Origin of the sequence: Roseimicrobium gellanilyticum (assembly GCF_003315205.1) — a bacterium.
Taxonomy (GTDB): Bacteria; Verrucomicrobiota; Verrucomicrobiia; order Verrucomicrobiales; family Verrucomicrobiaceae; genus Roseimicrobium; species Roseimicrobium gellanilyticum.
Genome location: NZ_QNRR01000022.1, coordinates 1 through 57,539, shown reverse-complemented (window position 1 = coordinate 57,539; position 57,539 = coordinate 1). Strand labels below are relative to the sequence as shown.

Below are 57,539 nucleotides of genomic sequence, written 5' to 3'. Positions count from 1 at the left end.
GGCGGAAGGGGTTCTATGGCGATATCAATACCAGATGCGGCATGGGCGAATGCCAGGAGGCCAAAGGCGAATAGGACGAGGGACTTCATGGCGGTGGACTGGATATTCACACTATCATGAGGAAAGCGGTGCCGTTGTCACGACCTGCATTGACGAGAATGCCGGTGAGACATTCAATGGTATCCTAGGAAAATGGATTGCTCACGCCTCGATCCGGGAAGCGCTGGCAAGCCCTATAAAGTAGTTTCACGCTTCAGCCGAATGGATGGAGAAGTCTCCTGAGTTCGGCTGAAGCCGAAGCTACTTTATAGAAACCTCGCCTTCAGATGCTTCAGATAAGGCGCGGTGCTCGTGTTCCTTCCAGTGGCGTGCTCCATGAGTTGTGCAGGGGAGAGCGTGGAGCCTGGAGCGTGCACGTTTTCACGCAGCCACCCAAGCAGCGGGGCGTATTCGCCCTTGTCCGCGCCCTTGCGAATCGGGGCTTTCTTCATGGCGGCGCTGAAGAGCTGCGCGGCATTCAGGTTGCCCAAGGTATAGGTGGGGAAGTAACCAAAACCACCCATGGACCAGTGGATGTCCTGCAGGCAGCCACGGCGGTCATCCGGCGGCGTGCGGCCAAACGACTTCTCGAACTCGGCATTCCACGCGTCTGGGAGCTCGGATACCTTCAGCGCGCCGCTGAAGAGGCGGCGCTCCAGAGAGAAGCGCAACATGATGTGCAGGTCGTACGTGGCTTCGTCTGCCTCGACACGGATGAAGGAGAACTCGGCGCGATTCACCCCAAGGAGGAATTGATCCAACTTCAGCTTCCTCAAATGTGGGAAGAGCGACGTGGCGCGAGGGTACCACTTCTCCCAGAAGGCTCGCGAGCGGCCCACGTGATTCTCCCACAGGCGCGACTGGGATTCATGAATGCCCAGCGAGACGGCAGCACCAGAGGGCAAGCCCCACTCCTTTTCCTGCAGGCCCTGCTCATACAAGCCGTGGCCCGCCTCATGCATGACGCCGAAGAGGGAGGAGAGGAAATCACGCTCGTCATAGCGCGTGGTCAGGCGCACGTCGCCGGGGCCGAAGCCGGAACAGAAGGGGTGCGCGGTGGTATCGATGCGGCCCGCTTCAAAGTCGAATCCGAGCGACTCGGCCACCTCGCGGTTCAGCGTCTGCTGCTTCTCCACGGGGCAGTTCCCCAGCATGGCTTTTTCCGAGGGCGCTTCGGCCTTGGACTTGGCCACGGCTTCCTGCGCAATCTTCGCCACATGCGGGCGGAGCGCGGTGAAGAGCTTATCGATTTCCTCCGCGGTGCTGTCGCGCTCGTGCTGGTCCAGCAGCGCGTCGTACGGCTCGTTCTTGCCACCCCAGCGCCCGGCGATTTCTTGGGAGAGGCCCACGAGCTTCTCCAGGTGCGGGGCGAATCCAGCGAAGTTCGACTCGCCGCGCGCCTTGGCCCAGGCGGCCTGGCCGAGCGAGATGGCCTTGCTGTTCTCCTCCACGAGTTTCTTGGAGAGCTTCGTGGCGCGGTCGAATTCCCGGCGCCACTGGGTGACATTCGACTTCGCAACGGAGGTCTCGGCCGCGCGCTTCGTCTCCACCTCGGCCTGTTCCAGCAGCTTGCCGAAGCGCTTGGAGGTCATCCGCTCGTGCGCCTCGCCGCTCAGATGCGCGAGGATGCGCGAACGGTGCTCGATGCCCTTCGCCGGCATGAAGGTCTCCTGGTCCCAGCCCAGCACCGCCGAGGCGCTCTGGAGGAGATTGATGTCACGCGCGGCCTGGCAAAGCTGATCGTAGGAGGATGCGGTAAGGGGCATGGGAAATGGTGACGTGAGTCACGCGCGGATGCAAGAGGATGCGTGATCGTTGTGAAGTACGTCTGGGGAATCGCACGGGCACGCAATGGCTCGGAAATTGTTTCGCCCGCAGCTGCACCTACCTTCATTCCACCTCCCCCCTCCGACTGGCAACTGGACAAAAACCCGGTCTTCCAGCCATACTTCCGAGACACGGCCATCGACATCATCATGGATAAAATATTTTCCGCATGACACGTTGCGGCTGGCTTCGGCCGCGATGTGGCTCAGACCTGATGCCCAATCCAATTCCCCGAACCGCATGAAACTCCCCTTCTCCATGGCCCCCTTCATACGGCACATCTCCCGCCTGTCTCTGCTGATGGCGATCTCTGCAGCCGCACAGGCACCGCCCTCGCCTCCGGCGCAAGCCCCTGCCTCCGTGACCCTCTTCTCCAACGTGCGCATCTTTGACGGGAAGAGCGGGGAACTCTCTGCTCCCTCCCATGTGCTGGTGCGTGGGAACAAGATCGAAAAGATTTCGGCCTCACCCATCCCCACTGATCGGCGGGGTGACACAGTCCTCATTGATGGTGGTGGACGCACGCTCATGCCCGGGCTCATCGATGCGCATGTGCACCTCATGCTGGAGAGCGTACCGCTACAGGTGGCCCTGATGTCCGAAATCAACTACCTCTCGCTGGTGGCAGGCAAGGCAGCGGAGAAGCAGCTCTTGCGCGGCTTTACCACGGTACGTGACATGGGTGGGGCCAGCTTCGCCTTGAAACGCGCCATTGATGAAGGTGTGATTCCCGGGCCGCGCATCTACCCTTCCGGGGCCACCATCTCGCAGACCTCCGGCCATGGGGATTTCCGCCTGCCGCCATTGGTGCCTCGTGAACGTGGTGCCCCACTCACCTACCCCGAAAGCACCGGCATGACCGCCATCGCGGACGGAGTGGATGAAGTGCTGCTGCGCACCCGGGAAAACCTGATGCGTGGTGCGACGCAGATCAAGGTGATGGCCGGCGGCGGTGTCTCCTCAAACTACGACCCGCTCGATGTCACCCAGTACACGCTGGAGGAGATGCAGGCGGCGGTGCGGGCTGCAGAGAACTGGGGCACCTACGTCTCCGTGCATGCCTATACCCCACACGCCATCCAGTTGGCCATCCAGGCCGGGGTGAAATGCATCGAACACGGCCAGCTTGTGGATGAAGAGACGGCAAAACTCATGGCAGCAAAAGGCATCTGGTGGTCCCTGCAACCGTTCCTGGATGATCCAGACGCCACCCGCTTCAAGGAAGGATCCCCGAACCATCTGAAGCAACTCATGGTGACACGCGGCACGGACAGGGCCTACGAACTGGCGAAGAAGCACAAGATCCAGACCGCATTCGGCACGGATACGCTCTTCGATGCCAAGCTTGCCCCACGACAAGGTGCGCAACTCACCAAGCTCACACGCTGGTACCAGCCTGCGGAGATACTCAAAATGGCCACCTCCGACAATGCCTCCCTGCTGGCCACATGCGGCCTGCGCAATCCCTACCCCGGCAAGCTCGGCGTGGTGGAGGAAGGCGCGCTGGCCGACCTGCTCCTCGTGGACGGCGATCCCATCATTGACATCAAGCTGGTGGAAGACCCCGAGAAGAACTTCCTCGTGATCATGAAGGATGGGAAGGTGTACAAAAATGCGCTGAGACCGTGATCGGGCATCGGGGGACTGAGGCTGATTCATGAGCGCTCGCCGTTTGAGATGCACCTTTGAAACTATTACCGTGCAAACTGCCCGCGATTTTGTATGTTCAGGGAAGCTAATCACGTGAGCGAGCCATGATACTGGGAAAAATCATCGTCTGGCTGATTGTCGGAGCCATTGCAGGCACGATGGCGGGGAGGCTGGCCACCTTCAGCAAACAGGGTTTTGGCTACTGGACCAATTTTGGTCTTGGGATGCTGGGCGCTCTCATTGGAGGAATGCTCTTCCGGGTGTTGCGCATCGACCTCGGCTTGGGCGAACTGAAGATCACCTTTGAGGATCTTATTGCCGCCTTTACAGGTTCCCTGCTGCTGGTGGTCGCATGGCGTTTCTTCCGCAAGCGTGGGAAGAAGGAGGAGCCGGCACGTCCCGCAGTGACACCAGCGAAAGACGACAATCCCTTCAACTCCTGAGGTTCTCGTTTCCGGCTCCGCGCTGTGGCTTCAGCGCACCGGAGATTCTCCCTCACCGCAGACGGCTCGAGTGGATTGATCTCTGGCACCAACCGCGTTCCTGCGGTATTGCCGCGCGGTGAATCCCGCTACTGCACATCCGCCCGCAGCCCCATGGTGGCGGCGCCTGCTTTTGTGGCTGGCCTGCACCGCGGGATTTTTCTGTCGTTTCATCCTGATCACGTGGGCAGCCCTGGCAATTCATTACTCCAATCTCCCCTGGCCATGGCTGCGCGCGGTGCTGGCGCTGGTGGTTGCGGGCATCGGCATCTGGGCGCTGTGGCTGGCGAGAGATCGCCGCGCCTTCTGGGTAGAAGCAGCCGTGGTGGTGGCCGTGATGATCTGGTGGTCCCTCATTCCCGCGCGAAATGACCGCGACTGGCGGCCGGAGGTCAGCGTGATGCCCCACGCCATCATCGAGGGTGATCGCGTGAGGATCACAGGCGTGCGGAACTTTGACTACCGCTCTCGTACGGACTTCACCGTGCGCCATGAGGAACGCGAGGTGGATCTCGCGCATCTCACGGGCGTGGACTTTTTTCTCTCCACGTGGACAGACAAGCCAATCGCCCACACGTTCGTGAGCTTCCTTTTTGACAACGCCCCGCCGTTGAGCATTTCCATCGAAGCGCGGCTGGAGAAGAACGAGAAGTACTCTGCCATCCCCTCACTGTTCAAGCAGTTCGAGCTCATCTATGTGGTGGGTGAGGAGCGGGACCTTGTCCGCGTGCGCAGCAACTATCGCAACGAGCGTGTGTATCTCTACCATACCCACGCTGGGAATGCGGGCGCGCGACGTCTCTTTCTTTCCTATGTGGAGAAGATGAACCAGCTCGTGGAGAAGCCGGAGTACTACGCGCTCTTCAGCAACAACTGCACGGTAAACATCGATCGCCATGCCCACCGCGAAGGCAAGGGAATGAGCTACGACCCGCGTCTGCTCATCAATGGCTATGCGGATCGCTTTGCGTATGCGAAAGGGCTGCTGGATACCACGGTGCCATTTGAGGACTTGCGCAAGCAGTCACTCATCAGCGAATACGCAAAGGCGGCGGATCAGGATCCGGAGTTCTCCAAGCGCATCCGCGAGCACCTGAGGCCAAAGCCGTGATGGTGGTGCCCCATGGTGGTCCGCCCACTCCGTTTGCGGTCAGTTGCGCGTCTCCCGAGGCTGCCTTGCTCAAACGCTCGATACAACCCGCCCACCTCACCTTCACCTCCATTCAACATTCCCCAAAACGACTGCGGGTGGCGACGTCTTGGGACGTGCCACCCGCTATTCGCAATTCACCCACTGACCGCACACGGAGTGGGCGGACCACCATGGAGACACCACTTACTTGTTGAACGTGATCTCCGCACGGGTCGAAGCCTGCTCGCGCACGGCGTTGCCAATCGCGGTATCCAGCGTCTTGCCTTCGCCTTTTTCCTTCTGCTGGGTGGCCACGTAGCCCTGGCGTTCCTTGTTCAACTCGCGGATGCGCACCTGCAGTTTCTCGCGTTCTGCGCATTTCTGTTCGATATAGGCGGCGCGTTCTTCGGGTTTCATTTTCTTCATCTCCTCCGGGAGATCCGCTTCCTTCACGGATTCCAGCTTCACGTCGCCCTTCTTGCAGCCGTCTACCAGATCCCAGCCTCCGTTGTAATAATTGGCTGAGGCTTTGGAAACAGCACGCTCCACAGAGGCTCCGGCGGAGGCCTTCGTGCTGGCATTATTATCCTGGCGCACCTGGTTGTCCTTGCCTTCCTTGCCCCTGGCTCCGTAGATGATGTAGGTGTTGTTCAGCTCAATGCTGAGCTTGGTGATTTCTTCATCCTGCGGAGCCTTCACATGAACGACGGCCTTGTCCTGATCGATGGTGAGGAACTTGCCTTCCGCAAGGTGTGCGCCCCTTCTCCAGCCGCCATTGGCGCCATCCGTCTCGCTGCCGCAGTGGATGGTATTCACCACGATTCCCTTCGCGATCGCGCTGCCACAGGTCTTGTCCGCGCTCACGGGCCCCTGCGTGAAGGGCTCGTTGCCCGCGATGAAGATGGCCTTGTACACGTTGGGAGATTTGTCCCAAGCGAGATTGTCGATGGCCTCGCGAATCACCGCACCGCAGTACTCGCTGCCACCATTGGTGGTGAGCTTGAAGAGTTCGTCGGACACCTTGTCCAGGTCGCGGGTGAAAGGCAGGATCTGCCGCACGAAGTTCGTGCCTGCGCTCAGGTTGTTGTTCCCGTATTCATAGAGCGCGACGTGCACCACGGGAATCTTGTCTCCCTGCTTCGCGTCCTTGAATTCGTTCACAATCTTCCAGAGCTGCGTCTTCGCCTGCTCGATGAGGCCGTCCATGCTGTTGCTGGTATCCAGGAGGAGGGCGATCTGTACCGGCGTCTCCTTCTGGTCGACGACCACTTCGATTTCAATCTTGGTGGTCAGCGGGTTCTTGGGCTTGTCGACCACGACCTCCTCTGCACGAGAGTTCACCATGGCAAAAGCGAACATAGTCGTGCCGCCCAAGATGAGAGTGTTGAAAATTTTGGGTATGGGTTTCATGACAACCCCAGCGTAAGCCTGCCGTGTGGGTCGTCTGTAAAGGGTGGGTAAAATGGGAGGCCGCGGAAGAGCACCCAAGGAGCGGCGACATCATAGAGAGGTGGGATACCCACGAATGATCCGGACGCTGTGACGCGCAGCGTCCTTGGACTGCGCGCAGCCTGCTGCCGCTTTCCTAAAGTGCAGCCTGCTGCACACTTCACCGCGACGAAGTCGCCAAGTCTCCAGCACGTATCACGTTACGAGCAAGTATCGCCATCGCCACAGCAGGGCTGTGGACTCAGGAAAGCGGCAGCAGGGCTGCGCGCAGTCCAAGGCCTTCGGCACAGTTTCCAGATCGTTAACTGACGCTCACGCGTAAAGCGGGACGTCGCATCCTCTGAAGTGCACACACACACCATGACGGTGTATCACGCCACAAACCAGAAAAACACCATCGCAATCGCCGTGGGCGGTAACGCACCCAGGAACAAACCCAGCGGACTGATGCCTTCATCACCGAACGCCTTCGCTTTTTGCAGAATGCCCACACCAGCGGGATTGGGTGCATTGGCGATAACTGTGAGTCCACCGCCGGTGACAGCACCCGCGACAAGGGCATACTTTAAGGAATCATCGATTCCCTCCACCAGCGAGCCCAAGTAGGTGAGCGCGGCATTGTCCGTGATGGCCGTCAATCCCGTGGCACCGAAGAAGAGCGTGGCGCCATCGAGGCTTTCGATAAGTGGTTTCAGCCAATAGGCCTGTAGCGAACCGAGCGTGACGAGGCCCGCGAGGAAGAACCCTACCAGCAGACCTTCGCGGAGCTTGAGTCCGTCTTGATATTCCCGCGTGGCGGTCACGAGTCCGAGGAAGAGCATGAACACGCCGAAGAACACATCCGGGTGATGCGCGAAGCCCACTACTGCCGCGAGGAAGAGCACGTGCATGGTGGTGAGCCACGCGGGAATGGGCTGTGCCTTGTGCGCCTGCACCTCCAGTGCATTCAATTCCTTCCGGAAATACCAGGCCACCAGCGCGGTGGAGGCCACGCAACTCAGCGCGGCGCGCCAGCCGAAGTGGGTGAACATGTAGGCAGTGTCCCATTGCCACTTCGCCGCGACCATGAGCACGGGTGGGGCGGCGAAATGCGTGAGCGTGCCGCCGATGGACACATTCACAAACAACAGGCCGAGTGAGGCATAGGCGAACTTCCGCGTGATGCCGTGGTCGAAATAGCGCCGCTTCAACACCAGCGCGAGCAGGGTCATGGCTGCGGGCTCGGTGATGAAGGAACCGAGCAAGGAGCCCACGGTGAGTGCTGCCACGTAGAAGGCCATCGCTTCCTTGAAGGGCAGCAGCCGCGCCACGGCGGAAATCATGCTCTCCGCAAGCCGCACCACGGGCCGCGTGGCTGCCACCACCATGACCACCAGGACGAACTTCGGCTCGGTGTAGTTCAGGCTTTCGATGTAAACCACCGCGTCATGCACGGACTGCTTCAGCGCCACGATGCCCGCAAATAGGGTCGCCGCCCACAAACCAAACACCACCTCCGTTTCGGCGAGGAAATGCAGCAGGTTCTCCTGGATGGATCCCTTCGGATACTGGTGCGCCCAGTGGGCAAAGCGTTGGACGCAAAAGGTATGCAACACGGCCACCGCAAAAAGCACGGTGGCGAGGATTTCCATGGGGGCAGGGTTCATCGGCGAGATCGTCTGAGTGTGTTTGGAGACGATGGCGACCCTACCATCGATGTGTGACACTCCCGTGACGCTGAAGGCATCGCGGAACCCTTTTGTTTGGACATGCCGAGGTTAGCGAAGGGTGCAGGAGTGTCAATGCAGGTGGGAATGATCCTGCGTTGCGCATTTCCTTCTGGGAGCCCTTCCAGCCCCAAAATACCACCCACTCGCTAAATAATGGGACCCGATCGTAGCCTGCTAAATCGCCACTCCCGCCCTCGTTGCCTTCTACCCACCGGGCGTTTCCGGTTCCTAAAATTTGCTTGTCCAAGATGACCGGGACGGGACTGTAGCCTTTACACCCATCGCGTTTTTCCGCTCTAGTAGTTTAGATGATCATGAAGAAGCACCCTCTCCTCACCCTCTGCCTCGCGGCGGCCACGGCCGGCGCGTTCGGTGCCGCGGCGCCGCTGGCACACGCGGCCCCGGCCAATCTGTTCGTGGAAGCTGAGTCCTTCCAGGATCAAGGCGGCTGGGTGCTCGACACGCAGTTCATCGATATCATGGGCTCGCCCTACCTCATGGCTCATGGCCTGGGCAAGCCGGTGAAGGATGCCTCCACCACCGTGAAGAACGCCACCGCTGGAAAGTACCGCGTGTGGGTCCGCACGAAGAATTGGGTAGGTCCCTGGGATGCCCCCGGAGCCCCCGGACGCTTCCAGGTCTCCGTGAATGGCAAGGCACTCAGCAAGGACTTCGGCACGCAGGGTAAGGACTGGCTCTGGGAAGATGGTGGCGAAGTGCAGCTCCCCGCCGGTGACACGAAGCTGGCCATTCATGACCAGACCGGCTTCAACGGCCGCGTGGATGCCATCCTCTTCACGAACGACCTGAAGTTCACCCCGCCTGCGGAAAAGAAGGAACTCGCCTCCTTCCGCCACAAGAGCCTCGGCCTTCCCGATGAAGCGCCTGTGACGAAGGAATACGATCTCGTGGTCGTGGGTGGTGGCTACGCTGGCATGGGCGCTGCCATCAGCGGTGCCCGCCAGGGTCTCTCCGTCGCACTCATCCAGAATCGCCCCGTGCTGGGTGGCAACGGCTCCAGCGAAGTGCAGGTCTGGGCGCAGGGCGGCACCCGCCGCGGCCTGTATCCGCACCTCGGCGAAATCGTGGAAGAATTCACCGACCGCGCCAGCAACAGCCCCGGCTTCGTGGAAGAGTACGGCGACAAGCTGAAGGAACAGGTCGTGCGCGATGAAAAGAACATCGACCTCTACCTGAACAACCATGTGTGGAAGGTGGAGATGGCGAAGGGCAAGGAGAAGAAGATCTCCGGCGCCATCGCTCTGAACGTGAAGACGGGTGAGGAGAAGAACATCCGCGGCAAGTTCTTCGTGGACTGCACGGGTCACGGCAACCTGGGTGCGCTGGCCAATGCCACCTACACCATGCTGGAAAAGGGTCACCTCGGCATGAGCAACATGTGGGTGGTGTCCAAGACGGACAAGGCACAGGATTGGCCCGAGACCCCTTGGGCGCTCGATCTGGAGCCCGACAAGGACTTCCCGACACCCAAGGTCTTCAAGCCTTTGAAGAACAATGTCATTGGCGCGAACAAGCCCGCTCCCGATCTCAGCCACTTCAATGTGTCTGACTTCCTCCACGGCGAGTGGTTCTGGGAGAGCGGCTTTGACAAGCATCCCATCGAGGAGCTCGAACTCGTGCGTGACTGGAACCTGCGCGCGCTTTTCGGCGCCTTCTCCGGTCTCCGCAAGAAGGACCCGGGCAAGTATGCGAACCACGCCTTCCAGTGGGTGGCCTACATCGGCGGCACGCGCGAGTCCCGCCTGCTCATTGGTGACGTGGTGCTGAATGAAAACGACATCGTGAGCGGCAAGCAGTTCCCGGATGGTTGCGTGCCCACCACGTGGGACATCGACCTGCACTACCCGAAGGAGCAGTACATGACCAAGTACAAGGACAATCCCTTCATCTCCCGCGCCGCCTTCGGCAAGGGCGTGGATCGCAAGAATGGCTACCCCATTCCCTACCGCTCCTTCTACTCGAAGAACATTGAGAACCTCTTCATGGCAGGCCGCAACATCTCCGTGGACCACAATGCACTGGGCACCATCCGCGTGATGCGCACCTGCGGCATGATGGGTGAAGTGGTGGGCAAGGCCGCCTACCTCACCGTGCGCCACCAGACCACCCCGCGTGGGGTGTATGAGCAGTACCTCGACAACCTCAAGGACCTCATGACCAAGCCCGGCGCCATGCGTCGCGACAGCATCGAAGGCCAGCTCTACATGCCCGCCAACGCGGCGAAGCTGCCGGAGATTGTGCAGGAGCACATTGAGTCCAAGAAGCTCGAAGGCCTGGTCATCGATGACGAAGAAGCTGAGCTCACTGGCAGCTGGAGCAAGGGCGAAGGTCTCAAGCCCTATGTGGACAAGGGCTACCAGTACACGGGTACGGCAGGCTCGAGCGCTCGCTTCCCCTTCAGCGTAAAGGAAACCGGCACCTATGAAGTGCGCATCGCCTGGCAGCCGCACAAGAACCGCGGCACCACCGTCCCGGTGAGCGTGCTCAGTGCGGATGGCCAGAAGGACTTCACGGTCGACCAGAGCAAACCCGCTGAGCTGAAGCAAGGCTTCCACTCGCTGGGCAAGTTCAAGTTCGAAGCCGGTGCTGAAGCTGCCGTGACCTTCCGTGTCGATGGCGCGAAGGGCAATGTGCACCTCGACTGCGTGCAGGTGCTGCCGGTGAAGTAAGGCCAGCTCGCGGAGAATATCACAACTTGGAAAACGGGAGTCCGCGAGGGCTCCCGTTTTTTTGTTCCTTGTTCATAGAGCGTCTCATTGTACTAGAGACAAACCACCAGGTTGGGCACGGCTCCCACCCGGAGTCCAGCCACACACCCCTCTACGACAGTGAATTGCTACCTTCACGGCACACCAATAGTGTGGAACACTCTCAGTTCACAGTACGGGGACTTTTCTGACACTGTGATCAGAAGTATTGAGCTGAATCCAGCCGATACAGGTGGATGGATTCAATTCGTCTTAGAATCACGCGAGCTTGCTACAAATAAGTGGAAGCATGTTACGTTGAGGTTCGAGGCTATCGAAACGTATTGCATCCGACGGCCGCGGCAGATGTCGATAGCGGTTATCAGTCATGGAATTCATGCAGTCTCGAGCCAAGGTGAAACTGGTTTCGAATTTGGGGACTTCCCTGATCCCCCCGATGACTTGGCTGAACTCCAAAAGTCTGGAATGCACGTAGTGGCGCACATACTACGCGTTTCCGTGGTTGATGCGTGTGCATGACTCATAGGTAACGCAATTGGGAGTGCTGAAGCATAGGAAGCCCTCCTCTGCCCCTCTGCCCACCAACTTTGGAAGCCGGCGCAGCGACTTCCTAACACTCTCCCCCCGTTCCTTTTGTAAACCACCTCCCCATGGACACCGCGAACGCGGTTGATATTTTTCCTCCATGCCGCCTTCGGTCTCACCCATTCCGCGCTCGCTTCAATACCTCTGGCTGGGATTCTTCGTCCTCATCGCTTGCAGTGGCGTGGTGGCTGCGGTTTACAAGACCATGCAGAATCCCCGCATCACGGAAGTGCGCGAACGGGTGTCTCCCACACTGAAGACCCAGCTCGCCACCGACGGCCTGGCGCTGGGGAATCCCGCCTTCATCCGTATCGTGAAGGAGGAGCGTGAGCTCGAGTTGTGGATGAAACCCAAGGGGGCCACGGAATACAAGATGTGGAAGAAGTGGCCCGTGGTCGCGATGTCCGGGCAGCTCGGCCCGAAGCAGAAGGAAGGCGATTTCCAGGCACCCGAGGGATTTTACAGCACCAACGCCGGCCTCTTGAATCCCGCGAGCAAGTACCACCTCTCGTTCAACATCGGCTATCCGAATGAGTTCGACCGCGCCCATGGCCGCACCGGCGCCTTCCTCATGGTGCATGGGAATCAGGTGAGCCTCGGCTGCTTTGCCATGACGGATCCGGTGATTGAGGAAATCTACCTGATCGTAGAGTCTGCCATCCACGCAGGCCAGAAGGAAGTGCCCGTGCATGTGTATCCCTTCCGCATGACGGAGGAGCGCATGCTGCAGGCGGAGACAGACGAGTCTGAGTGGCTCGGCTTCTGGAAGGACCTGCGCGAGGCGTGGGTGAAGTTTGAAGAGAAGAAGACGCTGCCCAAGGTGAAAGTGGATGCCACCGAGAAGCGGTATGTGGTGATGGAGTAGAAAGTAGTCCGCCGAGCCTCGGCGGGTGGGAGTGCCGCATACGCATTCCCTAGCAAGATAACTGCCGATGTGCGGCTTGCTCCTAGGAGAGCGCGGGCAGGCTGCATTGGATTCAACACAGAGACACGGAGACGCAGAGGAACTTCGGAGACTGAAGTTTGTGGTGGGTGGTTTTTATCTGCATGGACGTAGCGCCCTCACACCCACACCGCCGAGGCTCGGCGGACTACTTTCCCTTGCCCATTCCGTCCATCTTCCGCCATCATGGCGCCAAGTTTCCATTTTTACCATGAGCACCTCCCCCATTCCCCGCCGTACTTTCCTCCAGACCGCCACGGCTACGGCAAGCGCCACTGCAGCCATGGCCGCCGGTCTCTTCCACCGTCTCGAAGCTGCAGATGCCGCTTCCGGATTGAAGGGCCACATCAACCACTCCGCGTGCAAGTGGTGCTATCCCAAAGTGGCGCTCGATGACCTCTGCCGCGCGGGCAAGGAGATGGGGCTTACCTCGATCGATCTCGTGGACCCGCCGGACTTCGACACGCTGAAGAAGCATGGTCTCACGAGCGCCATGATCAGCTTCCCCACCATCGAGGGCCCCGGCGGCGAAAAGGTGGGCAGCATTCCCCATGGCTTCAACAATCCCGCGTACCACGACCTGCTCGTGAAAGCGTATGAACCGCATCTGAAGGCCAGCGCGGACTTCGGCGCGAAGCATGTGATCTGCTTCTCCGGCAATCGCAATGGCATGGATGAGGAGACCGGCATCAAGAACTGTGTCGCAGGTCTCAAGAAGGTTCTCCCCATCGCGGAGAAACACGGCATCACCCTGGTGATGGAACTGCTCAACAGCAAGGTGAACCACAAGGACTACATGTGCGACAAGAGCGCGTGGGGCGTGGAACTCTGCAAGCAACTCGGCTCGCCGAACTTCAAGCTGCTCTACGACATCTACCACATGCAGATCATGGAGGGCGATGTGATTGCCACCATCAAGCGGGACAATCAATACTTCGCCCACTACCACACCGGTGGCGTGCCAGGACGTCATGAAATCGATGAGACGCAGGAGCTCTACTATCCCGCGATCATGAAGGCGATTGTGGATACCGGTTACAAAGGCCATGTCGCGCAGGAGTTCATCCCTGCACGTCCCGACGCCCTCGCCTCGCTGAAGCAGGCCGTGGGTATTTGTGATGTCTGAGGCCAGCGCTGGTGGAGCAGCGAAAGTACCGGGGGCTCATGGAGGCTCGGGATCTGGGACATTCCTGTCCCCGCCTCGTGTACCCGTCAGCCCAGCGGGTATCCATGCACGGCAGGGGTATTCGCAGGCCCTCCGGGCTTCCCCACGCCTCCGCTCTTCCATCCATCCTTGCTTCCCACGTTTCCCCCTTGCACTCGCGCTGGTCGTGGGCAGGGTGGACGCAGCATGGCGATGACCCCCGAACAGAAGACTGGATTTGCCCAAGGCCTGGCCTTTGGGATCTTCTTTCAGATCCTCGGGGACTTCATGAAGGATGTGACCCGCAAGCCTGACCTGCCGTACTACGGCGGGGCCGTTGCGGAAATCATGGGGTATGTGATCTTCGCTTGGGGATGCACGCACTTGGTGGCCGCGAAACGACTTCCCAAGTGGACGTCCCTGCTGGGCTTCCTAAGCTTCATTGGCCTGGCCATCCTCCTGGTGCTGCCGGACCGGTCGGCCAAGGCCATTCCTAGCGCCCCGGATACTCCGGCTCCGGCCAACTGATTTCCTTTTCTCCACCCCTTATGAAGGTCCTGCTCCAGCTCAGCACGACCCTGATCGCGGGCTTGCTCGCAGTCCCCAGCCTCGCCAAGGAGCCCGGAATCCTGCTGCGCAATGGGGACATGGAGGAAGGCGATTCCGTACCTGCAGGCTGGATAGGCAAGTTCGGCCAGTGTGAGGTCAGGAAGGACACGTTGTGGTACCACGGGGGGAAAGCCAGCATGGTGGTGGACCGCAGCGCGATGACCGACAATGGCCGGGGCTGCATCCACCAGATGATTTTGCTGCGCGAACCACCGAAAGAGGCCAACCCGGCGGTCGTCTCGTCCGCAACACCCTCCGAGGCGAAGGCCCCAATCACCCCACCCGGGCCGCTGAAGATCAAAGTCAGTGGTTGGTTGAGGACCGGTGTGGACGCGAAGGCGACCTTTGCGGCCCATTTCTTCGACGACAAGCATGGCTTCAGCGAGCTCGTTCCCATTGCTCATGTGGAGAAGTTTCAGGACTGGCAGCAGGCCCAGGCCGAAATCGATGTGCCCCCACAAGCGACCCGTGTGGCCCTCTCCCTGTATCTGGAAGGAAAGAGCCGTGCGTGGCTGGATGATGTAGCCATCACCGTCACCCCGGAGAGTTCCGTCAAAGAAATCGCAGCCCTCAATGTGGTGTCCGCGCCGAAATCTCCGAAGGAGCCCGGTGACGTGACGAAGGTGCCCACCACAGCGGTGCCTGGCTACTACCCGGAGCAGCCCCATGCATGGCAGGCCTTTCACGAGTCCTTTGTGAGACGTGCCAGGCAGGGCGGCATTGATGTCCTCTTCCTCGGCGACTCCATCACCCAGGGCTGGAGCACCACAGGTGAGGACCCGTGGGAAAAGCACTTCGCTCCCTTCAAGGCGGCGAACTTCGGCCTCGGCGGCGACAAAACGGGCAATGTGCTCTGGCGCATCGAAAACGGTGAACTGGAAGGTATCTCGCCCAAGGTGGTGGTGCTCATGATCGGCATGAACAACCTGTGGGATGGGAAGAACACCTCGACGGACATTGTCACGGGCATCCGCACGATTGTGGACAAGCTTCGGGCGAAGCTTCCGCAGTCCAAGGTGCTCATCCTCGGCTTACCACCCTCGGGAGCCGACCCCATGGGACTCGACCGGGTCCGCATTGCCCAAGTGAATACTGAGGCTGCCGGGATTGGAAATGGTGCAGAAGTTCGCTTCCTCGATCTCTTTCCGCGATTCCTGACTCGCAACGGAACACTGGTCCCGGGAGCTTACGCACCGGACAATGTGCACCTCACAGCCCAAGGCTACGCCATCCTCGCGGAAGAGCTGAGGCCTTGGGTGGAGCAGATGATGAAGTGAACGTGGGTGGGCGGCTCCTGATGACGCGCCGTACATCAGTAGTACCCCATGCCATACGGACTCCGTGCTGGCGCATAATAGGGCGTGCCTGTGTAGTAGGACCTCCGTGCCCTGCCAGTCATGCCACCCACGGTGCCGCCAATGAGCGCGCCCGCAGCGGCGCCTTCCCATCCATTCACTGCACCCCCGATGGCGGCGCCAGCCACGCCACCGCGACGACGACCCCGCACCACCGGACTCGGGTGCGGCGCCACACAACTCACGCATTCGATGAGAATCAACAGGGCTCCCAGGAGCCGGATCCATGTGCTTGTCTTCATGGCAGTAAAAATGAAAGGGGATCACTCGGTGACATTCGCCGTGGTCTCGGCTTCCAGCTTCTCCACGTAGGCATTCGCCTCCGCCTGATTGATGGCACCATCGCTATTGGCATCCACCACGGCGAAGTGCTTCTTCAATCCTCCTCGCTTCTTCGCCACCTGGATGTATTCCTCAAAGGAGACTTTGCCGTCGCGATTGAGGTCACGTTCGGAAAAGTGATGTTCCTCGAAGTCAGGATCTACAGCGCGTGCTTCCTCCATGGTCACCGTGCCATCACGGTTCTTGTCAAAGTGGTTGAAGACTCGCGGCAACCCCATGGCATTCACTTCTGCCAGCGTGAGTTGACCGTCCTTGTTCTTGTCGGCCTCAAGGAACAGATCCCTGTCACTCTCAGTCGAAGTTCTGACGCTGCTGCACGCGGGCAGCAGCACGATGGTTGCCAGCAACAAAGCCAGCCATGTCAGCGGTAGTTTCATAGCGATTCTCCGGAAGTCCCGGTTCGAGGGCGTGGATTGAGTGGCTGCAGATGCACGGGACGGAACAGCGCCATGAACTTCCCGACGCCTCTTCGCACCTGCGGCAGGCTCAAGACAATGATTGCCAGCAGCAGCGCCACGGCGATGATTTCCGTCTTGCGGCTGATGGGGTGGCTTTGCGGTGCGACTGCTCCCGTGGGATGAGGATCGGGCATCGCAGGATTCGCAGCCACGGTCAGGGTCCGCGCAGGGAAGTCCACCGTGCGTGCAGACTTGGATTCAAGGTCCCACCACGTGAAGCGCACAGCAGGAATGGTGAAGATGCCTGCGCGCTGCAGTGCGTAGGTGACGACATCCGTCCGCTGCCCTGTGAGGCTCCCTCGCTCGGAGTGATCATTCACCACGGGCTCCTTGGTATAGATGCCAATGCCATCGACGGCAGCCGCCTGAAAGGGTGGGAACATCATGCCAGGCACCTCAGGCGCGGTGAAGGTGATGGTCCGCGTGAAGGCATCTCCGGCTTTCGGCTTCGCGGTCGCCGGGTCTGGATGCCATTCCTCCTTCACCTCCAGATTTCGTGCGGTGATGATCATGCCCAGCTTCTCAGTGCCGGGCGGCTGGGTGGCAGTGAACTTCACCTCGGGTGTCTTCACCTTTGCGGTCAGGGCGTCCTTGTCCAATGGTGCACGTTTGTACTGGAAGCGCACGGTCAGTGGAGGGATGACGAGCTCACCCGGATGCTGCGCGAGCACGGATACTTCATGGCGCTGCACCGTGTAGCTCACGCCATCAATCTCTTCGCTGCCAATCACCGGGCTGCCGACAGGAGGCATGAGCATGAGCCCTTGCGGGTCAGGGAGCTCGAAGGCGGGCGCACTGGCGAAGAACCCAGGCGCAAGCAGTTCCACAGCCAGGGTCACCTTCTGCCCCACATACACGGTATCTTGCGAAGTCATGCTGGCACGCACCTTGGCTTCCTGCGCATGAACCTCCCTGCCTGGCACGAGTGCCAGCAGCATCGCGAAGGCGAGACCCATCACGCGTGAGGAGTGGTGCGCCATCATTTCGCGCCCTCCTTTGGCGGTGTAGAGGCTCCCTTCGCTTGTTGCGAGGCTTGATAGGCGAACTTCGCCCTCAGGAAATCTCCCGGCGTGGTCTGCACACGCCGCAGCCAGGAGGCGCGCAGCTCTTCGTCGGACATCTTGTCGCCGTTCAGGTCATGAGGCTTCTCCGGCGGCTTGTCCCCGCCCTTGTTGTCGAAGACAATCTCGTCCGGCTTGTAGGCCTCGGTGGATTCCTTGTCGCGATCCTTGCCGGAGTCTTCCATCTTTTTCTTACGGGCCATAGCGAGCGCCTTGTTGTCTTCCGCATCCTTCCATTTGGGCTTGAAGCCAAGAGCGCGATCGTAGCTGGCGATCGCGGCATCATATTTGCCATGCATGAGCCAGGCGTTGCCCTGGTTGAAGGCACCCGGGGCTCCCGGCACACGTGCGAAGGTCTTCGCGGCTGCCTCGAAGTCGCCGCTACGATACTGCGCCGCCGCCACGTGCCAGGGATCCTCGTAGGCCTTCGCAGCCTCGACAAACTTCTTCTCGTACATCAGGATCTCGCCACGACGGTCGGCCTTCATCCAGTAGTGCGGGTCGCGCACCGTGCCGATGATTAAGATGATCACGAACATACCCAGTCCCGCCCAGACGGACCTGCGGATCCACGGACCTGACTTGTGCTGATGACGAGAAGTGCTCATGGGCAAATGATCGCTAGCGGGAAGCAGATGCGGTGGGCACCATCCACCCACGACGGAAGAAGGGCAGCATGAGCAGCGCTAACACCGGTGTGAGCCAGTAGCCTGCCTCCTGCCAGCGGCTGCTGGGATCACCGCCGGAGAGGACGGCGGCAAACTTCGCGGAACGTGCCAGCGTATGCACATCCGCGTCATCGGGTGAGAGGAGCACCACGTCAGCCCCCACGGCGCCGGAGGCACTCCGCACCGCATCCAGTTCCGCGCCGGGATAGAGCGCAGGCAGGAGACGCACTGGCAGAGGTGAGGATCGGTGCCAGGTGGCAAGCGGTGTCGCCTGCTCAGGAGAGATGCTGTCCGTGATCCACAAGATGGAACCGGAGCCCGCATCCTTCAGCGATTGCTCCGCCAGCTTCATCGCTTCGGCAGCGGCGTCGCCATCCTCAGGCATGATCTTCGGGTCCAGGGCCTGCGCAAAGGTATCGATGATGCCTGCATCCGACGTCAGTGGCATGACCACATGCGCAGTACCTGCGTAGGCAATGAGGCTCGTCTTCGCGCCGGCACGCTCCTTCAGGAGGTCATGTACCTTCTCCGCCGCACGGGCGAGCCTGCTGGGCTGCACATCCTCCGTCATCATGGAAGGAGTAACTTTGATCACAATCGCCAAAGCAGCCGTGTCCTCTGCGAACGGAGTGGGTTCACGCTTCCACGTGGGACCGGCGACCGCGACCGAGCCCACCAGCCAGCCAAGCGCGACGAGATCCAGCGGATGAAATTTCGCCCGATGTTCGCGACCGCTTAGAAGGTGCAGCAGCAGGTGTGGGGCAACAATGCCCCGCCACGTCTGCGCAGCATCCACATGACGGCGCAGCATCCACCACAAGAAGCAAGCAGGCACAAGGGCCAGCAACCACAGTGGCCGAATGAAATGAAACTCGCCGATCATGCCGCCACCTCCTCGGGTTGGTCTTTGGGGTTCATCGTGGCACCACCCATCAACGCTGCCTCCCGCCGTGCCCGCGCTCTCGCCCGCGCCTGATGCACCACCAGCTGCAGTACCTGCTGCACCAGTGACAGGACCAACGCCACCGCCAGCGGCCACCAATACACATCACGCCTCGGGCGATGACTGATGGTTTGCGCCTTGCGCGTCTCCAACTTATCCAGCTTGCGATAGATCTCGGCCAACTGCTTGCGGTCGGTGGCGTGGGAAAAGAGCCCACCCGTGGTGCTGGCCACGTTCTTCAGCGTCTCCTCATCCAGCGCGTCTTCACCTGCGGCGCGCGGATCGCCCACGGCCACCGTGTGAATGACGATGCCCTTATCCTTCGCGATGCTGGCAGCCTTCGCAGGTGGCACCTGGCTGGCGGTATCATTGCCATCGGTGAGCGCGATGAGCACGCGCTCCTTCACCGTACTGCGGTCAAAGACATTGATGGCCAGCCCGAGGGCATCGCCGAAAGCGGTCTGCGGTCCAGCCATCTTCGTCTGTGCTTCGTCAAGAAGCTGGCGGCACACATTCAGGTCTTCCGTAAAGGGAACCTGCACAAATGGTGCGTTCCCGAACAAGATGAGACCCACGCGGTCTCCCTTACGGCGCAAGAGGAAGTCATCGAGCACCTCCTTCACTGCTGTCAGACGGTCCACCGTTTCGCCCTTCGCGTTCTTGAAATCCTTCGTCTCCATGGATCCGGAGAGGTCCACCGCGAGCAGCATGTCGCGCACAGGCACATCCCTCGTGACGGGAGGCTCGGTGATCTGCGGGCGTGCCAGGGCCACCACAATGCAGGCCCATCCCAGCACGAGCGAGAGCTTGCGAATCCATCCACCGCGCAACACCAACGCACCTTTCTTGGGTTTCTGACCAGTGTGCTCGGACAGCCGCGAGAGAAACGGCACCACCAATCCCTGACGCTCCTCACGATGCGGCGGAAACAGCCAGGCCACCAGCAGTGGCAGGAGCAGCAGAAGCAACATCCAAGGATAGGCAAGTCCGATGGTCATGCCGCACCTCCTTGATAGATATCCACCTGATGATGCGCCAGCCAGTCGCGCACCTGGCGAGCGAGTTCACGTGCCTTGGTTTCATCCACCTTGGAGATGCTGCGCGGGTCATACGCCGCCGTCTCCAGCAGGGAACCGTTCCCTTCGACAAAAGCCTTCTTTGAAACCGTACGATCCAGGAAACTGTCCCATGACGTTCCTGTAAGCGAAGCCACATCCTCGCGTGGGAAAGCTGTGACGGCGGTTTGCTTCAACAATTCCGCCAAGGCGATGAGCGCACCACCGCGCTGGGAAGCATCATGCAGCTTCACCTCGTGCTTCGCAAACTCAGCCAACGCCTCACGTCGATAGCGATTCCGCTGCCAGTGCATGAAGACACGAAGCAGAAAGACTACCACAGCAATGCCCAACAATCCCAGCACCCAATACCACGCAGGCGCGGGCGGCCACCACGGCACGGCGGGTGGCGGCACGATGTCGTGCAGGCGGTCCAGGCTGGTGGGATCGGATTGCATGGGGTTCGTCAGGCATTCATGGCATCACCGGTTTCCCAGCTGCCGCTGGATCTGCTCAGCCACGCCTTCGGTGGTACTCAGGGGAATCACGGGAGTCTCGCGGTTCAGCAGGAACTTGCGGCCTTGGGCACGGTGCTCCGCGAAGGTGTCCCGATAGCGCTCGCGCAGGGCCTTGCTGCTGGTGTTCACTTCCATCTGGCCACTTGCGTCTCCAAAGATGAGCGGACCTGCATCGGGTAGTGCCACTTCCAAGGGATCGTGCACAAAGACGAACAGCACATCATTGTGCTGGGCAATGCGAGTGAGGATGCGTTGCGACTCCTCATCACTCCCCGCGGCATCGCTGATGATGCACACAAGCGCATCATGCTTGGCCAGGCGCTCGCAGCGACGCAGTGCTTCGTTGAACATGCCCGCATTCGGCTGCTGTTCACTCGTGATGGAGAGCGCATGATTCTGCTCCAGCACCGCATTGAGAATGCGCATCACCGTGGCGCGACTGCGCTGTGGACGGACCTCCTCGATGTGCGCATCATTGAAAACCAGCGCGCCCACCCGGTCCTTCTGCGAAATGACACGCCACGCCGCAAGCGCCGCTGCTTCTGCCGCAGTGACGGATTTCATGTTCTTCACGCTGCCAAAGAACATGCTCAGCCGCTGATCCACCACGAGCAAGGTGGTTCGCTCTCGCTCCTCCGTATACACCCGACTGTGTGTCTTCCGTGTGCGTGCCGTGACCTTCCAGTCAATCTGCCTGATGTCGTCGCCCATCTGGTAGCGGCGAATTTCTTCAAAATTCAACCCACGTCCGCGCAGGCGAGAGGCGTGGCGGCCTGCGAGTAGCGATTGAATCGGCTGCCTCGGCAGGAAGCTGAATCCACGCGCACGGAACTGCAGACGGACCAGTTCATCGAGGTCCGCGTACACGCCCGGTTGCTTGATGTCTGAAGTCGCACTCACGGCACCGCCACTTGTTTGATCACCTCATCCAGCACTGCATCCTTCGTGATGCCCTCCGCTTCGGCTTCATAGGAAAGGATGATGCGATGCCGCAGGCACCCATGCACCACGGCCTTCACATCGTCCGGCGTCGTAGAGTCGCGGCCGTTCAACCATGCGTTCGCCCGTGCTCCACGGTCCAGGGCCAGCGTGCCACGCGGACTCGCGCCGACCTTGATCCAGGAACTCAGCTTCGATTGCTTGAAGTCTCCCGGCCGGCGTGTGGCGGCGATGATGGCCACCATGTACTTCTCCACGGTGTCAGACACCTGGACGGCCAGCACTTCCTTGCGTGCATCAAAGACACTCTGAGCCGCCACTTTGGCGGCATCGGCCTCCTTCGTGCCTGCATCTTCACCGCGCACCAGCCGCAGAATCTTCCGCTCATCCTCATCATTGGAGTAACCCACGAACACGTGCAGAAGGAAACGGTCCATCTGCGCCTCGGGCAGCGGATAGGTACCCTCCTGCTCAATGGGATTCTGGGTCGCGAGCACAAGGAACAGATCAGGCAGCTTGTGGGTGGTGCCTGCTACGGTGACTTGTCGCTCCTCCATGGCTTCCAACAAAGCAGCCTGGGCCTTCGCAGGAGCGCGGTTGATCTCGTCTGCGAGGATGAGGTTGCCAAAGATGGGACCATTCTGGAATACGAACTTCCCGCCTCCAGCCTCGCCTGTGTAGATCTCGGTACCCGTGATGTCACTCGGCAGCAGGTCCGGCGTGAACTGGATACGCGAGAACTCACTCTCCAGATTCTTGGCAAGGGTCTTGATCGTTCGTGTCTTCGCAAGGCCCGGCAACCCCTCCATGAGGAGATGGCCATTGGCCAGCAGGGCGATGAGCAATTGATCAATCACCTCCTCCTGTCCAATGACCGATGCGCCGATGCGCTTCTTGAGCTCGAGAATTTGGTCGCGTGTACTCATGGCCTTGTTAATTGCTTCTTGTCTCCTCACTCCTCTCGTCCTCGACAGCAAATACCGTCGAGGACGATGAGATGGAACCCCCGCAAAACTCACACCATCACTTGCCCTTGTTCCCCGCCTCCAGCTTCTCAAGAATCTGGTCGACCGAGAAGGAGGCCGGACGCTGACGCGGCGGGAAGTCCTTGTAGGTCTGCAGATACGCCGCGACTTTTGATGCCGACGGTAATAGCAGGAATGCGTGGGTCACCATGAAGTTGTCGTAGTAGGCCGAGCCGTCGATGGCGTATTCGTACGGATCCGTATGGAGGTCGATGATCTGCGGAGTGCGCAGAGTCGTGAGAGGATCAATCCATACCTGCACGCCGACGGCACGCTGCAATTGGTAGGCGTACTTGAACCGTTCATCACGGTACGCCATCAGATCACCGTCATCGCTGAAGTAAAAGAACTCCGGGCGGGCACTCTTCTCAGACTTCCCGGTCAGGTAATCGAGCTGGTTGTAGCCATCGAGATGCACCTTGAAGGTCTTGTTCCCAGCGGTGACTCCCTTGGTGGCACTTTCACGCAGATTCGGATCGCCCCCTGCCGCAGCCACCAGGGTTGTCAGCCAGTCTTCCGCACTGAAGAGGCCGGTGAAGTTCGTCCCCGGCTTGATCTTACCCGGCCAGCGGATGAGCGCGGGCACACGGAAGGCACCTTCCCAGTTTGTATCCTTTTCGGAACGGAACGGTGACGCACCGCCATCGGGCCACATACTCTTCATCGCACCATTGTCGGTGGTGTAGACCACGATGGTATTGTCCGCGATCTTGAGCTCATCAAGCTGCTTGAGCAATTCGCCAACCATCCCGTCGTGCTCAACCATGCCATCCCCTTGAAGTCCCGCATTCGTCTTGCCCACGGACGCGGGTTTGAGGTGGGTGAAGATGTGCATCCGCGTCGAGTTGTACCAGCAGAAGAAGGGTTTCCCTGCCTTGTGACTGCGGTCGATGAAGTCCTTCGCGCCAGCGAGGAACTCCTCATCCACGGTTTCCATGCGCTTCTTGGTGAGCGGGCCGGTGTCTTCAATCTTTCCATCGGCCGTGCACTTGAGCACGCCGCGTGGTCCGAACTTCTTCTTGAATTCCGGGTCCTTTGGATAGTCGGGGTTCTCCGGTTCCTCCTCAGCGTTGAGGTGGTAGAGATTGCCAAAGAACTCGTCGAAACCATGATTCGTTGGAAGGAACTCATCCCGGTCGCCCAAATGGTTCTTTCCGAATTGTCCCGTCATGTACCCGAGTGGCTTCAGGAACTCCGCGATAGTCGGATCTTCCTTCTGCAAGCCCACCGCTGCGCCGGGGAGACCCACCTTCGTGAGACCGGTACGGAAAGGGCACTGGCCAAGGATGAAAGCGGCACGGCCTGCGGTGCAGCTCTGCTGACCGTAGTAGTTCACAAACACACCGCCCTCATTGCCGATGCGGTCAATGTTCGGCGTGGTGAATCCCATCAGTCCACGACTGTACGCACTGATGTTCGATTGCCCGATGTCATCACCGAAGATAACCAGGATGTTCGGTTTGCCCTTATCACCGCCCTGCCCTGAGGCGAAGCTCGGTGCAAGCAGTCCCACAGCCAGTAAGAATACCGGCGCTAGTTTCAAGTATCGTTTCATAGGATGTATGGTGCACGGGTGTTGACTCACAAATTGACGGGATGAATTGTTGGCGGAAGGCCATCGAGGCATGCGGGTCTTCACACCGGGACTAGGTCGATGGGGGCGTTCAGAATGGCTACCGGAACACTGAGCCAGTCTGCCGCGGCGGCCCGTTCGCGAAAGGTGCGCACCTGGATGCGCGAGCCTTCCATCAACTCCGCATACATGCGCGCGACGCTCAGACTGATGGTGCGTGTCGCGTAGAATGCCGACTTCACCGGCGGGCCTGGGTATCGCAGCCGCCGCCGGGCGATGCGAACCACGTGATCGAGGCTGATCTGGATCCGCGTGTGGCCGGTCATGTCCGTGTAGCGGTCGAATGATTGACCCTCTTCCATTTCCGCCAGCTCCAGAAAATGTACAATCTGATCCGCGCGTTCATCCGTCAACGCACCCTCCGGAAACCACGTCACCAGGCGATGGTCCGAGTGGTAGCGCGCGTACGGGAAACGTTGTTCAAGTTCCTCAGAGAGCATGTGAGCAGCGGATAGATTCCATTTCAGCAGGGAGAGGAGAGTTTTGCGTTCTCCTCTCCCCGCGACTAACTTCATAGCGCCGCCAATGTCCGGGCCATCGGTGGCGCGGTTCGCACACTTGCGTGTGCGTTGTTTCAATTTGCAGGCCTGCTCATGCCTTCGAGGTCTTTCAGCCGCTTCATGGCATCCTGTTGCCTCAGCAGTCCGTAGTTGATGCCCGCAGGGTTCAGCGTTGAACCAGTCTGGAAGGGGAACTGCTCGAAGTCCGAGAAGAACTCTTTGATCTTTGCCTGCACGGGCACGATCAACCACATGTTGCGTCCGAGGAATTCCACCGCTCCCCCGCCCTCCTCAAGACCACGCTCGTACGGATCCATACGCAGGTTGGCGATGAGCGACCAGGCGGGTGTCTCACGCACGCCGGTGGCGATGTTGCCATGGGCCACAGCGAAGCTCAGCTTCCAATCGTTCCAGCGCAGCGCATTGAGATTGCCGCCCTGATCGAAGTACATGATGGAATCACGCGGACCTTTCGGCTCCTTGCCCTCGAAGTAGGGCATGAAGTTGTAGCCATCGAGGTGCACCTTGAAGTCCTTGCCATTGGCCTTGTAGCCCTTGGCCAGCTTCTCCTTCACATCCGGCACGCCAGCGGCTGCGAGCAGCGTGGGCGCCCAGTCGATGAGGGAGATGATGTCATTGTACACCGTCCCCGGCTTCACCACGCCCGGCCAGCGAACCATCATGGGAATGCGCATGCCACCCTCCCAGGTGGTGCCCTTTTCCCCGTGGAACATGGTCATGGCGCCGTCGGGCCAGAGGGCGAGTTCCGCGCCGTTGTCTGTCGTGTAGACCACGATGGTGTTTTCCGTGATCTTCAGATCGTCGAGGAGGTCGAGGAGTTGTCCCACGTGCCCATCATGCTCCACCATACCGTCCGCATGGATGCCTTTACCAGTCTTCCCGAGCGATTCCTTCTTCAGGTGCGTGAAGATGTGCATACGCGTAGAGTTGAACCAGCAGAAGAAAGGCTTCTCTGCCTTCACCTGGCGCTGGATGAAGTCCTTCGCGCCTCCGAGGAACTCCTCGTCCACCGTGGGCATGCGGGCGGTATTCAGGGGACCGGTGTCCTCCTGCTTGCCATCCGCACCGACTTTGATGACGCCACGCGGGCCGAACTTCTTTTTGAACTCGGGATCCTTCGGATAGAAGTAACCTTCAGGTTCTTCCTCGGCATTCAAGTGGTAGAGATTGCCGAAGAACTCATCAAACCCATGCTTCGTGGGAAGGTGTTCATCGCGGTCTCCGAGATGGTTCTTCCCGTACTGACCGGTCGCATAACCTTGCTCTTTCAGCAGGTCCGCGATGGTCGGCGTCCACGGTGGGATGCCGTGTGGATCCCCCGGCATGCCGATGGTCAGAAGGCCAGTGCGGAAGGGTTCCTGCCCCAGGATGAACGATGCTCGTCCCGCCGTGCAGCTCTGTTGGCCGTACGAGTCGGTGAAGAGCGCGCCCTCTTTCGCAATGCGGTCGATGTTCGGAGTCCGGTATCCCATCAACCCCTGTGTATAGGCGCTGATCTGCGGGATGCCGATGTCATCCCCGAAGATGACCAGGATGTTCGGTTTCTTCTTTCCACCAGTCTGCCCAGAAGTGATTCCTGGCGCGACTAGTCCCATCGCCAGCAAGAATGCTGGAATCAGTTTCAAGTATCGTTTCATAGCGTTTTGTTCTACTTGGCTTTCTTGACTGAAATTGGTCATGCGGGCTGCGGGCGGCCGCCGTGAGCGTGTTTGCGAAGACGGAGAGCGAGACCAGTAAGCAGCAGCCCAAAGGCAACTGCGTAGACTGCAATGACCCAGACCATGGCGATGGCCCCGCTACCGGGGAACAGCACCATGATCACTCCGAATCCCACGGACGCGACGCCACTCAGCGCGAGCATCCACTCATTGGAGATCTCCTTCCGGAGGGCGATGGCCCCGATGATCTCAAAAATGCCGCGCACAATAGACGTGACACCAATGAAGATGAGCAGCACCAGTGCGGTGATGCCGGGCCAGAAGAAGACCGCGAGTCCGGCGATGATGCCAAATGCCCCGATCATCGCCAGCCACCACCGCGGCACCACGGTGCCTCCGGCGATGGCAGCGATGACAGCGGAGACGCCATCAATGAACACATAAGCGCCGTACAGGATCACCAGCACCTGCAGCGTGATGAGCGGCCACGCGAAGGCCATAAACCCGAACAGGATCGCCAGGATACCCCGGAGGAGGATCCAACCCCAGCTCTGCGCGAGCTGATGCAGCAGTGTCGCTTTCATGACATCAGGATGTGAGATGGAATGATGAGCAGATGACGTGCGGTGCGTTCAGTACCAGAACATGCCGGGACGTCCGTAGCGGTAGCCGCCGTAGCCCCAGGCGCCGTACCAGTTCATGGCCATGGTCTGGTTCATCTGCGCGGCCATGTAGTAGTCCTGCGCAATCTTCTTCTGGGTCGCGAGTTGCTGGTACTTCTGGTACTCCGCCTCGCCACCCACGTAGGCCACGCCGTTCTTCTCATCCTTGTACGCGTAGAAGGTCCTCCCATCCACGGTGGCTCGATGCACCTTGTACGAAGGCGCTGCGGCGTACACCTCCAGTTGCTTCGGAGTCTGCGGAGTCTTCACGCGGAAGCCGGCGGCCGAGAGCAGTGACGTCTGGTTGGATGAATCCATGCTGGCGCAGCCGGTCAGGCCCGTCAGACAGCACATGCTCAGAAGGCATGCGATGATGGGTGCAAAGTGGATCGTTTTCATGGTGTTCAATGTTGTGGCTCGATTTTCGTTTGGGTTTCCTTCATGCGCGGGGGCATCGCAGCTACAGGTCCTCATAGGGCATCTCGAACATCCGCTTGAGCATGCGCATGTCCCCGGTCTTGAATCCCTGGAGGAACCACTTCACACGCTGTGCTGAGGTGCCATGCGTGTACTTCTCAGGAGAGCTGAATCCGCCCGCGCGTTTCTGCAGCCGATCGTCCCCGATGGCGTTGGCGGATTGAATGGCGGATTCCACATCTCCCTGTTCGATGAAGTTGAATTGCTGCTGCCCGTAATGCGTCCACACACCAGCGAGGTAGTCCGCCTGCAGTTCCAGCCGCACGGACCAGCGGTTGAACTCCGCCTCCGGCATCGTTTGCCGCTTCTGGTCCACCAGATCACTGTAGCCAAGCAAGTTTTGCACATGGTGCCCCACCTCATGGGCGATCACATATGCCTGAGAGAAGTCTGCAGCAGAACCACCGAGCTTCTGCTGCAGCTCATCAAAGAATGAAGGATCCAGATACACCGTCTGATCCGCAGGGCAGTAGAAGGGGCCCACTGCTGCAGGCGCCAATCCACATCCTGTTTGTACACGCTCCGTGAAGAGCACCATGCGCGGTGCCTTGTACTGCTGACCAATGGTCTGGAACTGCTGCTCCCAAACCTTCTCTGTGAAGCCCAGGATGGTCGCCGCGAATCTCCGGCTGCGCTCCTCCTCGGGCGTGACTGGCCCCTGCACCTCTGTACTCCCTCCACCCTGCCCCACCTGCACTCCCTCCATGAGCTGGCCGAGCTGATTCGGATCCACCCCAAGGAAATAACCGATGGCCAGGATCGCCAGCAGCCCCAAGCCTCCCCCCACGGCTGCCTTGGGCCTCACGCGGCGACGGTCTTCCAGATTCGAGCTTTCTTCACCTTTTTCCCAGTCCATGGCGGTGTCCTCCTGCGGTATGGGTTTGCGGTTTGAATCAGTTCACTTGGGGGATTCAGTTCGGGGTTTGTTGAAGATGTCAATGTGGGTGCTGCAGAGAAGGGAGCTTCAGTTCATCGGACCCTTGTTCTGGCGATCGAGCAGACGGAAGCCCCGCTTCTCCAGCTCCTGACGGCAACGCGGGGAAGCCACACCGGTGATGGCGATCGTGATCGTGGTGGGCTTTTTCCCATTCACCTGCAGTGTCTGCAGCCACTGTGCGGCCTTGTCAGACATGTCCGTCCAGCTGGCGTAGTCCCAGTGCAGTGCCAGGAGTACGGAGCCATCCTGCAACACGCAGTAGGGCAGGTTGTTGTGCAGGTCGATTCGGGCAATCGGCCACTGCTGCGCTTTCAGTTGTGCCATCAATTGCGCCGTCTCCGCGTAGAAGATGGCATCCGTCTCCACTGTCGATACCGTGGCCGCGTCACGCACCAGGACATCCAGTCCCGACACGCCCATCAGCGCTCGAAGAGCGACGACAAACTGCGTTTGATACCAGGGTGAAAAGGCCGGTGAAGCACAGAAGCCTGCGGCATCCACCGGACCCACGCCCAACTGTTGCAGCATCGCTTGATTGTCCGCGCGAATCTCCGCCGGACCTTTTCCATAGACCAGATCCGCCATGGCAGGAGGGATGGTCCCGCGATTGGCATTCACGGCGGCCACCACAGGATCCGCAGACTCCGCACCCAACTGGAAGCTCACTTTGGCAAAGCCCATCACCCGGCTCATGCCATCGAGCCGCGCTTGGAGGATGGCATTGGAGGAGTAGGGGTTGAGACCCAGCTTGCGACAAAGATCCCGCTTGGCCGCCGCCACCCGGGCGCCGGTCTTCTGCGTCTTGCTGCTGTAGATGTTGGCCTCGCCTTCCTTGAAGCCCTTCTTCACATCCTTTCCAATGCGGTGGAAGAATTTCCCGATCCCGCTGCTGGGCGCATCCTCGATGGAATCCACCTGGCGATCGGGCGCATCGTCCGCGATGTCCTCTTCCTCATCGGCGGCATCCTCCACCGCATCTGCATAGTCCTTGGTCCTCGTCACGACATCCATGCGCTGTAGGGCACTGAGTTCCGTGATGCGATCCAGAAGCTGGTTGTTCCCGTGTGCCAAGAAGGTGCCATACAAGGGAGAGTCGATCGTGTAGTTGCAAATGCCCCAGTCATTGCCCACCAGCTCGCGTACGCGGAAGAGCTGCCCCGCCATGAAGACGGGCTGTAGCAACTGACTCGCCGAGAGGGTGACCGTATTCTCATACCCACCAGCGGCGGCACTGGCAGCGCGTCCCGTCACGGTAGTGGGCGCGGGTGTGGGCACTGCGGGCTGTGCAGCGGGAGCCACGGATGGCGCTGACGCAGGACTGACCGGTGGCGGCAGTGGACCTTGAGCGTGAGTTACCGATGTATGGCATGCCGCCAACGCGGCTATGCTCGCGGTTAGAAAGGGGTGCAGCTTCATGAGAAGAGTTTGGAGAAGTAAAGTTGGTGCTATTTCTTTTCCGGATAGATGGCGGCCCAGTCGTCCTTCATGTTCACCAGGGTCCAGCCGCGTTTGGGTGCTTCATCGAGACCTTTGTCGAGTTTGCCGAAGGGGGACTTGCGGTCGTAGGCGCACTCGCGCTCTGCATCCGTGTGATGCACGATGAGGCCGAAGCGCGCTCCGCTGCCGGTGGTGGTCCACTCCAGCATCTGGAAGTCCCCATCGGAGTTCCCCGCAGCGAAGATCGGTCGGCGGCCGATGTGGCGCTGGATGCCCACGGGCTTGCCCTCCTTGTCATCGTTGAGCACAAGCGACGGTGTCTTCACAATCACGGGCTTTCCGTCACGCAGTTCGTACTTCAGGCCACCGGTGGAGCCCACCACCTGCTCCGGGGGGATGCCGTACACCTTCTCCGTCCAGGGACGCATGAACTCAATGCCACCCCCGGAAACGATGAAGGTCTTGAAGCCATTCGCGCGCAGATAGTCGAGCAGCTCCAGCATCGGCTGGAAGACCATCTCGGTAAAGGGTCTTCCTGTTTTGGGATGCTTCGCCGTCGCGAGCCAGTCGGTGACCTGTTTGTCGAACTCGTCCGTGGTCATCCCTGCATGGGTGGCCATGACCAGGTCCAGAAGAGCTTTCTCTCCACCGGCCAGTGCCTTCTTCACATCACCCTTCAGGATGGAGGCGTAGGGCTCCTCCGTTTTCCATTCGGGATGCTGCGGAGCCATGGCCTTGATCCGATCATTGACGAAAATGCCCTGGAAATACTCCGGCAGCTCCGTCCAGAGCGTGCCGTCATTGTCGAACACCGCGATGCGTTCCGGCACTGGCACGAAGTCGGCAGAGCCTTCCTTCGTCACCTTTTCCACGAAGGCGATGATGGCCTTCTTCGGCGAAGTGTCGTTCCAGGAGGGAAGCGGGTCCGCAGCTCCTGCCTGCATGGACCACGCCACCAGGATGAGTGGCATCAAGTGGATGGGATTCTTCATGATGGAAACATGGGCTGAGGTTTGGCGCGAGCGTGTGTGCAGCTTGAAGTCAGGGATTCTTCCCCGGTGTGATGGTGAAGGCATGGGGACGCACATCGTCATCGACGGTGAGCTTGCCCTTCAGCGGTGCTTCGAAGGTCAGGGTGATCACCGTGTCCTTGTCGAGATTGAGCTTCGCTTTGTCAGGCGGCGTCACGGCGTACTTGTAGGTGCCCTTCTGTTCGCCCTCCGACTTGCCGCTCTGGTGCACGGCAGCAAAGGTGTAGGAGCCGTCCTTCGCAAAGGTGTACACATAGCTGCCGTGCAGATCCTTGTACTCCAGCTTGCTGCAAGCGATGTCCTTGGGAGGCGCGGCGGCCTTCTCCTCTGCGACGCCTGTGGTCACCAAACCACAGGCGCAGAGCATGCTTGCGAGGAGGACTAGGTTTCTGCTCGGCAGCTTCATGGTTGTGATGGATTGCAGTTATGGTTTCACTTCACCGGCTGCGGCTCGGGAAAAGTCCAGGTGCCGTCGAGGATTTCCTTCTTGGGGCGGTAGAGACGCACGGTGTAGTTCCAGCCCTTGGTGATGGGAATGCAGTTGGGCGTCTTGCCGTCGTACCCACCGAACTGGATGGTGATGGAACCATCCGCGCCCTTCTTCCCCGTGATGCTGTTGATGGTGTAGGCGTTCTGTTCGTTCTTCTGGTAGTAGCCCTCAGCATTGTACACGCTCACCGACCAGAAGGACTCGACCGGCACGTCCTTCACCACGAGTTTGTACACCGTTTCACCATCATTCAGCTTCGGCGTGATATTGAGATACACCGCATCCTTGTCGGGATTGCCACCCCAGCCCATGGCGCTGCCCAGCAAATGGCGGATGGGGTCCACGGTCTCCTTCGTGCCGAAGGCCTTCTTGAAGTCCGGCATGGTGGATCCGAGTACCAGCAGCGCATCCCGTACCTTCTTCTGACTCACCGGATCCCACTGCGGCACCTCAAATTTTCCCGGGCCACCAGGCTGCTCGATTTTCAAAGCATCCTGCAACGCGTGCACTTCGGCGATGTCTTTCGGGTCGGCAGGATCCACCAGTGTGCGAATGCCTATCACGGCGTAGCGCGTGCCAGCCTTGTCCTTGTCCACCCTGTAGGTCCCGGACTCATAGCTGACGTCCGGCACGTAGTGGTCCTGATTGATCAGCATGAGTGACCGGAAACGTTTCCCCGCGTCCGGCAACGTCACAGTCACAGGGCCAGCATCCAAGTCGACGAGCGCGGAGGAATAAAGCGTGTCACGGTTCAGCCGGATGACCGTCTGTTTCTCGATGGATGCTGGCTCGCGACGGTGGTTGAATTTGCCAAGGACTCCGCCGCTGTCTTTCAGGAGGTTGGTGAAGTAAAGATCGGACTCCGCACGGATGAAATTGTCCACGGTCACGGGGACGGGTTCTGCGGCGTGAGCCAAAGTGGCGAGGGTCAGAGATGTTCCGAGCGTTAGAAATGCTTGTGAGAGTTGCATGTATAGAAGTGTGTCAGTGTATTTTTGGCTTCAGTCTTTTTTCTCCAGTGCCGGGGCCTTCCATTCGCCCTTCAATGCTTCGGGCTTGGGCCAGTAGAGTCGCATGGCCATGAAGAAGGGGCCCTTGGGGGCAGGAAGCCAGTTGGCCTCTTTCTCCGCGCCGGGGGAGGCGTTCTGGATGTAGAGGGTGATGCCGCCGTCCGCGTCCTTCTTCAGGTCGGGCAGCATGGGTGAATTGATGAGATAACGGTTCAACGCATTCGCATGGAGCAGGCTGGCGGGCAGCTCATACAGGGTGAGCGACCAAAAGGCATTCACGGGGGGAAGCTGACCCGGAGCGAAGCGTATGGTGTAAGCATGGCTGCCATCCGGCTTGTTCTTTTCAGCATCGACGAAGTAGACCGGGTAGTAGGCCTCATCTTTGGAGTTTCCGTAGATGCCGAGCACGGCACCGGACATGCGACTCATGTAGTTCCCATTCAGGAATGCACGAGTGCCGAAGGCGTCCGCACTGGATGACTTGCCTGTATCAACCTCCTTCTCCTTGTGTTCCTTGAAGGCAGCCCAGGCATCGGCCATGCCTTCCGCGAAGGCCTTCTGCACCTCAGGCTTCAGTGAGGCCGCATCAAAAGGGTCGTCACCACCGAGGCCAATCCTGGCGAACTCGGAGCGCAACATCTGTTCCGAGGGATGCTCAGGGCAGAAACGCAGAATGAAGTCCAGCACATTGAAGAACTCCACCGACGTCTTCTGCTGGTCCGGCGTGAGTGGCTTGATGAAGTCCACCACGGGCGCGGCTGCTGGAGCAGGCTGGCCGAGGAATTGCGAAAGCGTCTGCACCTTGTAGCCCGCCTGAATCTTCTTCACATTCTCGATGTCCCCGGGATTGAAGAGCTGGGTGCGGTACAGGATGAAGGCGAACTGTGTCTCACAGGGAATCACCTCCTTGATGCCCGCAGGCTTCTCACCTTTCCAGCCCGGTCCGGTGAGCAGGAAGCTGCCAGCCTCATTGCCAGTCGCACGACTGCCCACGTAAGCGAAGTTGAACGTGTACTCGTCGATGAACTGCAGCGAGTAGTAGCGCCCCTTCTCCACCTCCGGCACGGTAAGGACGAGTGGCTCAGCTCGCAGGTCCGCGCCCACGTAGGAATACGGCGTGTCCGAGTTCGGCGTCTGGATGGCCTTGTCCTCAGGTGTGTAGACACGCGCGTTGTTCACCAGCGTATTCCAGTCCGCCTTGAATTCCTTGCCCCCCTTGTCGATGAAGTAGGAGTGCTGGACACGATAGTTGTCCACCAAAGGGAAGCCATAGATGTACGCTTCCTTCGCGATGGAGCGCACTTCATCGAGTGTAGCGGGACCTCTCGCGTATGCGGTGATGGGCGCATGAACTGCCAGCAGCGCAACTAACAATGCGGCGGATGTGGAATGGACGCGGGAAAGAAACATGTGGATGGGGAGTTGATTTGTGGTGTGTGGAAATGGCGTGGTTCAAAGCCTCATTCGACCTTCTCCACATCGGGAAGCTTCCAGGTCTTCTCGAAGAGTTCCTTCTTCGGGCCGTAGAGGCGGAACAGCAGTTCAAATTGCCGCTTCGGATCCGTCGGCACCCAGTTGGATTCCTTTCCGGCGGGAGCCTTCGGACCAAAGTAGACGTCCGTGGATCCATCCGCATTCTTCTGCACGGCTTTGTCGTTCGACGCGAGGCTGGGGCGGGACATGCCTACTATGAGAGCGTGTGTCTCGCGGTCATAGGCGGTCACGGACCAGTATTGCTCGATGGGCGCATTCGGCGGAACGGTGAGGCGATAGGTCTTGCTCCCTTCCAGCGATTTGCCTGCTTGGTCGAAGGGATTCATGAGATAAAACTGGCCCGCACCCAAGACCTTGGGGCTGAAGTAGGCCATGTGGTACATGACCGCCCTGCCATCGACGCCGTAGTGGTTTGGGTCGGCGAACTTGTTGCCCAATCCATCCCGGGTATCCTCCGGGATGGGGAGGCCCCAGTGTGTCCCTTCGAAGAACGGCGTGCCAAAACCATTCTCATATTGCAGCGCTATCACGCTGTGGGCTTCCCGCACCGCACTCTCGAGAATCTCTTTCGTCTTCGCGTCTGGCTTGAAAGGCTTGCCCTTTTCGATGCCGATCGTCTTGAGAGGATTGATCATCGCCTTGTCGCGTGTGAGCCAGGGCTCTGCCTGCACGAAGCGGTCGAGGTACTCGAAGAACGTCGCGTCGTACGGAATCGTCGCGTCGAACGGCTTGTCATTGGCATCCACGAAGACCGTCGAGTTTGGATCGCCCCCCAGTGGGTAGACCTTCACCTTCTTTCCGTGTTCCACGGCGGACTTGATGTCCGCGTCGCTGCGGCTCTTGAAGTTCGATCGCAGGATCACGAAGCCGCGATAGGTCTCAGACTGCAGCACGATGTACCCTTCGGGAGGGCTCTCCTTGTATCCCGGCGGCAGGAGCAGATACTTCGCGCCCTTCCCCTTGTCCTCGCCAGCAGGGCCCACGTCTGCGAGCGCGTTCTGCCACGAGACATCGAAGCTGCCCACAATCACATTGTTTTCATCAGCTGGCGGAATCTCCACCACCACCGGGCCCTTCGAGGTGTCATAGAAGGGATTCAGGTAGATCGTATCCGGATTCGGCGTGAGCGTCTGGTTCTTCGAATTCACCGGTCGCGACCAGTAGACGACCTGGTTCAGCTTCCCGCCGTTGTCGATGGTCGCCTGTAGCATGCGCTCGTAGTTCACGGCAGGCATGCCCCAGATGACGGCCTCGACGGCACGACGATGGATGGCGCGCTTCTGGAGTTCTTCAGGAGAGAATTCCTCAGCGAAGGCTGCGGTGCCCAGAGCTGTCGTCGTGGCTGCGAGGATGAGCGTGTGCAGCCGATGTGTGATGTGTTTCATAAACATGCGTGATGTGTGGAATTCAGATCCTAGAAAACAAAAGTGACCGTGAAGCTCACACCCCACTCGGGACCTTCCGGGGCGTGCTCGAAGAAGTAGAGGCCATCGAGATTGAACTGGATGGGCTGGCTGCCGAGGGTGACGAGCTGGCTCACGCCGGCACGGATGGGAATGGTCGCTTGCGAGTCTTCCCAGTCATAAGTGGTCTCGCTCTCCAGATTCACCGCGAAGCCGCTGCGCCAGGTGTAGCTCATCCACGCGTCGATGAAGGAGGCACTTACATCCTGTGGACCCGCGCCCCCGACGGACCAGAGGTGATTGAGCAGCAGGCCAAAGGTCCAGCAGCCCGTCTGCTTCACCAATACCACGGTGGGGCCGAAGCCCCACTTCTCCGGCCCCAGCAGCGGGTCCGTGGTGGTGGGGAACTCGAAGATGGGGCCCACGCCCCACACCAGGCTGTCTCCGTCCTTCTTCACCGGGGCTAGGAAGAGGCTCAGCTCGATGTCACTGAGGCCAAAGGCATCGTCGAATCCTGGAATGGATGATTCCTGATACACCACGGGTGCCACCACTCGGGTGATGACGCGCCAGTCTTCATTGAGTTTGAAGGGCACCACCGGCTCGATGTTCAGCGTGGTGCCCACGGGATGCCCCTCCCCGGCGCCGACCTCCACATTGAACTGGAGGGGCAGCAGCGTGAGGCTGCTCACGGGATTCTTCAGTTCCTTGGCGAGATCATGCTTGGAAGCTTCAGGATCCGCAGCGCGCGAAGTAGGCACGCACAAGCCCATGGCCAGCCCAAGCAGTGCAGGAATCAGCAGAGTGTGTGCGCGTTTCATGAGCACAGCGACCTCCTTTCAGTCGCTACGTCCGGCGCAACGGCGACCTCTGATTCTGACGCCGATGAAGTTTTCGCCTCAGCCGTCGCATCCTGCCGCATCTGCTTCGCATAGCGCTCCGTAAGGATAGGGCCGAGCACGCAGGTGACGATGACGATGAGCACCGAGGCATTTACAAAGGTGGCATCCAGCAGGCGTACGCCCTGGCTGTTGATGCATTGATAACCCACCACGGCAGAAGCCAGCGTGGCTGCCATCTGGGGGAAGGAGAGGCTCGCGACCGTTCCCATCTCTGGGCGTGACTGCCGGAAGATGAGGCCGGTGAGCAAGGCCGCGACTGTCTTCCCGGCAAGCACACCCGCCAGCATGCCGAAGGTCATGCCGGGGCTCTCCGTGATGGACTGCTTCAGCACTACGGGATCCACGAGGAAGCCGGTGGTGAGGAAGAAGGCGGGGATGAAGAGTGCCTGCGAGGTGACTTCCAACTGCTCCACGGCGAACTTCCCACGCACCGCGCGCTTCACGGCAATACCTGCGAGGAAGGCGCCCACGATGCCCTCAAGGTTGATGATGCGCGCGCCCTCCGCGCACACCACAATCACCACCAGCATGATGGTCACGCGCAGCTCGGGCTTCTGCCCGTAGCGGATGATGGCCTTGCGCGCGAGATTGCCCGCGCCAAACAGGATGAGCGGCACAAAGATGGCGAGCTCCAGCATCTCCTTCCCGAGAAAGCTCCAGGAGAAGCCGGTGAGGTGCACGCTCACCGTCACCGCCAGCACGAGCATGGAGGCGATGTCCGTGAAGATGGTGCCGCCCACGACCATGAGCACCGTGGGATGCTGCGTGAGACCCAGCTTCTGCAGGATGGGAAAGGCGAGCAGCGTGTGCGACGCGATGATCGAGCCGATGAGCAGGGATGCATTCCAACCAAACCCTGTGAGCCTGCCCACCAACACCCCGGCGGCAAAGGGCAGGATGAAGGTCAGCACGCCGAACGTGATCGACCGTGTGCGTGTCTTCTTGAAGTCATCGAGATCGATCTCGAAGCCCACGAAGAACATGAAGAGCAGTTTCCCCAACTCCGCGAGCAGGTAGATGACCGGGCCATCCTCCTTGATGAGGCCCATGGCCGCCGGACCCAGCAGAAACCCGGCGATGATGAAGCCAAGAATCGCCGGCAGGCGCAGCCTCTCCATGAGCTTCGGCATCAGCACGACCATGGTCATGGCGATGGCAAAGGTGGTAAGGATGGTGACGCCTTCAAACATGATGAAGCACGGGATGTATCAGAGCGAGGGAAGCGGTGCGGGACGCCTCCGGTGAGGCGTCCCGCGATGAGGGTTTGATTACTTGCCGCCCATGGAGGCCTCGATTTGCTTCTGAACTTTCTCGAGGTTGAATGAGCCAGGTGTCTGGCTTGGCGGGTAGTCCACCATGGTCTGCAAGAACTTGCTCGCATACACCTGCATCGGCACCAGGAGGTAGACGCGATCCAGGAACCAGTCGTTGTAGACGTTCGCGTTGTGCTGGGCCTTCTCGAATGGATCGCGCTTCAGATTGAAGAGCAACGGTACACGCAATTCGATGAAGGGCTCGCGCCAGACTTCAAAGGCGTGACCACGATTCTCGAGGAACACCGCCTTCCATGCGTCGTAGCGGATGGCGACGATCTGGCCGTCGTCGTTCACATACATGAACTCACGGCGAGGCGAGTCCTTCACTTTGCCAGTGATGTAGTCGAGCTGGTTGTGGCCATCGATGTAGTTCTTGTATTTACGCCCATTCAGCTCCACACCGGCGGCGAGCTTTTCCTTGATGTCCGGCGCACCAGCAATGGCCGCAAACGTCGGCAGCCAGTCTTCGTGCGAGACGATTCCATTGAGCACCGTGCCCGCAGGGATGTGTCCGGGCCAGCGCACGTAGCAAGGCACGCGATAAGCGCCTTCCCAGTTGGAATTCTTCTCACTGCGGAAGGGCACGGTGCCACCATCGGGCCACGCGTTGTAGTGCGGCGCATTGTCCGTGGAGTACATCACGATGGTGTTCTCCGTGAGCTTGTTGTCATCAAGGAACTTCAGGACATCGCCGACCATGTTGTCATGCTCGATCATGCCGTCGGTGTACTCGTCATTCCCTTTGTGGCGGTGCTCCTTCTTCACATGCGTACGGAAGTGCATGCGCGTCGTGTTGAACCAGCAGAAGAAGGGCTTATCCGCCTTCACCTGCCGCTGGATGAAATCCTTGGTCGCGGCGAGCGTTTCCTCGTCCACGGTTTCCATGCGTTTGCGCGTCAGCGGGCCGGTGTCTTCGATCTTTCCGTCGGCAGTGCATTTCAGCACACCGCGGGGACCGAACTTTTGCTTAAAGGTCTTCCCGTCCGCCATCACCATGTCGCCGGGATAGTCCTCGTGCTCCGGCTCCTCCTCGGCGTTGAGGTGATAGAGGTTTCCCATGAACTCATCAAAGCCGTGCTGCGTTGGCAAATGTTCGTCACGGTCGCCTTGGTGATTCTTTCCGAACTGGCCGGTGGCATAGCCCTGTGACTTCAGCACCGTGGCCATCGTCACATCGGTCTTCTGCCAGCCTTCCTTCGCGCCGGGCATCCCGACCTTGGTCATGCCGGTTCGCACAGGCACATTGCCACCGATGAAAGCAGCTCGTCCGGCCGTGCAGGACTGCTGACCGTAGTAGTCGGTGAAGGCTACGCCTTCCCTGGCGATGCGGTCGATGTTGGGCGTTTGATAGCCCATCATCCCCCGGCTCCAGAAGCTGGTGTTCCAGGTGCCGATGTCATCACCCCAGATCACGAGGATGTTGGGTTTCTTGCCTCCGGTCTGCGCGGATGCTGATGCGCAAATCGCCAGTGAGGCGGCCAACAGCAAGTTGGCTATCAGTGATGTTCGTCTCATTGTAGTTTTGGAGTTGGGTGGGTGTACTGACTGATGAGAGATAGGCAAAGGTGTTGCTGCGATGTCATTGTGGGACCATGGGAGATCACTTCGGGAACAGGAAGATGACCGAGAAGCGCACGCCCCAGTCGGGCGTGCCCTCGGGACCATCGGCGTAGTACTTGGCGCCGAGCTGGAACTGGTACGGATGGCCGCCAATCTTGACCAACTGCGCCACGCTTAGATTGACAGGCACAGTCCACTGCTCGTGCTCCCAGTCATACGTGGACTCAGAATTGAGAGTGAAGGTGGTCTGCTTCTTCGTAGTGTAGGAGAGGAAGGGCTGGACGAAGGTGGAGCTGACGTCATCGCGATCGCCATCCCCTGCGACAGACCAGATGTGATTGAGCAATGCGCCAAAGGTCCAACCGTGTGCCTGCTTCAGCAGCACGGCCGTGGGTCCAAGACCAAATTTCTCGGTGCCCAGCAGGTCATCTGTGGCCGTGGGAATGAGGAAGGCGGGACCAACGCCGATGATCCAGCCGCCGGGTCCCGGATTCTTCGGGGAGAAGAAGAGGCTCTGCGTGATGTCTCCCAAGCCTGTCTGGCTGCTGCGGCCAATCATGTCCTCCTGGGAAATGAAGGGCACGATGGTGCGCGAAATCATGTTCCACTCCTCATTCAAGGTGATGGGGACCACGGGCTGGAAATTCAGCAGGTAGCGGAAGCCATCCCCCTCTGGTCCCCCACCCCACTCGAAGTTGTTTTGAAACGGCACACTGATGAGAGCCGCCACGGGATTGGAGAGCTGCTTCGCCAGCTCGGCAGCATCGTGATCCTGCGCGCGGGAGCTCATGGGGAGGCTGCCTGCTGTGAAGGCAAGCAACGAGGCAAAGAGCGTGGTGGTGGCTGATTTCATGGAGTGGGTGGGAGAGGTGTTGATGGCGAAATGTTTGGCTAGCAGGTGCGGTTGATGCGCGGGCTAGAGCAGCGGACCCGGGAGGGCTTTTTCAATGAGGACCACCTGCTGCTTGGCGAGCTCCTCCTTCAGTTTCGGCGAGGCCACGCCGGTGATGACCACGCGATGACCGGTCACCTTGGCACCGCGGTAGTTGGCCAGGCGCACGCGCTGCAGGAAGTCCGATGCTCCCTGGGTCCAGCAGGCGTAGTCCCACTCCAGGGGCACGATGAGGGTGCCATCCCGCGCAAAACAGACGGGCAGGTCATTCAGCGTGTAGATGGTGGCGATGGGTGTGGTCTTGTGCTGCAGCGCCATCAGCTGCGCGCTGCGTGTGTAGAAGAAGGCATCCGCTTCATCATCCGAAGCACGTGTGGCCGTTTGCAGGAACCACTCCGGTCCCGCCGTGCCCTTCAACTGACTGAGCGCAGTGACCAATGACAGCTGGTGCGTGGGGGAGAAGGCGCGGCTGCGCAGGAAGCCATCGATGACCGGCTCTGAGACACCCATGCCCAGCAGCGTTTTCTTGTGCATCTGCCGCAGGTCATTGGGGCTCATGTCGCGTAGCGCATTCGTGGCTACATCACTCACCTGCACGGTGGTGACCACGGTGCCCGCGCCGCCATCCACGGGAGCGAGCACTGCGGCAAGGGTCATGTTGCCTGCGTAGGCTGCCCAGGCGACGCCATTGATGGCCTTCTGGAAGACGGGATTCGACGAGTAGGGATCCACACCGAGACGCGCGGCGAGATCGCGCTTGGACTTGGAGAAGCCGATGGCACTCTCCATGGTGTTGTCCTCATAGGGACTGGTCTCACGCCCCTCCACCTTCTCCTTCACGGCAGCGCCGGTGCGATGGAGGAACTTGAAGATGCCCTTCGGCACGCCTTCGATGGTGTTCACCGGGTCCGTAGCGAGGTTCTTGGCAAAGGTCACCGGGCTCTTCGCGGCGCGCTCGAGGGCTTTCGCATATTCATCCGACTTGGATACAGACTGCAGCTTTGCGATGGCGTTGATCTCCGCGACTCGCGCCATGAGCTCCGCATTCCCCTCCGCATAGAAGACTCCGAACTGCGAATCGATGGTGTAGCTGTTGCGTCCCGCATACGTGCTTACCTGAGGACGCACCGTGTGGTAGGCACCCCGGTGATACTGCGGTTGCAGAATGGCAGGGGCCACCAGCACCGGCGGAGTTTCGAACTTCCCTACAGGCACTGGGGCCGTTGCTGCCGCTGCCTGCCCAGTGGGGTCGGTCGCCTGGTAAGGCTGGGGCGCGGCAGGCGTCGGAGTGGGAGCCGGGGCCGGAGCCTGAGCCACGACATGGCCGGCCCCGTGCCATGCCATGAGCAGACACGAGGCGGCGAAGGTGAGGGTCCGTTTCATGGTGTGGTGTGATGGCTTTGTTTACACCGACGTCAGATCTTCACCGTGATGTAGGAGGTGGCCCCATTCATGAAGACCGGCTGGTAGGTGGTTCCCTGGAAGTTGAAGTAGGTCTGGCCATTGATGACCGTGGCTTGTGCTCCGGGAGGGAGTGAGGGCACAACGACACCAATGGGCACGGGAGCCACGATGAAGGCCGTGCCCTGCTGCTGGTAGTACACGCCGCTGTTGTAGAAGAAGCTCTGGTTCCCCAGCACCACTGACACGGCACCTGGCGGCAGCGTGGCAATCACCGCGCCCATGGGAGCAGCGACCGTCACATACCCCCCGCTCGGTGCGGGCCGGTAGTACACCCCGGCGTCGTAGTAGTAGGGCTGATTCGCCACCACCACAGTCGTGTGTGTGGGAGGCAGGGCATGCACCATGGCGCCGACCGCGAGTGTGGTCGCGGCACCCACGGCCACACCACCCCAGAAGTGATCGTGATTATGGACGTCGATATCCACATCCCGATGGATGTCGCGGTGCACGTCCCAGCTGCCACCATGTCCATGCACATCCACATCGCGATGGAAGCTGCGGTTCACATCCACATGTCCCCCACCGCCCCATCCGTGGGCATCGATGTGCGCGGAGCGGTGAATGCTGCCGCTACGATGCCAGTCTGCCTGCAGTGATTGCTGTGGCAGCCATGTGGTGAGTAGAGCCGCCATGATGGTCACACCGGTGCCTCTCGCGATTCGTTGATTGGTCTTCATAGGTTGTGGGGGTGAAATTAGTTGCCGGACTTCACTTCAGTGGCGGGGGCCTTCTGCTCTCCGGGCGTGTCTGTGGACGCCATGAACTTGATGGCCTCGGCACCCTTGGGCGCCTCGAACTCGAAGACGTAATCCGGCAGCTTCGTGCCCATGTCCCAGTTCGAGATGAAGGCGGTGATCTGCGGCGAGCCCTCTTCAAACTTGAGGGTGATCACCACCTTGCGTAGGAGAGGTTTCGGCCCGTCCTCCACCCATGCCTGCCAGTCGATGGCCCTGTGTTCGAAAGCCACGTGATGGCAGACCTTTCCAAGAATTTTCTCCTTGCCGAGATAAGCGCTGTTCTTCGCGCTCGACGCGGGCTCGCTCAGTGGCTTGGAGAGCACGAGGTCATCTAGTGGGAAGGCGATACCCAGAGCTTTTTCCACCTGATCCACCATCGCGTCGATCTTGTCCGCCGCAGGAGCAGTCGCGTAGTAGTTCTCCTTGTGGTCAAAGAGGGTGACGTTCTTGCCGTCATACCAGAAGGAGCGCCTGGGTACGGTGGTGGAAACTTCGATCTGCAACCGGTCTGGACGGCGCAGCTTGATCTCGAGCTGTTTGGTGTACTGCAGCTTCGATTTCTTTCCATACACCACATCGTGACTCACCTCGACAGTAGCCTGATACTGCTTGGCCTTGGCAAGATAGTCTGCCGCACGATTGATGATGCCCAGGGCCTTGGGGTCCGGTTTGCCCACGGCCTGGCCCTCAACCTTGAGCTGAGATTTCGGAGCACTCGCAGGTTCTTTTGTTTCTTGTCCGTGAAGGTTGAGAGAGAGATATGCCACCGCGCAGAGGCACGCGGCCAGCCTGGAAGGTTTTGTGTTCATGAGATGAAGGGGCAGTGAGGATGTCCGCGTGATCACACGTGGATGCTTGGTGTGGCCGGAATGGAGGGACCCTTGTCCTGCCTCCATTCCGGCCCTGGGGGGACGGTTCGTGACCGGTGTCGCAGCACCGGGGATGGTAAATTCAGAAGGTGTAAGAAAGTCCGACAAAGGGACCGTGGGAGATGGTATCGAGGATGAACTGGTCCTTGTCATAGTCGACGCCCAGCGCGCGATAGCCGATGACGGTGGAGAGATTGGGAGTGAAGCGATAGCCAACGCCCAGCAGCGCCTGCCAGGTGAGCTCCGACTCCGCTCCGAAGCCGCCGATGTCGCCCATGGCCTGCATGAAGCACTTGTCGCTGAAGTCATGGATGATGCGCGCGCCCACAATGGGATCGATCCAGTCTTCCTCGATGCCGAAGTGACGGCCCGGCCCGAGGTTGGTATCGACATCGATATCCACCTCCAGATACATCCAGCGACCACCGGCGAAGACATCAAGGCGTGTGGTGTCATTCTTCACCAGCGCATACTGGATGCGGGCAGTGATGAGCCACTGCTCCTGCTCGAAGCCCACCTTGCCAAAGAAGGGCCCGCGCTCGACAGAGGCGTCATCCTTCAGCTTTCCCCAGACGACATCGATGCCCACGCTCCATCGGTTGTAACCTGCCTCTAGGTAGGTCATGAAGGAACCGTCGAATTCATCAATGAGGTCATTGAGGCTCGTGTCAGCACTGACCGTGATGGGTCCAATACCCGTGTCACCGTTCACGGCAGCGAGCCATCCGTAGGCAGCCATCGTGAAGTACCAGGGATTTTCCGGCGGCTCAGAAGGAACGACAACGGACTTGCTGGATGGCGCAGGTGTACCCGCAAAGAGGCCCGTCGCTCCCATGACAGCGGCTATGGCAATAGTGTGGATGATTCCAGGAACTCGTGTTTTCATGCGATGCGTTTGGTGTTGAGTGAGATGATGGAAAAGGTGCCGGCTGCCGGATCTGCTGAGGTTCCCTATGGCGATCTACCCGTGGCTTCGGGCAGGGCTGCGCCTCTGATGGCCGCGACAAACTCCCTGCCGGAAAAGGGTTTCGTAAAAAGCGCGGACGCACGTGCCATGGCAGGGTGCGATTGCCGCGCCTCATCATCATGCGCTGTCATGAGGATGAATGGAGTGAGGTCGCCGGATTGATGGAGCCTCTCCGCGAGGTCGAGCCCGGACATGCCGGTCAATCGGATATCAAATACATAGCAGCAGAATTGCTCTGTCGGAGATGCCTCAAGGAAGGACTCTGCATTGGCAAAAGAGATCGCTGGATACCCCGCCGCGCCAAGCAAACGTTCGACCGCCTGGCTCATACCTGGGTCATCTTCCACAATGACGATGCGGTGTGCGGTGGCCATCATGCGCTGGGGGTGAGGGACCCAGATATAGCCACCCGCGCACCGTTTAGGTATTGTACCTTGGTTCTAGGCCGCCCTGTACCTTGGTACAGGGTCCCCTAAACCAAACGGCTACTCTGTAACATAGCCCGCAGCCCGCAAAGTATCCGCCATGTGCACCAGATCCGCCAGGGACGTGGCCTGCATCTTCGTCATGACTTGCGAGCGATGAGCCTTCACGGTGCGCTCTACCGTGCCCAGATCGGCTGCGATCTGCTTGTTCAGCTTGCCAGACACCACGCCGACAAAGACCTGATGCTCCCGCTCCGTGAGGCTGCGAAGACGGTTGCGATATTCATCCATGGAGCGCCGCGAGTGAGTTTCACTGGTCTGCTTTGCAAGCGCTCCCTTGATGGCATGCAGCAAAGCCTTGCTCTCCACCGGCTTGGTCAGGAAGTCCACCGCGCCCTGTTTCATGGCCTGCACGCTCATGGGGATGTCTCCATGAGCCGTCAGGAAGATGATGGGCAGGGCATCACGATCATTTTGTAATGCGGCCTGCAATTCCAGGCCACTGGGTCCCGGCATGCGCACATCGAGCAGCAGGCAGCCATTCATGCCTGGCTTCCGGCGCAGCAAGTACTCACCCGCGGAAGCATACGACTGCACATGATAACCCGCCGCGCGCAACAGCCGCGTCATCGCCATGCGCAGGGATTCATCATCATCTACCACATGCACCGTGGAGACTTCTTCTTCATCCAGGGTATCCACAGTGCAAGTCGTCATGAGGACCTCCCGATGGTGGCGTTTCGTGTTCCGGCTCCATTTCCATTCCCGCTGGGCAACGTGAAAGTGAACATTGCCCCACCTTCGGCGAGGTTCCGCGCCGCTATGCTTCCGCGATGGGCTTCGATAATCGAACGCGCCATGGCCAGTCCTAACCCCATTCCCTCCACTTTGGTTGTGAAGAAGGACTCAAATATCTGGGGCAGCCGGTCTTCGGGTATGCCGTGCCCGTGGTCACGCACGGAGACGGAGACCCCATGCGGCCCCTCGCGCCACGTGCGTACGTCGACGATAGGGATGGTGGTGCCGTTGCTCTTCATGGCATCCATGGCATTCACAATCAGATTGATGAGCACCTGCTGAAGATGCACCCGGTCCGCCGATATTTCGGGCTCGTCCGCAGCCAGATCACCATGCAGTATGATGCCGCGTCGCTGCGCGTCTGTCGACAAAAGCTTCAGCACATCCAGCACCACTTCATTCACCTGCACGGGCAGGAGCCGCAGGGGCGCACGTCGCACCAGCGTGCGGATATGGCGGATGACCTGGCTTGCCCTGAGATCATCTTTGCGAATGTCCGCCAGGATTTGCCGGATGTCATCCAGGGGCGGATTCTCCGTCTCCATGAGCATTTCCGCGGCCTCAGCATTGCTCAGGATTGCACCAAGTGGCTGATTGATTTCGTGCGCGATGGAGGCCGTGAGTTCGCCCACCAGCGCCAGACGTGACACATGCACCATGGACTGCCGCATCTCCTCCACCCTCCGTTGATCGGTGACGTCATGGAAGATCGCGATGTAGCATGCCTCATCATGGATGGAGATGGTCTCCAATGAGAGAATGGCGACGACCTCCCTCTCTGTGCGTGTGCGGAGCGTGATCTCGTGGTTCCTGAGTGAGCCGACGGTATCCACGAGCGAGCCAAGACGAAGGCGCTCCTTTTCACTGCGATAGATGCCCAGCTCCTCTGGCAGGTGTCCAGCCGCCTCCGCATAGGTATAGCCAAACTGACGTTCCCAGCTTTCGTTCACGTCGAGGATGGTCTCATCCCTGGCCCGGAAGATCACCATGGCACTGGGACTGGCGTGGAACGCCTTGGAGAATCGCTCTTCTGAAAGGCGAAGCTCCATCTCCGCGCGATGGCGGGAGACCGACGACGAGAGTACGTCCCCTAGCGCATGGAGCTGGGAGATGACCGTATCACTCCACTCGCGGTATGCGACCCCAGTACAGAATGATACCCCATGCGTGGTCCCATCCGTGGAGTGCAGGGGGATGATGAGCGCGGACTTGATGTTCTTCACCCGCACGTAGTCCTGCTCCTCCCGGGCGTCGGCGGGCAGATCCTGCAAGGCATGGGCCAGGGGAATCGCTTTGCGGTACTGGAACTGCGCGCATAGCCAGGGCATTGGTATCTCTGCCTCCCTACGGGCAATGGCCTCGCGCACGGCAGCGTCCGTGTGATACAGGATGCGGACCACCTGGGTGTCACGCACATGCTCGAACAACATGCAGGATTGGAATTCCATCATCACGCGCACCTTCTCCAGCGCGTGGCAGATGGCGTTGTCCAGCGTTTCCACGGACGCCTCGACGAGATCCCCTGAGATCTCCGTGAGGATTTGCTCGAAGCGCAGTCGCTCGCCCTGCTCGCGTGCCAGCCTCTTGCGCCGGCGATTCGCCACCAGCAAACCCACGATCAATCCCGTCTGGGTAAGAACGATGACCAGAGAGGCCAGGGCCATGTTTCGAGGCATGCCCAGCAGGGTGGACTCACGGGGCACACCTCCCCCATGAGCTGCAGCGGGAGAGGCCCCGGACGCGGGCATAGCGGTGGCCAGCAACAGGCCGCAGCCTGCGAGAGAAACAGCGGTTCGGTGCCATTTCCTTTTCTTTACTCCACATCCCAGGGAAGAAACGCGGAGGATGCTGGAAACTCCTCGCATAGTGTTGAGGTCAAGATGCTTGGACAGATTGCGCTGAAGTATGCACTAACCAGCAGAAATGACCAATCTTGCTTTCGCGGATGGAGTATTTGAATAAATTCTCTACATTTCCCGGCCATGCCTTAGCAGAGTCCTAAGCATTATTGCTTATGCATTCTGTTTATCGATTGCGAAAATAATAGAGACTAGATTTACGGGAAACCTGTTTCGCCATGTCATCGCCCACCAGCGACTCGCGCGGGCACCCAGAAGACCCACCGCTGCGGAGCCTCATTTCCAATCGCGAAGCGCAATTCCATGAGACCGGGACGCTGCGGACGTCCCAGAGCATTCACAGCTTCCTGGACGTCTTGGGGAATACTGGGTGGCGGCGCAGGCGCATCCGCACCGGGAGCCTGAGGCCCCTGGGGACGGCCGGGGTTTGCATTCTTGGCCAGCTCGCGCATCGCAGTGAGGGGCATGCGCTCATTCCACACGGTCTGCCACTGAAGCGTGGTGGGGTTGAAGACCAGCCACTCCAGCATGCGCACATTCTCCAGCAGTACGAGGCGCGTGCCCACCGTGCTCTCCCCCATCTCCCACGCGAGCACCTGGTCCTCTGGAATCGACCGCACCACGAGACGGAGATAGCCTTCCGAAGTGACCTCCGTCTCCAGCACGGTAAATGGTCCTGCTGATGCAGAGAGCGGCGAGGGGGCATCTGCCAGGGCCAACTGCGTAGTATACAGTCCCCCATCCTGTCGCGTCCGCAGTCGCAGCATGGCATCCGCTGGCAGGCTGCGGAGACTGCGGGCACACAGCTCAACAAAGGCATGCGTGCGCGATTCCCGCTGCTGGGAAGTGGTGAGATCGTGAGTGAGAATCGTCACCGCATTCACAATGCCGAACACGGCACTGATCAGCATGGACGTGATGAGCAGCACCATGATCATCTCCAGCAAGGTAAAACCATTCCCGCTGCGACGGGAAGCAAGCCTCCGCCTCATGGGACCAGCGTTGGATGCAGTCGCGTTCATGGTGCCTGCATCAGGTTGGGCGGACGGAACATGAGCGGATAAGCCCACGTCTCCGCGATCGCACTCTGCTCACGGCCTCCCTCCATCCAGAGCGCTTTCACCTGGACCAGATAGAGTCCCTGCAGGAGCTGGCCATCCTGATTCTTCAGCTCGATTGGCTCTCGCTTGATGATGTAGGTGAAGCCGTGTTCACGCACGGTCCGCTCCGTGCCAGCCTGCGCTCGCGTATCCACCGACCACATGGGATCGCGGGTGGCTTCCAGCAGCATGTTATCCAGGCGCATCTGGATGTTTCCCCTGGCACGCGCATCCAGCGAGATGCGTCCGCTGGAATTGATGGCCTCCATCAACGCCACGGCTGCCATGCCAAAGATGAACACGGCAAGCATCGCCTCCAGCAGGGTGAAACCAGCCCTGAGATCATGCCTGGGGTGAGATGCGCCGCGCGTGTTCATCATGGCAGCAGCTTCATTGCACAACCATGCGCTCCTCTTTCGCCGCACCGGTGAGCGGGTCGAGGGTCACCTCAAACCACGATTGCCCGCGCTGAAAACGCGCAGTGAGCGGCTCACACAAACCGCTGGGGGAAACGATGAGCCGCTGCCCCTCCGCGGGAGCAAACTTGTCCGAACCAAACCTGCGTAACATGAGCGACATGCCGGGTGGCAGCGTGAAGCGCTTCACGCGCATGACCGCACCAGCAGATTCACGGCGCATGCGCAGAGGCATCACCATGCCTGCACTGTCGAAGATCAAAACCTGGGGACGCTCGTACAGGGTCGCCCGTCGGACAGCTTCCGCAGTGAGGTCCTTGAACTCCAGCACCGGCTTGCGCAGTTCCCCCTCCTGCACCACACCATCAAAACTCATCACTCCGAGGCCGACCACGAACGAGATGATGACCAGCACGACCACCAGCTCCAGCAAGGTGAAGCCACCCGCCCGCGAAACCGCGCCAGGCGGCGGTTCAGGCCTCAGGCGGAGGAAGTGCATGATACCGGTGGCAGGTTACCAGTTCCCAAGGTCGTCCTTGGTTCCGTCAACGCCATCCTCACCAAGGGAATACACATCGACACCCGAAGAGTTGTGCTTGCCCGGATTGCGGTAAGCCAGCTTTCTTCTCCACGCATCGTAGAGCGAATCAGACTTCACCAGAGGCTTCCACATGCGCGGCAGGGGCTCCACGGTCGGTTGGGTGGCCAGGGCATCCAATCCCTGCTGCTGGGTCGGATACCAGCCGTTGTTCGTCCGGTAAGCCATGAGGCTGGCTTCCATGTTCTGAATTTTCGTCTTGGTCGTCGTGACCTCTGCGCTGTTGGCGAAACTTTGGAACGTCACAGCCACGCCACCCATGATCAGTGCGATGATCAGGAGCACCAGCATCATCTCCATGAGGGTAAAGCCGGCACTGCGCATCCGTGCTTGCGGGGCATTTGGAGAAATTTTCATGGCAGTGAGTCTAGGGAGTTTCCGTGATGGGAGCAAGGAGGAAGCAAGTGACGGTAAGGACATAAAATGCCCTTTGAATCCATCCCGGTCTAGCGGCTCTGGATTTGCTGGAGGGTGGAGAACACAATATTGATCATCATCCACACCATGCCGCCCACCAGTACGGCCATGACCAGCATGAGCACGGGCTGCAGCAACGCGGTGGCATGCTCAATCGTCTTCGTGAGCTGACGGTCAAAGCGTTCTGCCGCCTTCTCCAGCGCGTCCGCCATTTCCCCCGTCTGCTCGCCCACGCGCACCATGTCGATGACCAGAGGCCGCAGCACACCCGCCCGCTCCAGGGCCCGGCTGAGTGAGCCCCCGTCATGCACGGCCGTCTCCACCGCCTCCAGCTGCTCCCGCAGGTAGAGGTTGACGGTTGCCTTTCGCACCAGCTCCAATGCGCGGTGCAAGGGGAGGCCATTCTTCAGCAGGTTGCCCAGTGTCTCCAGGAACTGCACCTCAAACCGCGTGCGCAACACCGGCCCGTACATGGGCAGGTCCAGCATCTTGCGGTGCCACCAGGCCATTCGGCCCTTGTCCTGAAACAGAACATGCACGGAGATGACCACAAGGATCACCGCCGCAATGAGGAGCCACCACCACGACTTGATGAAGCCACTCATCGCCATGAGCCACTGCGCCATCGTGGGCAGTTCCTTCCCTGTGCTCTCCACCAGCGCTGCCATCTTCGGCAGGAGGAAGGTCACCATGGTCACGGACAAGGCAATGCCCGAGATGATGATGAAGGCCGGATAGATCAACGCTCCGGTCACCTTGGCCCGGAGTTGCTCAAGCTGGTTCAGGTGACGCGCCTGGCGGTTGAGAATGGAACCCAGCGCACCGCCCGCCTCCCCGGCGGAGACGAGATTGCAGTACAACTCATCAAAGGACGGGCTCACCTGATGCAGCGCCGCGGACAGGGGCAGCCCGTCCCGCACGCGCTCACGTACTGAGGTAGCGAGCTGGCGCAGCACAGGCACGCTGCGGTTCTCCATGGCATGCAGAGCCTGCTCCAGTTGCAGGCCCGCCGTGAGGAGATCGCACAGTTCTTCGGTGAATTGGATCACCTGCGAGCGGCTCAGCTTGAGAGGGCCGGTGATCACGGATTTGGCGGCGCTGGCCTTCCCGGAGACCGGCGCCTTCGATGCGGAAACCGCCGCTTTGGTCTTCGCGGAAGTCTCGCCCGCACCCTTGCTATTCTTCTCCTTCGCCGCCCCGGAGGCTGCGACGGGTTTACCACCTTCCGCGCTCAGGGAAAAAGGCTGCAAGCCCCGGCGCGCCAGCTTCCTCACGGCCTCGCCACGATCCGCCGCCTCCAGCGTGCCAGCGCTGCGCTGACCGGAGGTGCTCATGGCTTCGTAACGGAAGGCAGGCATGCGGATGCGATATGGACCAACTTCTACAACTCAGGCGTGGGAACAGAAAGGTCAATCCATGAAATCCTCACTCGTCACGCGCATGACCTCCTCCACCGTGGTGGAGCCGTCCAGCACCTTGCGCCAGCCATACTCGCGCATGGAGATGAAGCCATCCCGCCGCGCCTGGCGGGTGAGCTCATTTGCGCTCGCCTTCCTGCTGATGAGATCCTGCAATGCAGCGGTGACCATCGCGATTTCATAGATGGCCATGCGTCCGTAGTGCCCGGTACCACGGCAGGACTGGCAACCGGTGGCACTCGCAGTGAAGAGCGTCTTGCCCAGCCCCTCATGGAAGCCGCAGGACTTCAGCTGCTCATCACTGTAGTGCGCCGGCTTCCGGCAGTGCGGACAGAGGGAACGTACCAGGCGCTGGGCGAGGAATGCACGCACGGAGGACGCCACGAGGAAGGGCTCCACGCCCATTTCCACCAGACGGGTGATGCCACCCACCGCATCATTTGTGTGCAACGTGGAGAAGACCAGGTGACCCGTGAGCGAGGCGCGCACGGCAATTTCCGCCGTCTCCAGGTCGCGAATTTCCCCCACCATCACCACGTTCGGGTCGCCACGCAGGATGCTGCGCAGGCCGCTGGCGAAGGTAAGATTGATCTCCGGCTTCACCGCGATCTGCACGACGCCCGGCAGCTTGTTTTCCACCGGGTCCTCGATGGTCACGATGCGGCGCTGCACGCTGTTCAACCGCGAGAGGAAGGTATACAGCGTGGTGCTCTTGCCGCTTCCCGTGGGACCGGTGACGAGCACGATGCCGTTCGGCTTGGCCAGCAGGCTCTCCACCTTCTCGCGATAATCCGCGGTGAGGCCCAGCTTCTCCAGCGTGAACTTTTCCTGGCCCAGCAAGCGCAGGCTGATGCTCTCCCCTTCCACGCTCGGGATGCAGGCCACGCGCACGTCGATGTTCTGCCCTTCGAGCTTGAGATTGATACGGCCGTCCTGCGGCAGGCGTTTCTCCGCGATGTCCAGCTTCGCCATCACCTTGATGCGCGCCAGCACGGAGGCCTGCAGGGCCTTGATGTTTTCCGGCACGGGCGTCTCATGCAGCACACCATCAATGCGGTAGCGGATGCGCAGGTTGTCGTGCAGGGGCTCCACGTGGATGTCCGTCGCGCGCTGGGCCAGCGCCTCGCGGATGATCTGGTTCACAAACTTCAGCACGGAAGCCTCGGCGTCGCTCTCGTCGATGATGTTCGCCTCGTCGCGCAGGTGGGCATCATCCAAGTCCTGGTCGCGGGACTTCATCAAGTCCTCGAACGTATCCGCGCCCACGCCGTAGAAGCTCTGCAGCGCGCGCAGCAGCTCATCGCGCGGCGCCAGCGTCCAGCGCACCGGCACATTCACCGTGCGAGCCACGGCCTGGCGCGCCATGAGGTCGAAGGGGTCATAGCACGCAATCACCAACGAGCGCTTGCTGGTCTTTTCCTTCTGCTCCGCTTCCTTCACCTCGCCCTCGCCAGGTGCGCCGTTTGCGGCCTCGGTGACGGGAGGGGAAACAAACGCCAGCGGGAGAAGGCGATGCCGCAGGGCGAGGCGCGGTGGGCACTCCTTCTTCAGCTCGGCCGCTTCGTCCATGTCCGGCTGCAACTCCGTCTGCCACGGCCAGTGCAACTCATGCGCGAGCGCCCTCAGAAATTCCAACTCGCCCAGGGAAGCCTTCTCCAAGACGGCGTCCACCACGGGCTGACCGCTCACGGACGCCTCACGGGCTGCGGCTTTCACCAAATCAAGGTCCTGACTCCCGGCAAGGGTGGCAGCAGCGAGCAGGGCATTCATTGGCGCGACAATAGCACAGGTCTACGCATCGACGAACTCGCCGCAACTCTACTCGGTGCTCTCCACTTCCTCCTCTTCCTCGTCATCATCATCGTCGTCGCCATCATCGCCGCTGACCGGACGATAACCTTCGCGCTCCAGCTCCAGTTTCAGATGCTCCACCGTTTGCGCCAGTGTCAGGCCATCGTCATTTACCCGATTTGTCTCCTTCTCATCGAGCGTGATCTTCACATCTGCGGTCCCGCCATTGCCGATGCTCCCATCCCGGGCCTCTGTCTCAGCATCGCTCTCATCATCCGCGCTGACCAGTGTGCCGTGCAGGGCCTTCGCGACCCGCGCCGTGATGGTCGAGGCCGGGCTGCTGATTTTCACCGTGTGATTGATGTCCCCCAGCGCTACCAGCGCCCCTTCCGCAGCGCCCAACCCGGTGCTCGCGGAAATCACTGCCTTCTTGTCCCCGCTCCCGCTCACCGCGGTGAAGAGCCGCCCACCTCCGGACGACTCCAGGTACTGGCGCCCGTCCTCCTTCGTCGTCAGCAGGAACGTCGCATCCCCACCCAGCAACGGCGCCACCACATACCCGCCCTCGAACGTGTGGAAATTGATGCCCTTCGCATCGCTCGTGTCGAACTTGTACACCAGCACCTGCCCCTGCGCCGCGGAAGCACACAGCAACACAGCCAGCAGTAAAATGCACGAAGCGATGGGGTTAAAACGACACGACATGCCCGCGAGTCTAGGGACCCGGGAGGACCCTGTCAACGAACGCAGGTTGAAGAATCCGTGATGCACGAGGAGTTGAAGGAAAGCTCAGGGGGAGGGCTACGCCTCGATGCGTGCTAGGCACACGATGTACCGCTGTGGGTGCTTGAGGGTGATGTGGGCCTGGAAAACTTAAAGATCGGCCAAACGAACTATCGATTGGGGAGCTGCTCTTGAGTGACTATACACCCATGAGGATGTACAAGACAACCGAAAAAAGATTCGTGATGGCATCCATCAAGCAGGACGGGGCGCACGGAGGACGCGAAGGCCCTGCCAGGCGGACTCGCCGCCTCGAGGGAGGCGGGCGCCGTTTTTGCGCTCGGGAGCAAATCGCCAGCGTTGGGCCTCAAAGAGTGATTCGATGAAGGCTTTGGTGCCCAAAGCTCCTCCGCGGGTCATGTAGCTGAGACGGCAGTGCAGCAGTTCGTTCAGGCTTGGTTTGCCACCTCGCTTCAGGCCTTTTTCCACGGCCTTCCGGCTCATGCCTTTGCGCAGCACCTTCCCGGTGCGCGGGTCTTGGATTTCCTCAGCCTTGCCGAAGAGCCAGACGCGGTATCGGGACAGCCAGGCATCGCCGCGCAGGCCCTGCTCCTGCCCGCGATCCACGGTGGCGATGATGGACTTGAGACCCGCGCGTGCCGCCTTGTTCCCGCCCATGGCGGCCCCGTAGCTGCTCCAGTGGTAACGGGAGGGGTCCTTGACCAATCCGGCGCGCACGGGATTGAGGTCGATGTAGGCGGCCATGGTGGCCAGGGCGCTGCCGCTCTCCACCAGCACACTGCGGAAGCGGTCCTCCCAGAGGGTGCCTTTGCGTCCGTGGAGCTTGTTGAACTGCTGGGTGAAGCGCTGTTTGAGCGTCTTCATGAAGGCGCTGATGTCCCACAATCTTGCGAACCAGCTTTCGAGGTGCTTTTGCGCCACCGCCTCGCCAGCCTGCTGACGCAGTTGTCGGAGGTTTTCGGCGAGCAGGGCAGCGGTGTTCTTGCCGTAGCAGGACTGCACATGCCCGATGAGCAAGGCTTCCGAGGGCATCACCTGCGGCCGGGCCGGGACTTCCACCAGAAGATGGAAGTGATTGCTCATCAAGCAGTACGCCGAGACGCGGACCTGGCAAAAGTGCGCATAAAAGCGCATGAGCTTGAGGAAGATTTCTTTCTCGACCTCACCCAAGACAAAGCGCCGGTCCACGACGCGGGAGATGCAGTGGTAGTGAGCTGCCGTAGCCCCCGGCAGCGCCTTGAGACGGGCCAAGCGCATGGGTAGATGATGACGATGGGGCAAGATGGTGCAACAGTTTTTTAACAAAGGGACAGACACTTTGTATTTCGATGCTCCAGAGGTTGGCTGCGGCTGGGCGAGGGACGAGCCGGGCCGCAGGGGGGGCGGAGCGTTGCGCCGTGGGGGTTGGCAGGATGCGTGACAGACGGGCGCGGTGGGGAGCTTGGCGGGGGGCCGGCTGGCGCGCAGCGTGCCTCGGGTCGGCGGCGCGAAGGAGCCCCGCGGCTGGAGCGCCTCACCGCGGCACAGCGAGGCACGAGCGACGCCGCCACACGCAGGGAGGGAGGTAACTTTCCACAACGTCGGTGTAGTGTAAAACGGCTGGCGGCCCGGCGGCGGGCGCAGGCGGTGGGGGGCAGCCGTTTTGCACTACTACGCGTTGTGGAGAGTTTACCGGTGGGCGGGCGCGGAGCCGCCGAGCTTGGCGAGGCGCTAGGGTTGCGCGGCGGGCGAAGCAGGGCGCGGAGCTTGGGGCGTTGCAAGCCGAGCGGGGTTTCCACCGCGCGCAGTACGCAACGCCTGCTCGGGCTTCACGTGACCTCCCGGGCGCGGGATGGCTTGAAGACTAACTATGCCCAGATGGTTAGATACGGCGTGGAAAAACACGTGTGCGCCGCAACAGTCCCGGTGTTCAGTCAGACGCAGGCGACCTTTGCTCTGGTAGACGGCTGCAGGGGTCTGGAGATCCGGTGAGTCGACAAGTGTGATACTTCAAGCGCCGACTCACTGCCCCTCCAGGGTCTCCCGTAATTTTTCGAGCGTTCATAGCCGAGAAGACATCTGTGTTTTATTTTTCCAAATGGGTTGGCAAGGCCAATGCCATTGGTTGGCTTGCGCGTTCATTTTTTATATCCAACTACTTGCCATCCTAAGAAGTGAATCACATCATCTGCAGCGGACCAAGCATGCCCTCGAACGTATGACGACGAATCTTGAAGGCCGTTTTCAATGATCGTTCTTGCTTTCGAATCTAGTGATCTGGCTCGCCTTGCCAGATGACCTAGGCCGAGGATTGCGTTACCGCGAACCTCTTCATCCAGATGAGCGCTTAAGTTCAGACAAACCTGCTCAAGAAACGGCAAATCTTCACCCACTAGCGCCGCCGAAACTAAATACTCGCGGAGCAGTTTTATATCATTGGAAGCGACAGCTGACTCTAGGTCTTCACGCGCAACGTTACGAGATTCGATATAGCGATTAGTCATCCGAGAACCCCCATGTTTTTGGGTCTAATTTAATTTCACCTTTCTTACTTACTGAAACTCCATAGTCCGACAATGCTTTTTGCATTGGGGATGAAAGCTCGTCCCAAGTTCTCACATGTCCATGATATTCTCCGCCAACCGTGCGCCCACCTCTTGTTACATTCTGAGTACGGTCAAATACCACGAGTTGATTGTGGGCGGTGTCAACTCCGATTCGTCGCGTGGTGTTTTCTGACACAGGAAATGAAAAATCCAACGCCCCCTGACCGTCCGCTGGAGCAGGGTTGATTTTGGCTCCTCCTGCCGTCCTAGCCGCTCCTGTATGCTTTGGAGACGCAACATAGTATCTGTTTGCGGCAAATGCCTCGTCAAACATGTGCGCGGCCCCAATTCCCCTTGTAGCGGTGCGCCTGACTAGCTTCGAGGTCTTGGATATTCCACTTAAGGCCCCTCCCAGGACGGCCGCGGCGCCGTCAGACTTAAATTTGCCAAAGTTGTTTCCCTGCTCAAAGATCCAAGAATGAAATGGATTACTGTCGTCAATATCATCTGGATTGATTCGATATGGCAGGCGATTTAGACCATAAAGATTTTCTCTTACGAAGTTTGTGAAAGCGATGGCCTGATTGACATTCCTCGACGCACTGTCGATTGCCTGAATTCGAGCCGAGACTCTTTCGACCTCGGACATGACGTTCTGCACGTGCAATCTATATTCGTTCCCATCCATTCCGTCGGTATCGGACAGCTTGGCAATGAAGTGTTCCTTTTGTTTGGCCAGCTCACTGCGGGTAGCTAATCCATCAGGATCCCAACTCGTCCACGGATTCTGCCTGACATACGCATACAAGTTTGGTCCATCCACAAAGCCTGCGGGGTCTTTGCTCAGCCACACATCAGTCTCCAGGTCCCGATAGCGGTACCCTTCGTTGAGCAAACCGGTGGGGTCTTCTTCCTTGGTGTTGGCGCGCTGACGGTCGGCGTTGGTGCCGGTTTCCATGGGGCGCTTGCCGTAGGCTTCGTAGCTGGCCGTCCAGGTGAGGTCGCCGGTGCTGTCGCTCTGGGCCACCACGTCGCCGCGGCCGTTGCTCAGGTTGAACTTCGCCGTGCCGCTGCGCAGGGAGTAGAGCAGGCCGCCCACCCCGCCGCCCATGTCGGGACCGCGCTGGTATTCGACGGCGGGTTGAGTATTGAGAGTACCGAGTTGCGGGTCGGTCACTTCAAACTCAGCCACGCTGAGGCCGCCGCTGAAGGTCATGGCCACGGGATTGGCGCTGCCTTCGGTGCGGGTGATGCGACGCACGCGGTAGTCGTAAGCGTAGCTGTGCACGCTGCTGTCCGGCAGGGTCACGCTGGCCAGCATGTTCT

The 57,539-nt window shown here is 59.9% G+C and carries 54 protein-coding genes (1 of these 54 running past the window's edge); 8 read left to right on the top strand and 46 right to left on the bottom strand.

The features are described from left to right. Positions 1–89 carry the beginning of a hypothetical protein gene (locus tag DES53_RS31810; RefSeq protein ID WP_113962376.1) on the bottom strand. The gene continues 460 nt to the left of window position 1, outside the view, so 89 of the gene's 549 nt are visible here — the first part of the coding sequence; it begins with the start codon at positions 87–89; its stop codon lies beyond the left edge, outside the window. A gap of 216 nt (positions 90–305) precedes the next feature. Beyond that, positions 306–1,805, bottom strand: a complete 1,500-nt coding sequence (locus tag DES53_RS31805; RefSeq protein WP_113962375.1) for a carboxypeptidase M32 — start codon at positions 1,803–1,805, stop codon at positions 306–308. 361 nt (positions 1,806–2,166) lie between these two features. Between DES53_RS31805 and DES53_RS31800 the strand changes: the two genes are divergently transcribed. From DES53_RS31800 to DES53_RS31790, 3 genes are all read left to right on the top strand, one after another. Further along, the gene (locus DES53_RS31800; RefSeq protein ID WP_342782381.1) at positions 2,167–3,495 is read left to right on the top strand and encodes a metal-dependent hydrolase family protein; all 1,329 of its coding nucleotides are present in this window, start codon (positions 2,167–2,169) and stop codon (positions 3,493–3,495) included. Positions 3,496–3,620: 125 nt separating this feature from the next. Then, a complete protein-coding gene (locus DES53_RS31795) occupies positions 3,621–3,959 on the top strand; it encodes a GlsB/YeaQ/YmgE family stress response membrane protein (protein WP_113962374.1) in 339 nt (112 codons plus the stop codon). Positions 3,960–4,077: 118 nt separating this feature from the next. Continuing rightward, the gene (locus DES53_RS31790; RefSeq protein WP_211325762.1) at positions 4,078–5,109 is read left to right on the top strand and encodes an Lnb N-terminal periplasmic domain-containing protein; all 1,032 of its coding nucleotides are present in this window, start codon (positions 4,078–4,080) and stop codon (positions 5,107–5,109) included. Between the two features lie 225 nt (positions 5,110–5,334). On the opposite strand, the gene DES53_RS31785 is transcribed toward DES53_RS31790, so the two are convergent. After that, positions 5,335–6,540 (bottom strand): vWA domain-containing protein, encoded by a 1,206-nt coding sequence (locus tag DES53_RS31785; RefSeq protein ID WP_113962373.1) that lies wholly within the window; start codon positions 6,538–6,540, stop codon positions 5,335–5,337. A 410-nt stretch (positions 6,541–6,950) separates the two neighbouring features. Continuing rightward, positions 6,951–8,210 carry a putative Na+/H+ antiporter gene (locus DES53_RS31780; protein ID WP_211325761.1) on the bottom strand — a complete coding sequence of 420 codons (1,260 nt, stop codon included), beginning with the start codon at positions 8,208–8,210 and terminating at the stop codon, positions 6,951–6,953. 392 nt (positions 8,211–8,602) lie between these two features. Between DES53_RS31780 and DES53_RS31775 the strand changes: the two genes are divergently transcribed. The 5 genes from DES53_RS31775 (at position 8,603) to DES53_RS31755 (ending at position 15,575) form a co-directional block, all read left to right on the top strand. Continuing rightward, positions 8,603–10,978, top strand: a complete 2,376-nt coding sequence (locus DES53_RS31775) for an FAD-dependent oxidoreductase (protein ID WP_170157579.1) — start codon at positions 8,603–8,605, stop codon at positions 10,976–10,978. Between the two features lie 724 nt (positions 10,979–11,702). Next, a complete protein-coding gene (locus DES53_RS31770) occupies positions 11,703–12,467 on the top strand; it encodes a L,D-transpeptidase family protein (RefSeq protein WP_245958309.1) in 765 nt (254 codons plus the stop codon). Between the two features lie 289 nt (positions 12,468–12,756). Beyond that, positions 12,757–13,671 carry a hydroxypyruvate isomerase family protein gene (locus DES53_RS31765; RefSeq protein ID WP_113962371.1) on the top strand — a complete coding sequence of 305 codons (915 nt, stop codon included), beginning with the start codon at positions 12,757–12,759 and terminating at the stop codon, positions 13,669–13,671. A gap of 225 nt (positions 13,672–13,896) precedes the next feature. After that, a complete protein-coding gene (locus tag DES53_RS31760; RefSeq protein ID WP_113962370.1) occupies positions 13,897–14,217 on the top strand; it encodes a hypothetical protein in 321 nt (106 codons plus the stop codon). Between the two features lie 20 nt (positions 14,218–14,237). Continuing rightward, on the top strand, positions 14,238–15,575 hold the full coding sequence (locus DES53_RS31755; protein WP_113962369.1) for a GDSL-type esterase/lipase family protein: 1,338 nt from the start codon (positions 14,238–14,240) through the stop codon (positions 15,573–15,575). Between the two features lie 35 nt (positions 15,576–15,610). Here DES53_RS31755 and DES53_RS31750 read toward each other — a convergent pair whose 3' ends face one another. The 42 genes from DES53_RS31750 to DES53_RS31545 all read right to left on the bottom strand — a co-directional run. Further along, positions 15,611–15,895, bottom strand: coding sequence for a glycine zipper domain-containing protein (locus DES53_RS31750; RefSeq protein ID WP_113962368.1), 285 nt, complete (start codon positions 15,893–15,895; stop codon positions 15,611–15,613). Positions 15,896–15,916: 21 nt separating this feature from the next. Then, entirely contained in the window at positions 15,917–16,372 is a 456-nt protein-coding gene (locus DES53_RS31745) for an EF-hand domain-containing protein (protein WP_113962367.1), read from the bottom strand. After that, positions 16,369–17,436 carry a BatD family protein gene (locus DES53_RS31740; protein WP_113962366.1) on the bottom strand — a complete coding sequence of 356 codons (1,068 nt, stop codon included), beginning with the start codon at positions 17,434–17,436 and terminating at the stop codon, positions 16,369–16,371. The genes DES53_RS31745 and DES53_RS31740 overlap by 4 nt, the downstream gene beginning before the upstream one ends. After that, positions 17,433–18,122, bottom strand: a complete 690-nt coding sequence (locus DES53_RS31735) for a tetratricopeptide repeat protein (protein WP_113962365.1) — start codon at positions 18,120–18,122, stop codon at positions 17,433–17,435. The genes DES53_RS31740 and DES53_RS31735 overlap by 4 nt, the downstream gene beginning before the upstream one ends. A gap of 13 nt (positions 18,123–18,135) precedes the next feature. Beyond that, positions 18,136–19,065, bottom strand: coding sequence for a VWA domain-containing protein (locus DES53_RS31730; protein ID WP_113962364.1), 930 nt, complete (start codon positions 19,063–19,065; stop codon positions 18,136–18,138). Then, positions 19,062–20,123 carry a vWA domain-containing protein gene (locus tag DES53_RS31725; RefSeq protein WP_113962363.1) on the bottom strand — a complete coding sequence of 354 codons (1,062 nt, stop codon included), beginning with the start codon at positions 20,121–20,123 and terminating at the stop codon, positions 19,062–19,064. The genes DES53_RS31730 and DES53_RS31725 overlap by 4 nt, the downstream gene beginning before the upstream one ends. Then, positions 20,120–20,638 (bottom strand): DUF4381 domain-containing protein, encoded by a 519-nt coding sequence (locus tag DES53_RS31720; RefSeq protein WP_113962362.1) that lies wholly within the window; start codon positions 20,636–20,638, stop codon positions 20,120–20,122. Before DES53_RS31720 ends, DES53_RS31725 begins: the two co-directional genes overlap by 4 nt. A 24-nt stretch (positions 20,639–20,662) precedes the next feature. Further along, positions 20,663–21,598, bottom strand: a complete 936-nt coding sequence (locus tag DES53_RS31715; RefSeq protein ID WP_211325760.1) for a DUF58 domain-containing protein — start codon at positions 21,596–21,598, stop codon at positions 20,663–20,665. After that, a complete protein-coding gene (locus DES53_RS31710; RefSeq protein ID WP_113962361.1) occupies positions 21,595–22,563 on the bottom strand; it encodes an AAA family ATPase in 969 nt (322 codons plus the stop codon). The genes DES53_RS31715 and DES53_RS31710 overlap by 4 nt, the downstream gene beginning before the upstream one ends. Positions 22,564–22,660: 97 nt before the next feature. Further along, on the bottom strand, positions 22,661–24,217 hold the full coding sequence (locus tag DES53_RS31705; protein ID WP_113962360.1) for an arylsulfatase: 1,557 nt from the start codon (positions 24,215–24,217) through the stop codon (positions 22,661–22,663). 80 nt (positions 24,218–24,297) lie between these two features. Next, a complete protein-coding gene (locus DES53_RS31700) occupies positions 24,298–24,735 on the bottom strand; it encodes a hypothetical protein (protein ID WP_113962359.1) in 438 nt (145 codons plus the stop codon). A 134-nt stretch (positions 24,736–24,869) separates the two neighbouring features. Further along, positions 24,870–26,411, bottom strand: coding sequence for an arylsulfatase (locus DES53_RS31695; RefSeq protein ID WP_211325766.1), 1,542 nt, complete (start codon positions 26,409–26,411; stop codon positions 24,870–24,872). 80 nt (positions 26,412–26,491) lie between these two features. Beyond that, on the bottom strand, positions 26,492–27,058 hold the full coding sequence (locus tag DES53_RS31690) for an HdeD family acid-resistance protein (protein WP_113962357.1): 567 nt from the start codon (positions 27,056–27,058) through the stop codon (positions 26,492–26,494). Between the two features lie 48 nt (positions 27,059–27,106). Beyond that, positions 27,107–27,535 carry a hypothetical protein gene (locus DES53_RS31685; protein ID WP_113962356.1) on the bottom strand — a complete coding sequence of 143 codons (429 nt, stop codon included), beginning with the start codon at positions 27,533–27,535 and terminating at the stop codon, positions 27,107–27,109. A 61-nt stretch (positions 27,536–27,596) separates the two neighbouring features. Beyond that, positions 27,597–28,469: a KPN_02809 family neutral zinc metallopeptidase gene (gene ypfJ, locus DES53_RS31680; RefSeq protein WP_113962355.1), complete on the bottom strand. Its 873-nt coding sequence runs from the start codon at positions 28,467–28,469 to the stop codon at positions 27,597–27,599. Positions 28,470–28,577: 108 nt separating this feature from the next. Continuing rightward, entirely contained in the window at positions 28,578–29,849 is a 1,272-nt protein-coding gene (locus DES53_RS31675) for a hypothetical protein (RefSeq protein WP_147263754.1), read from the bottom strand. A gap of 146 nt (positions 29,850–29,995) precedes the next feature. Beyond that, the gene (locus DES53_RS31670) at positions 29,996–30,979 is read right to left on the bottom strand and encodes an HAD family hydrolase (protein WP_113962353.1); all 984 of its coding nucleotides are present in this window, start codon (positions 30,977–30,979) and stop codon (positions 29,996–29,998) included. Positions 30,980–31,028: 49 nt separating this feature from the next. After that, positions 31,029–31,424, bottom strand: a complete 396-nt coding sequence (locus DES53_RS31665) for a hypothetical protein (protein ID WP_147263753.1) — start codon at positions 31,422–31,424, stop codon at positions 31,029–31,031. Between the two features lie 26 nt (positions 31,425–31,450). Beyond that, complete coding sequence (locus DES53_RS31660; RefSeq protein WP_113962351.1) at positions 31,451–32,479, bottom strand: DUF1254 domain-containing protein; 1,029 nt, start codon at positions 32,477–32,479, stop codon at positions 31,451–31,453. 30 nt (positions 32,480–32,509) lie between these two features. Continuing rightward, the gene (locus DES53_RS31655; RefSeq protein ID WP_113962350.1) at positions 32,510–33,928 is read right to left on the bottom strand and encodes a DUF1254 domain-containing protein; all 1,419 of its coding nucleotides are present in this window, start codon (positions 33,926–33,928) and stop codon (positions 32,510–32,512) included. A gap of 50 nt (positions 33,929–33,978) precedes the next feature. After that, positions 33,979–35,403, bottom strand: coding sequence for a DUF1254 domain-containing protein (locus DES53_RS31650; RefSeq protein ID WP_113962349.1), 1,425 nt, complete (start codon positions 35,401–35,403; stop codon positions 33,979–33,981). A gap of 23 nt (positions 35,404–35,426) precedes the next feature. Next, entirely contained in the window at positions 35,427–36,236 is an 810-nt protein-coding gene (locus DES53_RS31645) for a transporter (RefSeq protein WP_113962348.1), read from the bottom strand. Further along, positions 36,233–37,507: a cation:proton antiporter gene (locus tag DES53_RS31640; RefSeq protein ID WP_113962347.1), complete on the bottom strand. Its 1,275-nt coding sequence runs from the start codon at positions 37,505–37,507 to the stop codon at positions 36,233–36,235. Before DES53_RS31640 ends, DES53_RS31645 begins: the two co-directional genes overlap by 4 nt. Before the next feature lie 78 nt (positions 37,508–37,585). After that, positions 37,586–39,148 (bottom strand): arylsulfatase, encoded by a 1,563-nt coding sequence (locus tag DES53_RS31635; protein WP_170157578.1) that lies wholly within the window; start codon positions 39,146–39,148, stop codon positions 37,586–37,588. Positions 39,149–39,233: 85 nt separating this feature from the next. Further along, the gene (locus DES53_RS31630; protein ID WP_113962346.1) at positions 39,234–40,046 is read right to left on the bottom strand and encodes a transporter; all 813 of its coding nucleotides are present in this window, start codon (positions 40,044–40,046) and stop codon (positions 39,234–39,236) included. A 63-nt stretch (positions 40,047–40,109) separates the two neighbouring features. Further along, complete coding sequence (locus DES53_RS31625; RefSeq protein ID WP_113962345.1) at positions 40,110–41,468, bottom strand: hypothetical protein; 1,359 nt, start codon at positions 41,466–41,468, stop codon at positions 40,110–40,112. 32 nt (positions 41,469–41,500) lie between these two features. Then, on the bottom strand, positions 41,501–42,226 hold the full coding sequence (locus tag DES53_RS31620; protein ID WP_113962344.1) for a DUF6515 family protein: 726 nt from the start codon (positions 42,224–42,226) through the stop codon (positions 41,501–41,503). A gap of 17 nt (positions 42,227–42,243) precedes the next feature. After that, a complete protein-coding gene (locus DES53_RS31615; protein ID WP_170157577.1) occupies positions 42,244–43,095 on the bottom strand; it encodes a DUF2092 domain-containing protein in 852 nt (283 codons plus the stop codon). 142 nt (positions 43,096–43,237) lie between these two features. Continuing rightward, positions 43,238–44,041, bottom strand: a complete 804-nt coding sequence (locus tag DES53_RS31610; RefSeq protein ID WP_113962342.1) for an outer membrane protein — start codon at positions 44,039–44,041, stop codon at positions 43,238–43,240. A 65-nt stretch (positions 44,042–44,106) separates the two neighbouring features. Beyond that, positions 44,107–44,499 carry a response regulator transcription factor gene (locus DES53_RS31605; protein WP_113962341.1) on the bottom strand — a complete coding sequence of 131 codons (393 nt, stop codon included), beginning with the start codon at positions 44,497–44,499 and terminating at the stop codon, positions 44,107–44,109. Between the two features lie 108 nt (positions 44,500–44,607). Next, positions 44,608–45,264 carry a response regulator transcription factor gene (locus tag DES53_RS31600; RefSeq protein ID WP_113962340.1) on the bottom strand — a complete coding sequence of 219 codons (657 nt, stop codon included), beginning with the start codon at positions 45,262–45,264 and terminating at the stop codon, positions 44,608–44,610. Beyond that, the gene (locus DES53_RS31595; protein ID WP_170157576.1) at positions 45,261–47,048 is read right to left on the bottom strand and encodes a sensor histidine kinase; all 1,788 of its coding nucleotides are present in this window, start codon (positions 47,046–47,048) and stop codon (positions 45,261–45,263) included. Before DES53_RS31595 ends, DES53_RS31600 begins: the two co-directional genes overlap by 4 nt. Positions 47,049–47,425: 377 nt before the next feature. Continuing rightward, entirely contained in the window at positions 47,426–48,226 is an 801-nt protein-coding gene (locus DES53_RS31590; protein ID WP_113962338.1) for a prepilin-type N-terminal cleavage/methylation domain-containing protein, read from the bottom strand. Then, positions 48,223–48,684, bottom strand: a complete 462-nt coding sequence (locus DES53_RS31585) for a type II secretion system protein (RefSeq protein ID WP_113962337.1) — start codon at positions 48,682–48,684, stop codon at positions 48,223–48,225. Before DES53_RS31585 ends, DES53_RS31590 begins: the two co-directional genes overlap by 4 nt. 10 nt (positions 48,685–48,694) lie before the next feature. Then, positions 48,695–49,219 (bottom strand): prepilin-type N-terminal cleavage/methylation domain-containing protein, encoded by a 525-nt coding sequence (locus tag DES53_RS31580; protein ID WP_113962336.1) that lies wholly within the window; start codon positions 49,217–49,219, stop codon positions 48,695–48,697. Between the two features lie 15 nt (positions 49,220–49,234). Beyond that, the gene (gspG, locus tag DES53_RS31575) at positions 49,235–49,675 is read right to left on the bottom strand and encodes a type II secretion system major pseudopilin GspG (protein WP_113962335.1); all 441 of its coding nucleotides are present in this window, start codon (positions 49,673–49,675) and stop codon (positions 49,235–49,237) included. A gap of 89 nt (positions 49,676–49,764) precedes the next feature. Next, positions 49,765–51,093, bottom strand: coding sequence for a type II secretion system F family protein (locus tag DES53_RS31570; RefSeq protein WP_113962334.1), 1,329 nt, complete (start codon positions 51,091–51,093; stop codon positions 49,765–49,767). 51 nt (positions 51,094–51,144) lie between these two features. After that, positions 51,145–52,923: a GspE/PulE family protein gene (locus DES53_RS31565; protein ID WP_113962333.1), complete on the bottom strand. Its 1,779-nt coding sequence runs from the start codon at positions 52,921–52,923 to the stop codon at positions 51,145–51,147. A gap of 48 nt (positions 52,924–52,971) precedes the next feature. Then, positions 52,972–53,649: a hypothetical protein gene (locus DES53_RS31560; protein WP_147263752.1), complete on the bottom strand. Its 678-nt coding sequence runs from the start codon at positions 53,647–53,649 to the stop codon at positions 52,972–52,974. A 273-nt stretch (positions 53,650–53,922) separates the two neighbouring features. Further along, a complete protein-coding gene (locus tag DES53_RS31555; RefSeq protein ID WP_113962331.1) occupies positions 53,923–54,945 on the bottom strand; it encodes a transposase in 1,023 nt (340 codons plus the stop codon). Between the two features lie 860 nt (positions 54,946–55,805). Then, positions 55,806–56,171: a hypothetical protein gene (locus DES53_RS32675; RefSeq protein ID WP_147263751.1), complete on the bottom strand. Its 366-nt coding sequence runs from the start codon at positions 56,169–56,171 to the stop codon at positions 55,806–55,808. Further along, on the bottom strand, positions 56,164–57,539 hold a 1,376-nt coding region (locus DES53_RS31545; protein WP_147263750.1), incomplete at its 5' end, for an RHS repeat-associated core domain-containing protein. The genes DES53_RS31545 and DES53_RS32675, both read right to left, overlap by 8 nt.

Bases quoted from the DNA above. Each gene is read 5' to 3' on its own strand.
- DES53_RS31805 (WP_113962375.1), bottom strand. From the start codon at position 1,805: ATGCCCCTTACCGCATCCTCCTACGATCAGCTTTGCCAGGCCGCGCGT.
- DES53_RS31800 (WP_342782381.1), top strand. From the start codon at position 2,167: ATGGCGATCTCTGCAGCCGCACAGGCACCGCCCTCGCCTCCGGCGCAA.
- DES53_RS31795 (WP_113962374.1), top strand. From the start codon at position 3,621: ATGATACTGGGAAAAATCATCGTCTGGCTGATTGTCGGAGCCATTGCA.
- DES53_RS31785 (WP_113962373.1), bottom strand. From the start codon at position 6,540: ATGAAACCCATACCCAAAATTTTCAACACTCTCATCTTGGGCGGCACG.
- DES53_RS31780 (WP_211325761.1), bottom strand. From the start codon at position 8,210: ATGGAAATCCTCGCCACCGTGCTTTTTGCGGTGGCCGTGTTGCATACC.
- DES53_RS31775 (WP_170157579.1), top strand. From the start codon at position 8,603: ATGAAGAAGCACCCTCTCCTCACCCTCTGCCTCGCGGCGGCCACGGCC.
- DES53_RS31770 (WP_245958309.1), top strand. From the start codon at position 11,703: ATGCCGCCTTCGGTCTCACCCATTCCGCGCTCGCTTCAATACCTCTGG.
- DES53_RS31765 (WP_113962371.1), top strand. From the start codon at position 12,757: ATGAGCACCTCCCCCATTCCCCGCCGTACTTTCCTCCAGACCGCCACG.
- DES53_RS31760 (WP_113962370.1), top strand. From the start codon at position 13,897: ATGGCGATGACCCCCGAACAGAAGACTGGATTTGCCCAAGGCCTGGCC.
- DES53_RS31755 (WP_113962369.1), top strand. From the start codon at position 14,238: ATGAAGGTCCTGCTCCAGCTCAGCACGACCCTGATCGCGGGCTTGCTC.
- DES53_RS31750 (WP_113962368.1), bottom strand. From the start codon at position 15,895: ATGAAGACAAGCACATGGATCCGGCTCCTGGGAGCCCTGTTGATTCTC.
- DES53_RS31745 (WP_113962367.1), bottom strand. From the start codon at position 16,372: ATGAAACTACCGCTGACATGGCTGGCTTTGTTGCTGGCAACCATCGTG.
- DES53_RS31740 (WP_113962366.1), bottom strand. From the start codon at position 17,436: ATGATGGCGCACCACTCCTCACGCGTGATGGGTCTCGCCTTCGCGATG.
- DES53_RS31735 (WP_113962365.1), bottom strand. From the start codon at position 18,122: ATGAGCACTTCTCGTCATCAGCACAAGTCAGGTCCGTGGATCCGCAGG.
- DES53_RS31730 (WP_113962364.1), bottom strand. From the start codon at position 19,065: ATGATCGGCGAGTTTCATTTCATTCGGCCACTGTGGTTGCTGGCCCTT.
- DES53_RS31725 (WP_113962363.1), bottom strand. From the start codon at position 20,123: ATGACCATCGGACTTGCCTATCCTTGGATGTTGCTTCTGCTGCTCCTG.
- DES53_RS31720 (WP_113962362.1), bottom strand. From the start codon at position 20,638: ATGCAATCCGATCCCACCAGCCTGGACCGCCTGCACGACATCGTGCCG.
- DES53_RS31710 (WP_113962361.1), bottom strand. From the start codon at position 22,563: ATGAGTACACGCGACCAAATTCTCGAGCTCAAGAAGCGCATCGGCGCA.
- DES53_RS31705 (WP_113962360.1), bottom strand. From the start codon at position 24,217: ATGAAACGATACTTGAAACTAGCGCCGGTATTCTTACTGGCTGTGGGA.
- DES53_RS31700 (WP_113962359.1), bottom strand. From the start codon at position 24,735: ATGCTCTCTGAGGAACTTGAACAACGTTTCCCGTACGCGCGCTACCAC.
- DES53_RS31695 (WP_211325766.1), bottom strand. From the start codon at position 26,411: ATGGGACTAGTCGCGCCAGGAATCACTTCTGGGCAGACTGGTGGAAAG.
- DES53_RS31690 (WP_113962357.1), bottom strand. From the start codon at position 27,058: ATGAAAGCGACACTGCTGCATCAGCTCGCGCAGAGCTGGGGTTGGATC.
- DES53_RS31685 (WP_113962356.1), bottom strand. From the start codon at position 27,535: ATGAAAACGATCCACTTTGCACCCATCATCGCATGCCTTCTGAGCATG.
- ypfJ (WP_113962355.1), bottom strand. From the start codon at position 28,469: ATGGACTGGGAAAAAGGTGAAGAAAGCTCGAATCTGGAAGACCGTCGC.
- DES53_RS31670 (WP_113962353.1), bottom strand. From the start codon at position 30,979: ATGAAGAATCCCATCCACTTGATGCCACTCATCCTGGTGGCGTGGTCC.
- DES53_RS31665 (WP_147263753.1), bottom strand. From the start codon at position 31,424: ATGAAGCTGCCGAGCAGAAACCTAGTCCTCCTCGCAAGCATGCTCTGC.
- DES53_RS31660 (WP_113962351.1), bottom strand. From the start codon at position 32,479: ATGCAACTCTCACAAGCATTTCTAACGCTCGGAACATCTCTGACCCTC.
- DES53_RS31655 (WP_113962350.1), bottom strand. From the start codon at position 33,928: ATGTTTCTTTCCCGCGTCCATTCCACATCCGCCGCATTGTTAGTTGCG.
- DES53_RS31650 (WP_113962349.1), bottom strand. From the start codon at position 35,403: ATGTTTATGAAACACATCACACATCGGCTGCACACGCTCATCCTCGCA.
- DES53_RS31645 (WP_113962348.1), bottom strand. From the start codon at position 36,236: ATGAAACGCGCACACACTCTGCTGATTCCTGCACTGCTTGGGCTGGCC.
- DES53_RS31640 (WP_113962347.1), bottom strand. From the start codon at position 37,507: ATGTTTGAAGGCGTCACCATCCTTACCACCTTTGCCATCGCCATGACC.
- DES53_RS31635 (WP_170157578.1), bottom strand. From the start codon at position 39,148: ATGAGACGAACATCACTGATAGCCAACTTGCTGTTGGCCGCCTCACTG.
- DES53_RS31630 (WP_113962346.1), bottom strand. From the start codon at position 40,046: ATGAAATCAGCCACCACCACGCTCTTTGCCTCGTTGCTTGCCTTCACA.
- DES53_RS31625 (WP_113962345.1), bottom strand. From the start codon at position 41,468: ATGAAACGGACCCTCACCTTCGCCGCCTCGTGTCTGCTCATGGCATGG.
- DES53_RS31620 (WP_113962344.1), bottom strand. From the start codon at position 42,226: ATGAAGACCAATCAACGAATCGCGAGAGGCACCGGTGTGACCATCATG.
- DES53_RS31615 (WP_170157577.1), bottom strand. From the start codon at position 43,095: ATGAACACAAAACCTTCCAGGCTGGCCGCGTGCCTCTGCGCGGTGGCA.
- DES53_RS31610 (WP_113962342.1), bottom strand. From the start codon at position 44,041: ATGAAAACACGAGTTCCTGGAATCATCCACACTATTGCCATAGCCGCT.
- DES53_RS31605 (WP_113962341.1), bottom strand. From the start codon at position 44,499: ATGATGGCCACCGCACACCGCATCGTCATTGTGGAAGATGACCCAGGT.
- DES53_RS31600 (WP_113962340.1), bottom strand. From the start codon at position 45,264: ATGACGACTTGCACTGTGGATACCCTGGATGAAGAAGAAGTCTCCACG.
- DES53_RS31590 (WP_113962338.1), bottom strand. From the start codon at position 48,226: ATGAACGCGACTGCATCCAACGCTGGTCCCATGAGGCGGAGGCTTGCT.
- DES53_RS31585 (WP_113962337.1), bottom strand. From the start codon at position 48,684: ATGATGAACACGCGCGGCGCATCTCACCCCAGGCATGATCTCAGGGCT.
- DES53_RS31580 (WP_113962336.1), bottom strand. From the start codon at position 49,219: ATGCACTTCCTCCGCCTGAGGCCTGAACCGCCGCCTGGCGCGGTTTCG.
- gspG (WP_113962335.1), bottom strand. From the start codon at position 49,675: ATGAAAATTTCTCCAAATGCCCCGCAAGCACGGATGCGCAGTGCCGGC.
- DES53_RS31570 (WP_113962334.1), bottom strand. From the start codon at position 51,093: ATGCCTGCCTTCCGTTACGAAGCCATGAGCACCTCCGGTCAGCGCAGC.
- DES53_RS31565 (WP_113962333.1), bottom strand. From the start codon at position 52,923: ATGAATGCCCTGCTCGCTGCTGCCACCCTTGCCGGGAGTCAGGACCTT.
- DES53_RS31560 (WP_147263752.1), bottom strand. From the start codon at position 53,649: ATGTCGTGTCGTTTTAACCCCATCGCTTCGTGCATTTTACTGCTGGCT.
- DES53_RS31555 (WP_113962331.1), bottom strand. From the start codon at position 54,945: ATGCGCTTGGCCCGTCTCAAGGCGCTGCCGGGGGCTACGGCAGCTCAC.
- DES53_RS32675 (WP_147263751.1), bottom strand. From the start codon at position 56,171: ATGACTAATCGCTATATCGAATCTCGTAACGTTGCGCGTGAAGACCTA.